The sequence below is a fragment of the Bradyrhizobium sp. 482_C4_N1_8 genome (assembly GCF_052075965.1).
GTDB lineage: Bacteria > Pseudomonadota > Alphaproteobacteria > Rhizobiales > Xanthobacteraceae > Bradyrhizobium > Bradyrhizobium barranii.
Genome location: NZ_CP197231.1, coordinates 1,687,257 through 1,742,139 on the forward strand (window position 1 = coordinate 1,687,257; position 54,883 = coordinate 1,742,139).

53 protein-coding genes and 1 pseudogene (2 of these 54 only partly in view) are annotated in these 54,883 nt (G+C 64.7%); 31 read left to right on the forward strand and 23 right to left on the reverse strand.

All coding sequences use genetic code 11. The features are described from left to right. On the forward strand, positions 1–255 hold the final stretch of the coding sequence (locus tag AB7Z56_RS07955) for a TetR/AcrR family transcriptional regulator (protein WP_063981338.1). 354 nt of this gene lie to the left of the window's left edge; only the last 255 of its 609 coding nucleotides appear in the window; its start codon lies off the left edge, out of view; it ends in the stop codon at positions 253–255. Here AB7Z56_RS07955 and AB7Z56_RS07960 read toward each other — a convergent pair. Together AB7Z56_RS07960 and AB7Z56_RS07965 are read right to left on the reverse strand one after the other, a co-directional pair. Then, entirely contained in the window at positions 248–709 is a 462-nt protein-coding gene (locus AB7Z56_RS07960; protein ID WP_063986122.1) for a GNAT family N-acetyltransferase, read from the reverse strand. The two genes, AB7Z56_RS07955 and AB7Z56_RS07960, sit on opposite strands and share 8 nt — an antisense overlap. A 33-nt stretch (positions 710–742) precedes the next feature. Continuing rightward, a complete protein-coding gene (locus tag AB7Z56_RS07965; protein ID WP_063981339.1) occupies positions 743–2,440 on the reverse strand; it encodes a GMC family oxidoreductase in 1,698 nt (565 codons plus the stop codon). A 262-nt stretch (positions 2,441–2,702) separates the two neighbouring features. Here AB7Z56_RS07965 and AB7Z56_RS07970 point away from each other — a divergent pair, with 262 nt between their 5' ends. Continuing rightward, entirely contained in the window at positions 2,703–3,455 is a 753-nt protein-coding gene (locus AB7Z56_RS07970) for a metallophosphoesterase family protein (RefSeq protein WP_063981340.1), read from the forward strand. A 15-nt stretch (positions 3,456–3,470) separates the two neighbouring features. Here AB7Z56_RS07970 and AB7Z56_RS07975 read toward each other — a convergent pair whose 3' ends face one another. The 3 genes from AB7Z56_RS07975 to AB7Z56_RS07985 are packed head-to-tail and all read right to left on the reverse strand — an operon-like array spanning position 3,471 to position 6,824. Further along, positions 3,471–4,103 carry a hypothetical protein gene (locus AB7Z56_RS07975; protein WP_063981341.1) on the reverse strand — a complete coding sequence of 211 codons (633 nt, stop codon included), beginning with the start codon at positions 4,101–4,103 and terminating at the stop codon, positions 3,471–3,473. An 8-nt stretch (positions 4,104–4,111) separates the two neighbouring features. After that, positions 4,112–6,361 (reverse strand): xanthine dehydrogenase family protein molybdopterin-binding subunit, encoded by a 2,250-nt coding sequence (locus tag AB7Z56_RS07980; protein WP_441256180.1) that lies wholly within the window; start codon positions 6,359–6,361, stop codon positions 4,112–4,114. Position 6,362: 1 nt separating this feature from the next. Continuing rightward, positions 6,363–6,824 (reverse strand): (2Fe-2S)-binding protein, encoded by a 462-nt coding sequence (locus AB7Z56_RS07985; RefSeq protein WP_167768222.1) that lies wholly within the window; start codon positions 6,822–6,824, stop codon positions 6,363–6,365. Between AB7Z56_RS07985 and AB7Z56_RS07990 the strand changes: the two genes are divergently transcribed. Then, positions 6,823–7,041 (forward strand): hypothetical protein, encoded by a 219-nt coding sequence (locus tag AB7Z56_RS07990; protein ID WP_135216107.1) that lies wholly within the window; start codon positions 6,823–6,825, stop codon positions 7,039–7,041. The two genes, AB7Z56_RS07985 and AB7Z56_RS07990, sit on opposite strands and share 2 nt — an antisense overlap. A 16-nt stretch (positions 7,042–7,057) precedes the next feature. Here the strand turns inward: AB7Z56_RS07990 and AB7Z56_RS07995 are convergent, their stop codons facing one another. From AB7Z56_RS07995 to AB7Z56_RS08010, 4 genes are read right to left on the reverse strand one after another with little or no spacing between them, the layout of a single operon-like run. Further along, positions 7,058–7,786 carry an aspartate/glutamate racemase family protein gene (locus tag AB7Z56_RS07995; protein WP_063981343.1) on the reverse strand — a complete coding sequence of 243 codons (729 nt, stop codon included), beginning with the start codon at positions 7,784–7,786 and terminating at the stop codon, positions 7,058–7,060. A gap of 39 nt (positions 7,787–7,825) precedes the next feature. After that, positions 7,826–8,584 carry an amino acid ABC transporter ATP-binding protein gene (locus AB7Z56_RS08000; protein ID WP_063981344.1) on the reverse strand — a complete coding sequence of 253 codons (759 nt, stop codon included), beginning with the start codon at positions 8,582–8,584 and terminating at the stop codon, positions 7,826–7,828. Further along, a complete protein-coding gene (locus tag AB7Z56_RS08005) occupies positions 8,581–9,243 on the reverse strand; it encodes an amino acid ABC transporter permease (protein ID WP_063981345.1) in 663 nt (220 codons plus the stop codon). Before AB7Z56_RS08005 ends, AB7Z56_RS08000 begins: the two co-directional genes overlap by 4 nt. A 10-nt stretch (positions 9,244–9,253) precedes the next feature. Next, positions 9,254–10,090, reverse strand: a complete 837-nt coding sequence (locus AB7Z56_RS08010; protein WP_063981346.1) for a transporter substrate-binding domain-containing protein — start codon at positions 10,088–10,090, stop codon at positions 9,254–9,256. Between the two features lie 237 nt (positions 10,091–10,327). On the opposite strand from AB7Z56_RS08010, the gene AB7Z56_RS08015 reads away from it, so the two are divergent. From AB7Z56_RS08015 to AB7Z56_RS08060, 10 genes are all read left to right on the forward strand, one after another. Then, positions 10,328–11,245: an NAD(P)-dependent oxidoreductase gene (locus AB7Z56_RS08015; RefSeq protein ID WP_063981347.1), complete on the forward strand. Its 918-nt coding sequence runs from the start codon at positions 10,328–10,330 to the stop codon at positions 11,243–11,245. Positions 11,246–11,260: 15 nt separating this feature from the next. Further along, positions 11,261–11,614, forward strand: a complete 354-nt coding sequence (locus AB7Z56_RS08020; RefSeq protein WP_063981348.1) for a RidA family protein — start codon at positions 11,261–11,263, stop codon at positions 11,612–11,614. Between the two features lie 9 nt (positions 11,615–11,623). Continuing rightward, on the forward strand, positions 11,624–12,850 hold the full coding sequence (locus tag AB7Z56_RS08025) for a pyridoxal phosphate-dependent aminotransferase (protein WP_063981349.1): 1,227 nt from the start codon (positions 11,624–11,626) through the stop codon (positions 12,848–12,850). Then, the gene (locus tag AB7Z56_RS08030; protein WP_063981350.1) at positions 12,847–14,508 is read left to right on the forward strand and encodes a thiamine pyrophosphate-binding protein; all 1,662 of its coding nucleotides are present in this window, start codon (positions 12,847–12,849) and stop codon (positions 14,506–14,508) included. The genes AB7Z56_RS08025 and AB7Z56_RS08030 overlap by 4 nt, the downstream gene beginning before the upstream one ends. Positions 14,509–14,511: 3 nt before the next feature. Next, the gene (locus AB7Z56_RS08035) at positions 14,512–15,777 is read left to right on the forward strand and encodes an NAD(P)/FAD-dependent oxidoreductase (protein ID WP_063981351.1); all 1,266 of its coding nucleotides are present in this window, start codon (positions 14,512–14,514) and stop codon (positions 15,775–15,777) included. 9 nt (positions 15,778–15,786) lie between these two features. Further along, positions 15,787–16,530, forward strand: coding sequence for an aspartate/glutamate racemase family protein (locus AB7Z56_RS08040; protein ID WP_014492734.1), 744 nt, complete (start codon positions 15,787–15,789; stop codon positions 16,528–16,530). Between the two features lie 108 nt (positions 16,531–16,638). After that, positions 16,639–17,343 (forward strand): GntR family transcriptional regulator, encoded by a 705-nt coding sequence (locus AB7Z56_RS08045; RefSeq protein ID WP_245328552.1) that lies wholly within the window; start codon positions 16,639–16,641, stop codon positions 17,341–17,343. Positions 17,344–17,669: 326 nt separating this feature from the next. Next, positions 17,670–18,212: a thiamine pyrophosphate-binding protein gene (locus tag AB7Z56_RS08050; RefSeq protein WP_063981353.1), complete on the forward strand. Its 543-nt coding sequence runs from the start codon at positions 17,670–17,672 to the stop codon at positions 18,210–18,212. After that, positions 18,212–18,802, forward strand: coding sequence for a thiamine pyrophosphate-dependent enzyme (locus AB7Z56_RS08055; protein WP_063981354.1), 591 nt, complete (start codon positions 18,212–18,214; stop codon positions 18,800–18,802). The genes AB7Z56_RS08050 and AB7Z56_RS08055 overlap by 1 nt, the downstream gene beginning before the upstream one ends. A gap of 57 nt (positions 18,803–18,859) precedes the next feature. After that, positions 18,860–19,639 carry an SDR family NAD(P)-dependent oxidoreductase gene (locus tag AB7Z56_RS08060; protein ID WP_063981355.1) on the forward strand — a complete coding sequence of 260 codons (780 nt, stop codon included), beginning with the start codon at positions 18,860–18,862 and terminating at the stop codon, positions 19,637–19,639. Between the two features lie 4 nt (positions 19,640–19,643). On the opposite strand, the gene AB7Z56_RS08065 is transcribed toward AB7Z56_RS08060, so the two are convergent. The 3 genes from AB7Z56_RS08065 to AB7Z56_RS08075 are packed head-to-tail and all read right to left on the reverse strand — an operon-like array spanning position 19,644 to position 22,663. Then, positions 19,644–20,471, reverse strand: coding sequence for a carbohydrate ABC transporter permease (locus AB7Z56_RS08065; RefSeq protein WP_081369148.1), 828 nt, complete (start codon positions 20,469–20,471; stop codon positions 19,644–19,646). Continuing rightward, entirely contained in the window at positions 20,468–21,316 is an 849-nt protein-coding gene (locus tag AB7Z56_RS08070; protein WP_063981356.1) for a carbohydrate ABC transporter permease, read from the reverse strand. The genes AB7Z56_RS08065 and AB7Z56_RS08070 overlap by 4 nt, the downstream gene beginning before the upstream one ends. Positions 21,317–21,322: 6 nt before the next feature. Further along, the gene (locus tag AB7Z56_RS08075) at positions 21,323–22,663 is read right to left on the reverse strand and encodes an ABC transporter substrate-binding protein (protein ID WP_063981357.1); all 1,341 of its coding nucleotides are present in this window, start codon (positions 22,661–22,663) and stop codon (positions 21,323–21,325) included. 77 nt (positions 22,664–22,740) lie between these two features. On the opposite strand from AB7Z56_RS08075, the gene AB7Z56_RS08080 reads away from it, so the two are divergent. Together AB7Z56_RS08080 and AB7Z56_RS08085 are read left to right on the forward strand one after the other, a co-directional pair. Next, positions 22,741–23,796 (forward strand): LacI family DNA-binding transcriptional regulator, encoded by a 1,056-nt coding sequence (locus tag AB7Z56_RS08080; RefSeq protein ID WP_063981358.1) that lies wholly within the window; start codon positions 22,741–22,743, stop codon positions 23,794–23,796. 36 nt (positions 23,797–23,832) lie between these two features. After that, positions 23,833–25,983 carry an ADP-ribosylglycohydrolase family protein gene (locus AB7Z56_RS08085; RefSeq protein ID WP_354233150.1) on the forward strand — a complete coding sequence of 717 codons (2,151 nt, stop codon included), beginning with the start codon at positions 23,833–23,835 and terminating at the stop codon, positions 25,981–25,983. Positions 25,984–25,989: 6 nt separating this feature from the next. On the opposite strand, the gene AB7Z56_RS08090 is transcribed toward AB7Z56_RS08085, so the two are convergent. The 3 genes from AB7Z56_RS08090 to AB7Z56_RS08100 are packed head-to-tail and all read right to left on the reverse strand — an operon-like array spanning position 25,990 to position 29,759. Further along, the gene (locus tag AB7Z56_RS08090) at positions 25,990–26,784 is read right to left on the reverse strand and encodes an IclR family transcriptional regulator (RefSeq protein WP_063981360.1); all 795 of its coding nucleotides are present in this window, start codon (positions 26,782–26,784) and stop codon (positions 25,990–25,992) included. A 19-nt stretch (positions 26,785–26,803) separates the two neighbouring features. Further along, on the reverse strand, positions 26,804–28,537 hold the full coding sequence (locus tag AB7Z56_RS08095) for an FAD-dependent oxidoreductase (RefSeq protein ID WP_063981361.1): 1,734 nt from the start codon (positions 28,535–28,537) through the stop codon (positions 26,804–26,806). Between the two features lie 7 nt (positions 28,538–28,544). Next, complete coding sequence (locus AB7Z56_RS08100; RefSeq protein ID WP_441256181.1) at positions 28,545–29,759, reverse strand: ABC transporter substrate-binding protein; 1,215 nt, start codon at positions 29,757–29,759, stop codon at positions 28,545–28,547. A gap of 371 nt (positions 29,760–30,130) precedes the next feature. On the opposite strand from AB7Z56_RS08100, the gene AB7Z56_RS08105 reads away from it, so the two are divergent. Beyond that, a complete protein-coding gene (locus AB7Z56_RS08105) occupies positions 30,131–31,432 on the forward strand; it encodes an MFS transporter (RefSeq protein WP_063981363.1) in 1,302 nt (433 codons plus the stop codon). 6 nt (positions 31,433–31,438) lie between these two features. Here AB7Z56_RS08105 and AB7Z56_RS08110 read toward each other — a convergent pair whose 3' ends face one another. Together AB7Z56_RS08110 and AB7Z56_RS08115 are read right to left on the reverse strand one after the other, a co-directional pair. Beyond that, positions 31,439–32,977: a hypothetical protein gene (locus tag AB7Z56_RS08110; protein ID WP_063981364.1), complete on the reverse strand. Its 1,539-nt coding sequence runs from the start codon at positions 32,975–32,977 to the stop codon at positions 31,439–31,441. Further along, positions 32,974–33,942 carry a LysR family transcriptional regulator gene (locus tag AB7Z56_RS08115; protein WP_063981365.1) on the reverse strand — a complete coding sequence of 323 codons (969 nt, stop codon included), beginning with the start codon at positions 33,940–33,942 and terminating at the stop codon, positions 32,974–32,976. The genes AB7Z56_RS08110 and AB7Z56_RS08115 overlap by 4 nt, the downstream gene beginning before the upstream one ends. 136 nt (positions 33,943–34,078) lie before the next feature. On the opposite strand from AB7Z56_RS08115, the gene AB7Z56_RS08120 reads away from it, so the two are divergent. The 10 genes from AB7Z56_RS08120 (at position 34,079) to AB7Z56_RS08165 (ending at position 44,264) form a co-directional block, all read left to right on the forward strand. Next, the gene (locus tag AB7Z56_RS08120; RefSeq protein ID WP_063981366.1) at positions 34,079–35,407 is read left to right on the forward strand and encodes a cation:dicarboxylate symporter family transporter; all 1,329 of its coding nucleotides are present in this window, start codon (positions 34,079–34,081) and stop codon (positions 35,405–35,407) included. An 18-nt stretch (positions 35,408–35,425) separates the two neighbouring features. Beyond that, the gene (locus AB7Z56_RS08125; protein WP_063981367.1) at positions 35,426–36,460 is read left to right on the forward strand and encodes a PdxA family dehydrogenase; all 1,035 of its coding nucleotides are present in this window, start codon (positions 35,426–35,428) and stop codon (positions 36,458–36,460) included. Next, positions 36,450–37,904, forward strand: a complete 1,455-nt coding sequence (locus AB7Z56_RS08130; RefSeq protein WP_063981368.1) for an MmgE/PrpD family protein — start codon at positions 36,450–36,452, stop codon at positions 37,902–37,904. Before AB7Z56_RS08125 ends, AB7Z56_RS08130 begins: the two co-directional genes overlap by 11 nt. Before the next feature lie 17 nt (positions 37,905–37,921). Next, on the forward strand, positions 37,922–39,358 hold the full coding sequence (locus AB7Z56_RS08135) for an MmgE/PrpD family protein (protein WP_063981369.1): 1,437 nt from the start codon (positions 37,922–37,924) through the stop codon (positions 39,356–39,358). A gap of 40 nt (positions 39,359–39,398) precedes the next feature. Further along, positions 39,399–40,370 carry a Bug family tripartite tricarboxylate transporter substrate binding protein gene (locus AB7Z56_RS08140; protein ID WP_063981370.1) on the forward strand — a complete coding sequence of 324 codons (972 nt, stop codon included), beginning with the start codon at positions 39,399–39,401 and terminating at the stop codon, positions 40,368–40,370. Between the two features lie 17 nt (positions 40,371–40,387). Continuing rightward, positions 40,388–41,176 carry an SDR family NAD(P)-dependent oxidoreductase gene (locus tag AB7Z56_RS08145; protein WP_063981371.1) on the forward strand — a complete coding sequence of 263 codons (789 nt, stop codon included), beginning with the start codon at positions 40,388–40,390 and terminating at the stop codon, positions 41,174–41,176. Then, complete coding sequence (locus AB7Z56_RS08150; protein ID WP_354233152.1) at positions 41,176–41,994, forward strand: alpha/beta fold hydrolase; 819 nt, start codon at positions 41,176–41,178, stop codon at positions 41,992–41,994. The genes AB7Z56_RS08145 and AB7Z56_RS08150 overlap by 1 nt, the downstream gene beginning before the upstream one ends. A gap of 88 nt (positions 41,995–42,082) precedes the next feature. Further along, positions 42,083–42,874, forward strand: coding sequence for a fumarylacetoacetate hydrolase family protein (locus AB7Z56_RS08155; RefSeq protein ID WP_063981373.1), 792 nt, complete (start codon positions 42,083–42,085; stop codon positions 42,872–42,874). 38 nt (positions 42,875–42,912) lie between these two features. Then, on the forward strand, positions 42,913–43,695 hold the full coding sequence (locus tag AB7Z56_RS08160; RefSeq protein ID WP_063981374.1) for a transporter substrate-binding domain-containing protein: 783 nt from the start codon (positions 42,913–42,915) through the stop codon (positions 43,693–43,695). A gap of 152 nt (positions 43,696–43,847) precedes the next feature. Then, the gene (locus tag AB7Z56_RS08165) at positions 43,848–44,264 is read left to right on the forward strand and encodes a hypothetical protein (protein ID WP_084794986.1); all 417 of its coding nucleotides are present in this window, start codon (positions 43,848–43,850) and stop codon (positions 44,262–44,264) included. Between the two features lie 10 nt (positions 44,265–44,274). On the opposite strand, the gene AB7Z56_RS08170 is transcribed toward AB7Z56_RS08165, so the two are convergent. The 4 genes and pseudogenes from AB7Z56_RS08170 to AB7Z56_RS08185 all read right to left on the reverse strand — a co-directional run bounded on the left by AB7Z56_RS08170 (position 44,275) and on the right by AB7Z56_RS08185 (position 47,587). Next, positions 44,275–45,018, reverse strand: coding sequence for an IclR family transcriptional regulator (locus tag AB7Z56_RS08170; RefSeq protein WP_063981375.1), 744 nt, complete (start codon positions 45,016–45,018; stop codon positions 44,275–44,277). A 17-nt stretch (positions 45,019–45,035) separates the two neighbouring features. Next, positions 45,036–45,887: an HpcH/HpaI aldolase/citrate lyase family protein gene (locus tag AB7Z56_RS08175; protein ID WP_063986125.1), complete on the reverse strand. Its 852-nt coding sequence runs from the start codon at positions 45,885–45,887 to the stop codon at positions 45,036–45,038. Next, positions 45,887–46,354, reverse strand: a pseudogene (locus tag AB7Z56_RS08180) (MaoC family dehydratase); the annotation flags it as partial. The gene AB7Z56_RS08175 and the pseudogene AB7Z56_RS08180, both read right to left, overlap by 1 nt. A gap of 30 nt (positions 46,355–46,384) precedes the next feature. Then, entirely contained in the window at positions 46,385–47,587 is a 1,203-nt protein-coding gene (locus AB7Z56_RS08185; RefSeq protein WP_063981376.1) for a CaiB/BaiF CoA transferase family protein, read from the reverse strand. Positions 47,588–47,812: 225 nt separating this feature from the next. Between AB7Z56_RS08185 and AB7Z56_RS08190 the strand changes: the two genes are divergently transcribed. Genes AB7Z56_RS08190 through AB7Z56_RS08210 form a run of 5 tightly spaced genes read left to right on the forward strand, consistent with a single transcriptional unit; the run spans position 47,813 to position 53,205 of the window. Then, a complete protein-coding gene (locus tag AB7Z56_RS08190) occupies positions 47,813–48,841 on the forward strand; it encodes a TRAP transporter substrate-binding protein (RefSeq protein WP_283017524.1) in 1,029 nt (342 codons plus the stop codon). Between the two features lie 40 nt (positions 48,842–48,881). Next, positions 48,882–49,436 carry a TRAP transporter small permease gene (locus tag AB7Z56_RS08195; protein WP_441256182.1) on the forward strand — a complete coding sequence of 185 codons (555 nt, stop codon included), beginning with the start codon at positions 48,882–48,884 and terminating at the stop codon, positions 49,434–49,436. A gap of 12 nt (positions 49,437–49,448) precedes the next feature. Beyond that, on the forward strand, positions 49,449–50,738 hold the full coding sequence (locus AB7Z56_RS08200) for a TRAP transporter large permease (RefSeq protein ID WP_063981378.1): 1,290 nt from the start codon (positions 49,449–49,451) through the stop codon (positions 50,736–50,738). 36 nt (positions 50,739–50,774) lie between these two features. Beyond that, positions 50,775–51,941, forward strand: a complete 1,167-nt coding sequence (locus AB7Z56_RS08205) for an acyl-CoA dehydrogenase family protein (protein ID WP_063981379.1) — start codon at positions 50,775–50,777, stop codon at positions 51,939–51,941. Positions 51,942–51,972: 31 nt separating this feature from the next. Beyond that, positions 51,973–53,205, forward strand: a complete 1,233-nt coding sequence (locus tag AB7Z56_RS08210; protein ID WP_063981380.1) for an acetyl-CoA hydrolase/transferase family protein — start codon at positions 51,973–51,975, stop codon at positions 53,203–53,205. Between the two features lie 23 nt (positions 53,206–53,228). Here the strand turns inward: AB7Z56_RS08210 and AB7Z56_RS08215 are convergent, their stop codons facing one another. Then, a complete protein-coding gene (locus tag AB7Z56_RS08215; RefSeq protein WP_063981381.1) occupies positions 53,229–54,800 on the reverse strand; it encodes an AMP-binding protein in 1,572 nt (523 codons plus the stop codon). A gap of 33 nt (positions 54,801–54,833) precedes the next feature. Continuing rightward, on the reverse strand, positions 54,834–54,883 hold the 3' portion of the coding sequence (gene upp / locus AB7Z56_RS08220) for a uracil phosphoribosyltransferase (RefSeq protein ID WP_063981382.1). The gene runs 586 nt beyond the window's last position; only the last 50 of its 636 coding nucleotides appear in the window; its start codon lies beyond the right edge, outside the window — the gene reads right to left on this strand; its stop codon occupies positions 54,834–54,836.

A 54,883-nucleotide genomic window follows, 5' to 3' on the forward strand; every position in this document is an offset into this window, starting at 1 on the left:
CAGTCGGTCGCGCGGCAGGGACTTACGCGGCAGCGCGCGATCCTCGGCGGCATTTTACGCGAGGCGGTCGCAAGTGGAGAATTGGCGGTGACAGCTGACATCGACGGATTGGCGTGGCACTACCTCGGTGTGTTGCAGGCGATAATGAATTTGCCGCAAGCCGGCGCGACTGTTGGCGAGCTTCGCCGTGTCGTAGAACTTGCAATGTTGGCATGGCCGTTCCTCCCGCCTGCGAGCCAATCCAGGCCTACATAGGGGCATCGAGCGATCGCTCCATGATGATCGTGCGCTCATCGCCAAAGTAGCTGTCGCGCACGGCCTTGAACCCGAGCCGCGCGTAGAACGATTCCGCGGTGACCGAAGACGGGACGGTCAACAAAGCGATCTCTCGCTCGCGCGCGATGCGCTCGATCTCGGCCATCAGGAACTTGCCGATCCCCTGCGCCTGAACGTCGGGAGCCACGAAGACCGTGCGGACGACGCTTCCGTCAAGGCTCGCCGTTCCAACGACGCGGCCGCCAAGGGCGGCAACAAGGACCGTGCGTTTGCGGATCAGCTCCAGAACGGCGGTCGGGCTGAAGCTATGCTCGACCCGTTCGATGATCTCGTCTGTGTAATCCCTCGCATTTGTCACGCGCAGTGCGCGCAGAATGACGGCGCTGATTTCGCCGCTATCCTCTTCGCGCGCCGGGCGGATGCTGCAATCCATGAATCCCTCCACCTGCCCGGCAGTCGCTAGCGTTCACTGCACCATCGCCGCAGCGATCTTCTCCGCCGACATCAGCACCGGGAAATTGGTATTGGCGCATGGCACCACGGGGAAGATCGAGGCGTCGACGACGCGCAGGCCCTGAACGCCTTTGACGCGGCCTTGATTATCGACCACCGCCATCGGATCGTCGGCCCGGCCCATGCGGCATGAGCACGAGGCGTGCCACACCCCGATGGTCGCCTTGCGGACGAAGGCTTCCAGCGCATCGTCGTCGTTCATCACCTGGTCGAAGGTGAAACCTTCGACGACGAAATTGTCGATCAGGTAGTGGCGCAGCGCCGCCGGCCCGTCCATCAAGGTCGCGGCGATCTTGGTCAGGATCCTGTTCTTGGTATTGACCACGCCGATCTTGCGCACCTTGTCCGTATAGGCGGCCGGAAACGGCTTGTCCGTCACCGCTTTCACCACGTCGCTCATCTGCACGGCCGCCATCTTGCGGAAGCCGCTCATCAGGCGATCGAGGTCGCGGCGGTCGGACAGCAGATTGAACTCGACGATCGGCTCGGCGGCGGGATCGCGCGAGGCGAGCTTGACCTGTCCGGTCTCGGAATAGGTCTTGTTGACGAAGGTCAGCAGCGAGCCGATCTGCTCGCCGACCGCGTGCCAGGCCGATTTGCTGAGCAGGACGACGAACATGTCGCCCTTCGGTACGCCCGACAGCCCGGATGAATAACGCAGGCCAAGCTGCATGTGGCGCCTGGTGTGCTCGTTCATGCGCGCGCCGCGGCGGACAAAGGACGACAGCGAAATCGAGGGATGATCCATCAGGCGCTGACCGACGCCTGTCAGCCCCATCAGGACCGGAATGCCCATATCCTTGAGGTGACCGACCGGGCCGATGCCGGCGCGCAGGAGATGCGCCGGCGAATGGATGGCGCCGCTGGACAGGATGATCTCGCGGCCTCGGAATTCCTGTTCCCGTCCGTCGACCATCGCCTTCACGCCGACGCATTGCGTGCCTTCGAACAGCAGCTCCCTGACCTGCGTGTTGGTGGAGATGGTGAGATTGGCGCGCTTGCGCGTGTCACGATCGAGATAACCCATCGCGGCCGAGACGCGTTGCTCGGCCTGATTGGAATGCGTCACCGGAAAATAGCCGTCGACGAACTCGCCGTTCTGGTCCGGCACGAACTGATGGCCGGCCTGCTGGAAGGCGTCGGCGAACGCCTGCGAATGCCGCGTCCAGTGCTCACGCGGAATTCTGCGTACCGGAATTCGGCCGTTCTTGCCGTGGTACGGGCCGTCGAAATCGAGGTCGCGCTCGACCTTCTTGAAGAAGGGCAGCACGTCGTTCCAGCTCCAGCCGTCGGCGCCCCGCGCGTCCCATTCATCGTAGTCGGTCGGTGCGCCGCGGTTGGCCATCTGGCCGTTGATCGACGAGCCGCCGCCGAGCACGCGCGCCTGCTCGTATTTGCGTAAAGGAGGACGCGCTTCGTTCGGATTGTTGTGGCTGACGATCTGGGTCGTGACCTTGAGTTCGGTCCAGTGGAAGCGGGGATCGAAATAGGCCGTGCCCGGATAGCTGTCCCTGATCTCGGCGGGCTCGTTGCCGGGCGGTGTGTCCTGTCCGGCCTCGCACAGCAGGACCTTGTTCGCGCTCTTTGCGGAGAGCCGGTGGGCCAGCACGGACCCCGCCGAGCCGCCGCCGACGATAATGAAGTCGTACACGATTGGCGTTTCCTCTTGGTCTTGTCCGGGAAACGTAGCGTGTTATTTTCCCGAGGTCACGTCGGCATTGCCGCGACAGTTCGTAACTCGCATTGCTTGCCTGGCAACCACGATCGTGTAATTCTTCTGGCAGCGCCGATTTGATCCTCAGCTTGCGGGCGCTTCTACAAATGCAGCTAAAGAGACGTAGCTAAATTGACTAGCCAGTCCTGCATCCCCCGCATAGCGAGAACGATCGGCCATTCCGAATGGGAGGGGCCAAATGAGATTTGCTGCCATCGCGGATGTGCATGGGAATCGTCCGGCACTTGAAGCCGTCCTTGCGGACATTGCCATGCTCGGCATCGCTGAGGTCGTGAACCTCGGCGACCACGTCAGTGGCCCGCTCGAGGCAGCCAGGACCGCGGACCTGTTGATGGCGAGGGGCTTTCCGTCGATACGGGGCGACCAAGATCGAATCCTCGTCGAGCTCTGGCAGGCCGGCGGCTCCGCTCGCAGCGATTTCCGTCAGCTCGCGCGCAAGCACTTCGACTGGATGGCAAGCATGCCGTCCACGCTCATGTACAAGGGACGGGTGTTCCTGTGCCATGGATCGCCAAGGGATGACGCAGCTTTCTGGCTCGACCACATCGCCGACGACGGCTGCCCGCGTCCGAGCGGCATCGACGCGATCGAGGCTGAAGCTGAGGGGATCGACGCCGAGATCATCCTGTGCGCCCACACCCACATTCCGCGCGTGGTGCGTTTGAGGGATGGACGTCTGGTCGTGAATCCCGGCAGCGTCGGGTTGCCCGGTTATGACGGGAAGGCGCCCGTTCCTTACGTGGTCGAGGTCGGTACGCCGCATGCGTGCTACGCGATTCTGGAGCATGCCGGCGCAGACTGGTCCGCGACGATCCGCTACGTGCCCTACGACACCTCGGCTATGGCCGCACTGGCGCGCAGCAAAGGCATGCTCAGCTGGGCAAGCGCGATTGCGACGGGTTGGGTTCAGCGCGAGCAGGCCTGCCGCTAGGCAACAGCAAGACCGTCAGTTCGGACACGGTTGTCCCGCAGCGCCCCACAGGGCCATGTCCTTGACGTGGTCCTCGAAGGTGCCCGGTGGGGTCGTGCGGCCAGCTCCGGGCGCCCATCCGCGCGGGATGAAGCCGTTCAGCGATGCGTCGTGCCGTAGATGCGCCAGCAGGCCCACAGCGTCGCGGCCGCCATTGCGCTTGGGGTCCTTCAGCTGCGTACAGATCTCGGCGCCGCTCTTGCCGAACCAGATGAACTCGACTGGCGCCAGCTGCCAGTCGATACCGGCACGCGGCGGTGACGGCGCCGGGTCGTTCGCCTGGGTAGAGGTCATGTGACAGGTCGAGCAGGCAACCTTCTCGGCCCCGATGCGGCTGTCGCCGCCGTGGATGTTCATGCCGTGGACGCGCGGCCTGGTTTCGCCTGCCGGCGTCCAGATCGGTATGGCCTTGGCGTCGACGTGGCAGTTGGCACAGCGCGGATGGGTCACCACGGCTTCAATCCGCTTCCAGGCCTCCAGACCTTCGGCGCGGCTGACGCTGCCCGGCGGCAAAGCGTCCTTGTTCGCTTCGTCCTTGGCCGCGACAATCCCGGTGAGAGCCGCAATTGTCGAAGCGGCGAAAGCGAGCACAATGAGAGAACTCTTCATGGCTCGCCTCACACGAAATCGATGAACTTGTTGAAAGGCATTTCGCGGATGCGCTGCCCGGTCGCGGCGAAGATCGCGTTGGCGAGTGCGGGGGCGGCTGGCGGAACAGGCGGCTCTCCGACGCCTCTCACCTTGGGATCGTTCTCGAGCCCGCGAACTTCGATGACGGGGCATTGGTAGATCCGCATCGCTTCGTGGTGATTGTAATTGGTCTGCTGCACCGCGCCCTTGGCGTAGGTGAGCTCGCAATTGATGGCGTGGCCGAGGCCCCAAATGACGCCGCCCTGCACCTGGTTCTCGAAGTTGACGGGATCGACCACCTTGCCGACGTCGACAGCGACCCAGACCTTGTCGATCCTTATGCCTCGCTCCGTCTTCGTGACTTCGACGACTTCGGCTGTCGGCGTGCCGAAGGATTCAACGAACGCGACGCCGCGGCCCCTACCGGCTCCGAGTGGTCCCTTCCAGTCCGACATTTCCGCGACCGTTTCCAGCACCTTGCGATAATGCGGCACGGTGCACATCACGATGCGCGCCTTCATGGGATCGAGACCCGCCGCGTGGATCAGCTCGTCGATGAAGCTCTCGGTAAAGAAGCCCGATGTCGAGGCGCCGACCGACCGCCACGTGGTGCTCGGCGAAAGCCCCTGCGCCTCGTAGCTTGTGGCCCGGAAATTGGGGATGTCGTAATAGACATTCCACAGGCCGGCAGCCAATTGCCCGTCGGGATCCTTCGAGGGTGTGCCCGAACGCTCGAGCAGCCCCTTGAGCGGAGCAGTCGAGGCCAGTTGCAGATCGGCTGCGACGATCTTGCTCTTGTCGATGCTGCCTCGGTGCCGGGCGATCGCGATCTGCCGCGGAATGTCCTGGAGGAAATCCTCCTCGCGCGAGAACACCAGCTTGATCGGCGTTCCCTTCATCTGATTGGCGATCTCGGCGACAACGCGGACGTTCTCGTATTCGAGACGGTGGCCGAAGCTTCCACCCGTCCACTGATTGTGGAAGGTGACCTGTTCCGGCTTGAGGCCGATCGCCGTCGCCGCGACATATTGCACGAAACGGGGGCTCTGATGGCCGACCCAGATCTCCATCCCCTTGTCGGTGACGAGGCCGATCCCGTTCAACGGCTCGAGCGGCTGATGCCCCACATAGGGCGCGCGATATTCGGCCTCGACAAGCTTGCCCGTCTTCAGCCCGGCTTCGATATCGCCGGTCTTCCGCCACTCCTTGCCCAGGAATTCAGGCTTGAACGAGGATTCAAGAACCTTCCAATGATCCGCCTGCTCGGCGGGATAGGCCGAGGGCGCCCACTCGCAAGTGACGGCGTCAACCGCCTTCATCGCGTACCAGCTGTTCGTGGCGATCACCGCGACGCCATTCTTGATTTCCAGGATCTTCTTGACCCCCGGCATCGATCGCGCCTTGCTGGCGTCGTATGACTTCAGGGGTTGGCCCTTGCCAGGGTTCAGCTTGACGGCGGCATAGAGCATGCCGTCCATCTTCTGGTCGATGCCGAACTTCAGCTCGCCCATGACCTTCGCGCGAACGTCGAGGCGCATCATCGGCTTGCCCAGCATGCGCCATTTCGACGGATCGCGCGGCTTGGCATCGAGCACCGGCGGAATCTTTGCGGCGTCCACGGAGAGATCGACGTAGGCGATCTTGGTGCCGTTGGGCAGGATCACATGGCCTGATTGGGTGCGCAGGTCGGCCACGGCGACACCCGAACGCTTGGCAGCGGCGGCCTTCAGCGTCTCGCGCGCGACCGCGCCGGCAACGCGCAGCTTTTCATAGGTGTCCGGCAGCGTGCTCGACCCGCCGGTCATCTGCAGGCCGGACTCTCTCAGCCATTCGAGCGTCTTGGCGCGCGCTTCCTCGGCGGCGGGACTTTGGTCCGCAGCCACGAACGGTGCGAACTCGTCGGCAAAACCGGTGTTGAAATAGGCGGGGCTGGGGCCGGCGAAGCGAACTTCGAACTGGCCGGGATCGAGGTCCATCTCTTCGGCGATCATGATCGGCTGCACCGAGCCGACGCCCTGGCCGATATCGGCGTGCTGGGCGATCAGCGTGATTTTTTCGGGGCTGATCTCGACCCAGGGATTGAAGGTCACGGAGTTCGGCCCGAGACTGGTGCTCAGGGGATTGTCACTGGCAGTCGCGGCTTGTGCTGCGTCGCTATAGGAACCGAACGCGATGCCGCCAGCCACGGCGGCGGAACCGAAAACGAAAGTGCGGCGGGAAAGCGTCTGAAGTCCCATTTCACTTCCCCACCATCTTTGCGGCAGCCGCGTGGATCGCGGTGCGAATGCGCGGGTAGGTGCCGCAACGGCAGAGGTTGCCGGACATCACTTCGTTGATGTCCTCGTCCGTCGGCTTGTCGATCAATCCAAGCAGCGAGATGGCCTGCATGATCTGGCCGGTCTGGCAGTAGCCACACTGCGGAACCTGATGTTCGATCCAGGCCTGCAGAACGGGATGCTGCTCCCTGTTGTCCAATCCTTCGAGCGTGACGACCGACTTGCCGGCGAGATCGCCAATGCGGGCCTGGCAGGATCGCACGGCGGCTCCGTCGATCTGGACGGTGCAGGCACCGCATTGCGCGACGCCGCAGCCATATTTCGGACTGGTGATGCCGAGCTCGTCGCGGAGCACCCAGAGCAGGGGCATCTCGGGAACGACGTCGACCTGGCGCTTGGTCCCGTTGACCGTGAGCTCGATCATGTCGATGTTCCTTTCGCGCGTCCTCGCGGGACGTGAGGTCGAACAGGCACGCTCCAGCGAGCGTCGTCGAAGGTTGGACCGGCGTGGTCAGCGTGCCGCGCAAGCGCCGATGCTGTCAAACGACGACCCCGCAGCATTTGCGAATTCGCACGAAGAGTATGGTGTGAATTTTTGCCGCGCCTTTGGCGCGATTGACAATCGATTCAATTGCCGCTGATCGTCTGGAAGGGCGATCAGGGCAGGAACGGCACCGGATTGGCCGCGCGGTAGACCAGATTGATCAACGTGTTGATGTCGAACACCGGAAGGCCCGAGACTTCGGCAACGTCCTTCGAGAACGGGCACATGTTGGTGCATTCGAACAGGATCGCACCCGGGTTTTTGCAGGACGCCATGAAGGCTTCCGTCATCTCGATCATCTCGGCGCGCAGCACGTCGGTGTCCAGTTCCTCGCGGCCGAGAATGTAGGTTGCGGGAAACTGCGCATCGGGCTTCATGCCCTGGATCTGGACGGGGATCTCGTCCGGCGACCAGCCGACACCGCGGAAATGCCCCTCGTTCATGTGGTGGCCGCGTTCGGTGAAGATGCCGATGACCTTGCCCGGCGGCAGCATGGCATGGATCAACGGTGCCTGGATCAGGCTCGAGGTGAAGACCGGGATGTTCACGGCGGCCGCGAGCTGTTTCTGGAATGGCGCGAGGAAGCCGCAGCTCGTCGTGATCGCCTTGACGCCGTCGGCTTCCAGCTCGCGGGCCGCCGCGATGAACGGCTCGAGCAGGGCGGGATCGGGGTGGTCACCCATGATCCTTGTGGCGTGTGCGCCGCGCACGATCTTGTAGCGCACCGGGAAATCATAGGAGAGCGCATTGCCGATGTCGCCGCGCGGGCGCGGGAAGCGGGTATCGAGCATCAGGATGCCGATCGTCTCGCCGTAATTCGTGAAGCCGCCGCGGAGTTTCATGGGTGTCCCCACCGATTCGGAATGGTCTTGCCAGGCAGTCTAATGCGTCTCGTGAAACCGGCTGAGAAAGGACTTCAGCCGTTCGCTGCGGGGCTGGCGGATGGTCTCTTCGGGCGTGCCGATCTCGGCCATGATGCCGTCGTTCATGAAGCCGACGCGGGTGGAGACGTCGGCGGCGAAGGCCATCTCGTGCGTCACCAGCACCATGGTCATGCCTTCGCTCGCAAGGCTGCGGATGACGGACAGGACTTCGCCGACGAGTTCGGGATCGAGCGCCGAGGTCGGCTCGTCGAACAGCATCACGTCTGGCTTCATCGCGAGCGCACGCGCGATCGCGACGCGCTGCTTCTGGCCGCCGGAGAGGCGGCTCGGAAAGGCGTCGGCCTTGTCGGCGAGGCCGACCTTGGCGAGCAAATCGCGGCCAAGCGCATCGGCGTCGTTTCGCGCCATGCCCTTCACCTGCACCGGCCCCTCTGTGACGTTGGCGAGCACCGACATGTGCGGGAACAGGTTGAAATGCTGGAACACCATGCCGACGCTGCGCCGAAGCAGCGCGAGCTGCGCATCGCCGGCGGCGCGCATGCCCTTGCCGAAGGCGAATTTATGCGTGCCGATGGCAAGCTCACCCTGCTGCGGCATTTCCAGGAGGTTCAGGCAGCGCAGGAAGGTGGATTTGCCCGAGCCGGAGGCGCCGATCAAGGTGACGACCTCGCCGCGGGCGACCGAGAGCGAGACGCCCTTGAGCACCTCATGGTCGCCGAACGCCTTGTGGATGTTGTCAGCGATCAGAGCACTCATCGATGCGCTCCCATTTTCAGCTCGACCCGGTCGGCGACCAGCGTCAGCGGGAACAGCACGACGAAATAAAGTATGGCGATCGTGGTGTAGACCTCGAGCGGCTTGTAGCTCGACGCCGTGATGACTGTGCCCTGATAGAGGAGGTCGCCGACCGCGACCACCGACACCAGCGAGGTGTTCTTCAGCTGCATGATGGTCTGGTTGATGAAGGAGGGGATCATCACCTGCGTCGCCTGCGGCAGCACGATGCGGCGAAAGATCTTGCCGCGGCGCATGCCGATGGCGCGGCCGGCCTCCCACTGGCCGGTGTCGACGGCTTCGATGCCGCCGCGGAAGATTTCCGCATAGAACGAGCCGGCATAGAGCGACAGCGCGATGAAGCAGGCCATCGCCGGCGACATGTCGACGCCGATCAGCACGGGCAGGGCGTAGTAGACCCAGATCAGCTGCACCAGCAGCGGCGTGCAGCGGAACACCTCGATATAGAGACGCAACGGCACCGTGACCCAGCGCGGTGCCGTCGTGCGCAGGATGCCGACGAACAGTCCGATGGCGAGCCCCGCGACCACCGTGGTCACCGTGTAATACACGGTGACCAGGAGCCCTTGGCAGATCAGGCCCCAATACGGCTTGAGCGCCGCGAAGTCCCAGACGTACATCGATCGACCGTCAGAACTGCACTTCGGGCGGGAGATCGTCGACGGTGAGGCCGACCGCCTCAAAACCCTTGAGCATCCATTCGCGGGTCTGGCCCATCGCGCGGTTGTAGTCGGCCCAGGCGCTGAGGAAATCCTTGTAGCGGCGGTCGCTCTCGGCGCGGATACCCATGTTGGTCGGCAGCGTCAGCAGCGGCCGCGGAATGGCGAGATCGCCGAGGTTCGGATTCTTCTTCAGGGTCGAGACCGAGAGCACGGCCAGCGAGACGTTGCAGTCGGCGCGGCCGGTCGCAACCGCCAGGATCGCCTCGTCGCGGTTCTTGAAGCCGAGGATGGTCGCCTTCGGACAGTAGCGGCGCGCGATCGTCTCATGGGTCGAGCCGATGTCGACGGCGATCTTGACCTCGGGCTTGTTGAGCTCGGCCCAGGTCTGCGGCTTGGCAAAGCCCTTCTTGGTGATGACGGTGAAGGAGTGCACCAGGATCGGCGTCGAGAAGTCGATGACGAGCGCGCGCTCCGGCGTCGGGTTCACGGCGAAGGCGAGGTCGACCTTGTCGGCCTGGAGATCGAGGATCTGGTTGCCCCAGGTCGATTCCAGCGTCTCGACCTTGGCGCCCAGCTTGCCGGCGATGTCCTTGGCCATGTCGATGCAGGCGCCCGACCATTCGTTGGTGGCGAGGTCCTTATGGAAATAGGGCTCCTGGCCGACGATGACGGCGACGCGCAGCACGCCATTCTTCTTGATGCGGTCGAGCGTGGAGGCCGGCGCATCGGCCCTGGCCGAGCCGCTCGCGGCGGCGATCGCTGCGCCTGCCAGCGCGACTGTGGTGAGAGCATCCCTGCGATTCATGGTCTTTGTCTCCCTGGAATCTGGGTCGGATCGTGTCCGGCCTCTGGACTATTTCTGTATTCAGGATAAAATGCAATACGGTATTTCGAGTTGCTGGCCATTTGGGCGGCAAGGCAGAAATGAGCCCAATATCTTGGCAGGATTGCGCAAAATTCCTGATAGGGTGGGGTTGTAAATTGCATTTAAGTCTGAATACAAGACTGAACGCAATGTGGAAGTGAGCTGAAGGAGAGGCCTGTGCGCGCCCTATTCGTCGATGCGAACGAGACCCTGGCAGCGGTGACCGACAAGCTGCTGGCCTCGCAGAAGCTGCCGGTCAGCATCAACCGCAATCCCTCGATCAAGCCCGACGATCTGCCCGGCCTGCTCGGCGATGCCGAGATCATGATCGTCGACCACACGGCGGTGCCATCAGCGATTGCCGAGAAGTGCGCGAAGCTGAAGCACGTCGTCTTCCTCGGCACCGGCGCGCGCAGCTACATGAATCCGGAAGAGCTCGCCGAGCGCGGCATCTCCGTCCACACCATCAAGGGTTATGGCGATACGGCCGTTGCCGAATGCGCGATCGCGCTGATGTGGGCGTCTGCGAAGAGCTTTGGCGAGATGGATCGCGGCATGCGCGAGGGCAACTGGCTGCGCCGTGACGCGGTTCAGCTCACCGGCAAGACGCTCGGGCTGATCGGTTTCGGCGGCATCGCCGCGGAAGCCGCGCGCATGGCGGCGGGCTGCGGCATGAAGGTGATCGCCTGGAACCGGACGCCGAAGACGCATCCGGGCGTCGAGTTCGTCTCGCTGGAGAAGCTGCTCGCCGACAGCCACGTCGTCTCGCTGCACCTCCTGCTCAACGACGAGACCAAGGGTTTCCTGTCGCGCGAGCGCATCGCACAGATGCGCCCCGGCAGCATTCTGATCAACACGGCGCGCGGCGCTGTGGTCGATGAAGACGCAATGCTGGATGCGCTGCGCTCCGGCCACATCGCCCATGCCGGCCTCGACGTCTTCACCGTCGAGCCGCTGCCGGCGGGGCATCCCGTAACCAAGCTGCCGAACGTGACGCTGTCGGCGCATTCGGCGTTCCGCACGCCCGAGGCGAGCGACAACCTCATCGGCGCGGCGCTCGACCACTGCCGCCGCATCATCGCCACCGGCAAGTAAAGTTAAGGACATCCCATGTCTGATATCACCCGCATCGACCAGAACGCCCGCCGCAGCCGCGCTTCCGTGTTCGGCGATCTCGTTTTCCTCGCAGGTCAGGTGGCGGACACCAAGACCGCTGATATCACCCAGCAAACGAAAGAGGCGCTGGCGAAGGTCGACGACATGCTGGCGCGCGCCGGCACCGACAAATCGCGCCTGCTCAGCGTGCAGGTCTGGCTTAGGAACATGGACGATTTCGACGCCATGAACGCGGTCTATGATGCCTGGGTCGTGCCGGGCAACACGCCGACCCGCGCCTGCGGCAAGGTCGAGCTCGCCGATCCCGCCTTCCGTATCGAGGTGATCGCAATCGCCGCACGTAGTTGAGGCTCGGCCGTGACTGTCCAGGCGCCCGCATCGACCTTCCGCCCCGCGCAGCGCATCAGCGCGATCGGTGTCTCCGAGATCTTGAAGATCGGTGCGGTCGCGCAGCGGCTCAAGCGCGAGGGGCGGCCGGTGATCGTGCTGGGCGCCGGCGAGCCTGACTTCGATACGCCCGACCATGCCAAGGACGCGGCCGAGCGCGCCATCCGCGCCGGCCAGACCAAATACACCATCCTCGACGGCACGGTGGAATTGAAGGCGGCCATCGCCGAGAAATTCCGCCGCGAGAACGATCTCGTCTATGCCGCCGACGAGATCACCGCAGGCGCCGGCGCCAAGCAGGTGATCCACAACGCCTTCATGGCGACGCTCAGTCCCGGCGACGAGGTCATCCTGGCCGCGCCTTACTGGACCAGCTATGCCGACATGGTGCGGATCGCCGACGGCACGCCGGTGGACGTGCTTTGTCGCGAGGAGAACGGCTTTCGCCTCGATGCCGCCGATCTCGAACGCGCGATCACGCCGAAGACGCGCTGGCTGCTGCTGAACTCGCCGTCCAATCCGACCGGAGCCGCCTATTCGGCCGCGCAGCTTCGCCCGATCCTGGATGTGCTCAAGCGCCATCCGCATGTCTGGTTGATGGCGGACGATATCTACGAGCACCTGATCTATGACGGCATGCCGTTCGTGACCGCAGCGGCGCTCGAGCCGAGCCTGAAATCACGCACGCTGACCGTGAATGGTGTTTCCAAGGCCTACGCCATGACCGGCTGGCGCGTCGGCTATGGCGGCGGTCCGCGCGAATTGATCGCAGCGATGGCGGTGGTGCAGAGCCAGAGCACGACCAATCCCTCCTCGGTGAGCCAGGCCGCTGCGATCGCCGCGCTGACCGGCCCGCAGGATGTCCTGATCGAACGCCGTGCCGCGTTCCAGCGCCGCCGAGACATCGTGGTCGATGCGCTCAACGCCATCGACGGCGTCACCTGCCGCCGGCCGGAAGGTGCGTTCTATACCTATGCGAGCTGCGCCGGCCTGATCGGTCGCCGCACGCCGGATGGGACCGTTATCGATAGCGATGCCGCGTTCTGCCGCTTCCTGCTGGAGAGGCATGACGTGGCCGTGGTGCCGGGCAGCTGTTTCGGCCTTGCACCTTATTTCCGCCTGTCCTACGCCACCTCGGAACAAAACTTGCGCGAGGCCGTGATGCGCATCGCCAAAGCCTGCAGGGAGCTGTCATGACCATTCGCAACACCCGCACCGGGGGCCAGATCCTGATCGATCAGCTCGTCGCCCAAGGCGTCGAGCGCGTCACCTGCGTGCCGGGCGAGAGCTACCTCGCGGCACTCGACGCGCTGCATGACAGCCCGATCGACGTCGTGATCTGCCGCGCCGAGGGTGGTGCTGCGATGATGGCGGAAGCCTATGGCAAGCTCACCGGCCGTCCCGGAATCTGCTTCGTCACCCGCGGCCCCGGCGCCACCAATGCCAGCCACGGCGTCCACATCGCGATGCAGGATTCGACGCCAATGATCCTGTTCGTCGGACAGGTCGACACCGGCATGCGCGAGCGCGAGGCGTTCCAGGAGCTCGACTACAAGGCGGTGTTCGGCACCATGGCGAAATGGGCGGTCGAGATCGATCGCCCCGATCGCATTCCGGAGCTGGTCGCGCGTGCCTTCCGCGTCGCCATGCAGGGCCGTCCGGGTCCCGTGGTGATCGCGCTGCCGGAGAACATGCTGACCGAAACAGCCGCCGTTGCCGATGCCATGCGCGTCGAGCCGGCGGTGAGTTGGCCCGCGCCCGCTGACATCGAGCAGGTCAGTGCGATGCTGGCGAGTGCCAAGGCGCCGCTCGTCATCCTCGGCGGCTCGCGCTGGACGGATGAGGCGACCAAGAGCATCGCGCGCTTCGCCGAACGGTTCGACCTGCCGGTCGCGACCTCGTTCCGCCGGGCCTCGCTGATCGACGCCGATCATTCGCATTATGCCGGCGATCTCGGCATCGGGCCGAGCCCGGGCCTGAAGGCGCGTATCGATGGCGCCGACGTCATTCTCCTGATCGGCGGCCGCATGTCGGAGATGCCGTCTTCGTCCTACACGCTGCTCGACATTCCGACCCCGCAGCAGAAGCTGATCCACGTGCACCCGGGCTCCGAAGAGCTCGGCCGCATCTATCAGCCGGCGCTCGCGATCCAGGCGACGCCCGCCGCGTTCGCCGCCGCCGTCGAGGCGCTGAAGCCCGCTGGCGCCGTTGCCTGGAAGGGCGAGGCCGCCAAGGCGCACGCCGATTACCTCGCCTGGACCGACAAGGCGCGTGAGCTGCCGGGCACATTCCAGTACGGTCAGGTCATGACCTGGCTCCGCGACCGCCTGCCGAAGGACGCGATCGTCTGCAACGGCGCCGGCAACTATGCCGGCTGGATCCATCGCCATCACCGTTTCCACAGCTTTGCCGCCCAGCTCGCGCCGACTTCGGGCTCGATGGGATATGGCGTGCCGGCTGCGGTGCTTGCAAAGCGGCAATATCCGGATCGCGTCGTCGTCGCCTTTGCCGGTGATGGCTGCTTCCTGATGAACGGCCAGGAGTTCGCGACCGCCGTGCAGTACGATGCGCCGCTGGTGGTCATCGTCGTCGACAATTCGCAATACGGCACCATCCGTATGCACCAGGAGCGTGATTATCCCGGCCGCGTGGTCGGAACTCAGCTTAAGAACCCTGACTTTGCGATGTATGCGAAGGCATTCGGTGGCCATGGCGAGCGCGTCGAGCGCACCGAAGAGTTTGCGCCGGCGTTCGAGCGCGCGCTCGCTTCGGGCAAGCCGTCGATCCTCCACTGCATCATCGATCCGCGCGCGATCTCGGTCGGCAAGGATTTCGCGCCGGCGGTGAAGGCGTAGCCGATGTCGGAAGGCCGCCACGTCGCTATCATCGGAGCCGGCGCGGTCGGCGTGATCAGCGCCATCGAGGCGCTGCGCGAGGGGCATCGCGTCACGCTGATCGACGCAGGCGAGCCCGGTGGCGAACAGGCGGCGAGCTACGGCAATGCCGGCTGGCTCTCCTCCCATTCGGTGATTCCGCCGGCCGAGCCGGGCCTCTGGAAGAAGGTGCCGGGTTATCTGATGGACCCGCTCGGCCCGCTCGCGATCCGCTGGTCTTACTTGCCGAAGGCGCTGCCCTGGCTGATCAAGTATTTGCTCTCGGGCTGGACCGAGGCACGGGTCGAGAAGACGGCGTTTGCGCTGCGCGATCTGCTGAAGGACGCGCCGCTGCTGCACAAGAAGCTCGCGGAAGAAGCGGGCGTGCCCGAGTTGGTCGAGCGCAACGGCGTGATGCACGTATTCCCGTCGCGCGGCAATTTCGACAGCAATCTCGGCTGGCGCCTGCGCAAGAAGGTCGGCGTCGAATGGATGGAGCTGAGCGCCGACGAGATGCGTCAGCGCGAGCCGGATCTGCATCCGCGCTACACCTTTGGCGTGGTGGTGGAGGAAGCCGGCCGCTGCCGCGATCCCGGCGCTTACGTTGCGGCGCTGGCCCAGCATGCGCTCGCGAGCGGTGCCAAGCTCGTTCATGCCAGGGCGACCGGTCTGAAGCTTTCAGGCAACAAGCTCGTTGCCGTTCTCACCGAGACCGGTGAGATTGCTTGCGATGCCGCGGTGGTCGCCGCCGGCGCGCGGTCAAAACAGCTCACCGCATCCGTCGGCGATCCCTTGCCGCTCGAAACCGAGCGCGGCTATCACGTCATGATCGAGAACCCGGAATCGGGTCCGCGCAGCTCGATGATGGCGTCCGACGTCAGCATGGTGGTGAACTGGACCGACAAGGGCCTGCGCGCCGCCGGCACGGTCGAGATCGCGGGCCTCGAGGCCGCGCCGAACTGGAAGCGCGCCGAAATCCTGCGCAACAACCTCTTCAGCATGTTCCCGAAACTGCCGAAGGACATTCCCCCCTCGCGCATCAAAACCTGGTTCGGCCATCGGCCGAGCATGCCGGACGGCCTTCCCTGTATCGGCCATGCGCGTGCCTCGCGCGATATCGTCTACGCCTTCGGCCATGGCCATGTCGGCCTGGTCGGATCGGCCCGCACCGGCCGTCTGGTCGCGCAGCTTCTGAGCGGCAAGCAGCCGGAGATTCCGCTCGCGCCGTTCGCGCCCACTCGCTTCCTCTGAGAACGCAACATGACCTATCCAGCCAACTCGTCCTCTCGCATCGCCCGCGGCGGCAAGGCCATCTATGGCGCGCCGCTCGGCATCTTGATGCTGGAAGCGCGCTTTCCCCGCATTCCCGGCGACATGGGCAACGGCACGACCTGGCCGTTCCCCGTGCTCTATCGGGTGGTGAGCGGCGCGTCGCCGGAGAAGGTGGTGCTGAAGGGCGCCGCCGGCCTGCTGCCTGACTTCATCGATGCGGCGAAGGACCTCGTCCGGCTGGGCGCGGAAGCCATCACCACCAATTGCGGCTTCCTCTCGCTGTTTCAGAAGGAGATCGCGGCCGCCGTCGGCGTTCCCGTTGCGACCTCGTCGCTGATGCAGGTGCCGTGGGTGCAGGCGACCTTGCCCCCAGGCAAGCGTGTCGGCCTCGTCACGGTCTCGGGCTCGACCTTGACGCCGGCCCATCTCGAAGGCGCCGGCGTGCCGCTCGATACGCCACTGGTCGGCACCGAGCACGGCAAGGAATTTTTTCGCGTCCTGATCAAGGCCGAGAAGGACGACATGGATGTGGCCCAGGCCGAGCGTGACGTGGTCGAGGCGGGCAAGGAGCTGGTCGCGAAAAATCCGGATGTCGGCGCCATCGTGCTCGAATGCACCAACATGCCGCCTTATGCGGCAGCTCTGCAGGCCGAAGTTGGACTGCCGGTCTACGACATCTATTCCATGATCACCTGGTTTCATGCTGGACTGCGCCCGCGCGCGTTTGCCTGAGTCCGGCTGTCGCAAAGCTCTGCACAAGATGTGCTAGGCAGCTGTTTGGATTGCAATCGTCCATACAGCCCCGGTATATTGGGCTGTGTTCGGGCATGAATGCAGCTTATGAAGAGCAACGTGGAACTGGCTTCCGATAGTATCGTCGATCGCGTCTATGAACAGCTCAAGGCGATGGCCGTGAGCTATGAGTTCAAGCCGGGCGAACGGCTCAACGAGGGCGAGCTGGCAAAACGCCTCGGCGTCAGCCGCACGCCGCTGCGCGAAGCGCTCAACCGTCTCAACACCGAAGGCTTCCTGCGCTTCACGCCGGGCAAGGGTTTTTTCTGCCGCGAGCTCGACGCGCACGAGATCTTCGATCTCTACGAGCTGCGCAAGTCGATCGAGGTCGCCTCGGTCCGCCTCGCCATCAAGCGCGCCAAGGACGAGGACATCGACGCGCTGCTGAAATTCCTCGAAGCCACCGGTCCCGATCCCGGCGAGCGCTCCTCGGTGGAGCTGGTCGAGCTCGACGAGACCTTTCACGAGCGGCTGATGGCGATGTCGAACAATGCCGAGATGCTGCGCGTGCTCCGCAACGTCAACGCCCGCATCCGCTTCGTCCGCTGGATCGACATGGACAGCATCAACCGTTCCAACACCCAGGCCGAGCACCGCGCGGTCGTCGAAGGACTGAAGGCGCGCGACGAAGAGGCCTGCGTCTCGGTGCTGGAGAAGCACATCGACCGCCGATTAGATCGCATCACCTCGGCGATCAAGGAAGGCTACGCGCAGATCTACATGCCGGCTGCGGCAAGGTCCGCGGCGAATTGAGTCGCTAGTCCAAGCGACAGTGTCTCTTCCCTTCTCCCCTTGTGGGAGAAGGTGGCGCGAAGCGCCGGATGAGGGGTATCTCTCCGCGCATATCGATGCATATGAATGCGCCGAGAGATACCCCTCACCCCAATGAGTTTGTATCTTCCTGCGGTGATGCCCTCTCCCGCAAGGGGAGAGGGCGCAGTCATGCGCATCGTGCTCTGGTCCAGGCGACAACGGAAAAGGCAGCTATACAATCCTTCAATACCTGATCGTGCCAGACGGTCAGAGCTTTCGCGCGGACTATTCGCTAGGGTCCGCTCGAATTTCACGGAGACCTCGCGGTGCACAGCCCTCAACCGAATCCTGAAACGCGCAGCAGCGACGACTGGCCGTCCGAGCTCTATCGTATCCTCAAAGCCGCCGACGTCAGGCAAATGTCCTACGTTCCCGATGCCGGCCATAGCCAGCTCATCCGCATGTTCTCGGCCGACCGCGACGTCACCACCAACGTGCTGACGACCGAGGAGGAGGGTATTGCGATCGCCGCCGGCGCCTGGCTCGGCGGGCAGCGCAGCGTGCTGCTGATGCAGTCGAGCGGCGTCGGCAATTGCATCAACATGCTGTCGCTGTCGGCGATCGGCCGCTTTCCCCTGCTGATGCTGGTGACGATGCGCGGTGAATGGGCCGAGTTCAATCCCTGGCAGGTGCCGATGAGCCGAGCGACGCAGCCCTCGCTGGAGGCGATCGGCCTGAAGGTGATGCGCGCGGAGACGGCGGAAGATCTGGTCGAGACCGTCGAATCGGCGGCATCGCTCGCCTACGAGTCCGATCAGCAGATCGCGGTTCTGATCGGGCAGCGCCTGATCGGCAAGAAGAAGTGGTGATGCCGATGCAAGCTCAACTCGATCGTCGCGCCGCTGTCGCCGCGCTCCTGAAAGACCGCAAGGACGCGCTGGTCGTCTCCGGTCTCGGCTCGCCCACCTACGACCTGCATTCCGTGGGGGATCACGACGGCAATTTTTATCTCTGGGGCGCAATGGGTGGTGCCGCGTTGATCGGGCTTGGGCTCGCGCAGGCGCAGCCGGGCAAGCGCGTCCTTGCGTTGACGGGCGATGGCGAGCAGTTGATGGGTCTCGGCGGCATCGCCACCATCGGCGTCGCGCGTCCGCGCAATCTCGACATCGTCGTGATCGACAATCAGCATTTTGGCGAGACCGGCATGCAGGCGAGCCACACCGGCCGCGGCGTCGATCTCACGGCAATTGCCGCCGCCTGCGGCTTTGCCGCAACCGGAACCGTGCGGACGCTCGAGGAGGTACAACGCCTCACCGCGCAGATCGCCGAGCCGGCCGATGGCCCGCGGCTTTTTGTCGTCAAGGTTCTGGCGGAAAATCCGCCGCGCTCGCTGCCCTCGCGCGATGCCGTCTTTATCAAGAACCGGTTCCGTGCTCATCTCGGCTTCGCGGCGGCTTGAACCGGGGCCTTCTCCGGGATAGCTCGCTGCCCAAGCAGCTATCCTGGAGTGAGACCCATGAAACTATCCGGCAAGGTCGCCGTCATCACCGGCGCGGCGCGCGGCATCGGCAAGGCGTGCGCAAAGCGGTTCCTCGACGACGGCGTCAAGGTCGTCATCTCGGACGTCGATACGGATGAGCTCGAGAAGACGGTCAACGAGCTGGGCAAGCCCAAGGAATTGTATGCCGTGCCATGTCACGTCGCGCGGCGTGCGGACGTCGATCGCGCGGTCGCGACCGCGGTCAGGGAATTCGGCCGGCTCGACATCATGGTCAACAATGCCGGCGTCGCCCGCAACCGCGACATCCTGGAGATTTCGGAAGAGGAATTCGACGAAATCATCGGCATCAACCTGAAGGGCGCGTTCTTCGGCGTGCAGGCCGCGGCCAAGCAGATGATCGCGCAGGGCGGCGGCGGGGTCATCATCAACATGTCCTCGGTGAACGCACTGCTTGCGATCCCGACGCTTGCGACCTACGCCATCTCCAAGGGCGGTATGAAGCAGCTGACCTCGGTCGCCGCCGTCGCGCTCGCCCCGCACAACATCCGCGTCGTCGCGGTCGGGCCGGGCACGATTTTGACCGACATGGTGGCGTCTTCCATCTACACCTCGGAGGATGCCCGCAAGACGGTGATGTCACGCACGCCGGCCGGACGTGGCGGCGAGCCGAGCGAGGTGGCTTCCGTCGTGGCGTTCCTTGCGAGTGATGACGCGTCTTACATCACCGGGCAGACGATCTATCCGGATGGCGGGCGGTTGATCCTGAACTACACGGTGCCGGTGAAGGATAAGTAGGGCTTCAAGACTTCACCGCGCCCGACGTCATGCCGTCGATGAACTGACGCTGCAGCAGCACGAAGATCGCAACGATCGGCAGCACGATGGTGACGGCTGCGGCCAGCATCTCGCCCCAGTCGGTCGAATACTGGCCGGTCAGATTGTAGAAGCGCACGATCGCGGTGACGTTGCTGTCGTTCTGCAGGAACGTCACGGCGATGACGAACTCGTTCCAGGCGTTCAGCCCGACGATGATGGCGACCGTGAGCAGCCCGGGCCGCATCATCGGCAGGATCACGTACCAGAAGGTCTGCCACGGCTTTGCGCCGTCAACTTGAGCTGCTTCCTCGAGCGCGACGGGAATCGCGAGCGCGTATGTCCGCAAGAGGAAAATCGCAAACGGCGAGAACATCGCCGTGTAGATCAGTGCCACCGCGGGGATCGAATTGACCAGCCCGAGCTTCGCGAAGATGAAGTAGAGCGGGTAGAGATAGAGCTGCACGGGCACGGTGATCGTGGCCATGAAGTAAAAGGTGATGAAGCGCCAGAATTTCCCCTTCTGCCGCGCCAGCACATAGGCGCAGGGCGTCGCGGTGACGCACACCATCAGAATGGTCAGGATCGCGACTTCGGCACTGTGCAGCAGGCTCGGGCCGAGTTGGGCGTTGCGCCAGGCGGAGGAAAAATTCTCCCAGTGCAACTGGGTCGGCAGCGCGAGCGGATTGCTGCCGATCTCGACCGTCGTCTTCAGTGCGTTCATCACGGCGAGCACGATCGGCAGCAGCGAGCTGAACGATGCGATACCGATCAGCCCGAGGCTGAATGTCCTGCTCCAGCGATCCCCGATCATGTCGATTGCGCGTCGTCGGTGATCTGGAGCCAGAGATAGACGGCGGTGGCACACAGGCCGAACAGGCTCATGACGCAGGCGGCGGCTGCAGCCTGGCCGACGTCGCCTTCGAAGAAGGCGTGGCGGTAGGCAAATGTTGCCAGCACCTCGCTGCCATAGGCGGGGCCGCCGCGGGTGACAATGAAGATGAATTCGAAGACCTGGAACGACCAGATCACGGTCAGAATCAGCATCAAGGTCAGGGTCGGGCGGATGCCCGGGATCAGAACGTAGCGGAACAAAGCAAAGAAGCCGGCTCCGTCGAGCCGCGCGGCTTCGATCTGGTCGATGCTGATCTGCCGCATCGCCGACAGGAACACGACCGCGAGAAATCCCCACCAGTGCCAGATGTCGACCGCGGCGACAGCATAGAGCGAGCGGTCGGGATCGGCGAGGGGATCGGAGATCGAAAAGCCGTGCTCGTTCAACCAGGCGACGACGCCGGTCGCGGGGCTGAAGATCATGCCCTGAAAGATGCGGCCCGTGACTGCGACAGCGATGATGCGCGGCAGGAAGATGATGGACTGGACCACGATGCGCGCCTTCGGCGCCATCAGCAGCGCCGCTGCCATCACGAGCGCGAGGCAGACCGGCACGGTGAGGAAGATCGCCGTCCAGATGAAGTTATTTGTCAGCGCCGACCAGAACACGGGATCGGCGAACATGTTCTGGAAGTTGGTCAGTCCCGCCCACGCCGGCTTTCCGACACCGTCCCACATGAAGAACGCCGCCGTGAATGTCAGCACGGCGGGAACCAGGATGATGCAGACGTTAATCAGGAGCGCTGGAAGCGCGAAGAGCCACATCGTGCGTCAGGCCGTCCGCGGCGGCAGCGGCGGCACCTTGCCTTCCTTTGCTTCCTGGCTGAAGAGCGTCTGCATCCGCGTGAGGTAAGCGTCCGGCGTGATCTTGTTGAGCCAGACCTGCTCGATGCCTTCGATCAGATAGGAGTTGGTGGCGCCGGGCCAGAACGTCCAGGTGGTGAAGCCGTACTGCCCCTTGCTGAACGCTTCGTGCAGATTCGCGATCGTCTTCTCGAATAGGGGATAGCCGATGCCCTGGAGCATGTCCGGCGGCAGGTCCTTGACCGGGAGTGCCCATTTGCCGGGCCAGTCGCGGTTCATGGTCTCGTAGAACTTGCGCGTCAGCATGAACTCGAACACCGCGGCTGCGCCTTCCGCATTCTGCGAGTTCTTGGCGATCGACAGCGTCGCGCCGCAGGCGAGATGGACCAGTGATCCCGTGAAGGCCGAGCCGAGGGTCGGCGTCGGCATGACGTCCATCACGGTATCGGGCTTCGACATGCCGTAGGATTTGGTGCCGAACGACCAGGTGCCGCTGAACGCCATCGCCGCCTTGGCGTTGACGACCTGGAGGAAGCTCTGCTCGATGGTCAGCGAGAAATAGTTCTTGCCGAAATAGCCCTTGTTGTACCACGCCTTTGACAGTTCGACCGCCTCGACGAACGGCGGCGCGGTCCAGGGCAGTTCGCCGGCAAGTGCCTTGCGCACGTTGTCGGGGCCAGCGACGTTGTTGAAGAACACCGTCATCAGCCACTCGTTCACGCCCTTCCAGTCGGCATTGCCGGCGCCGAAGGGGATGATGCCTTTGGCGAGCGCTGCGTCTGCGATCGCTTCCATCTCCTGCCGGTTGGTCGGCTGCTTCCAGCCGTTCTGCTTGAACAGCTCTTTGTTATAGAACAGGTGCATCGACTCGTAGTCGCGCGGCAGCGCGTAGAGCTTGCCGCCGTAGACGCTGGTGTTGAGCAGCGGCGCCAGGAAGCGATCCTTCCACTTGTACTTCTCGGCGAAATCGTCGAGCGGCAGCACCTGGCCGGCATTCGCGATCGCGGTGAGATAGGCGGGACCCGCTGTCTGCACGATGTCCGGGCCGTTACCGGCGACGAGTGCGACCTTCAGGAGGTTGTTTACGGCGGCGCCCTTCACCTCGAGCTGGAGCAGATATTTGTCCTGCGAGGCGTTGAACGCCTCGACCAAATCGTTGCGCAGCGCGGCCTGGCCGTCCGAATTCGCCTGGCCGAACCAGAACGTCACGACCTTGCGCCCGTCCTCGGCGCGAACGTCGCGCGGCAAGCTAACGGCAAGCGCGGCAGCGGGGATGGCGGCAACAAGCTGGCGTCGGGTCATGGTCATGGCGATGAACCTCGGTTTCCTCAGGTCATTGGCGGTGATTGTTGATTTTCCCTTAGTAATACGTATAACTAAGCCAAATGGCGACGTCAACAACGAGGACGAAGCGGGGGAAGGGGCGCGACAAGCAGGCGCCAGCCCGCCCCACGCAGAAGGATATCGCGCTCGCGGCCGGTGTTTCGCAGGCCGCGGTGTCGCTTGTCCTGAATAAGACGGAGACGCCGTCCGTTCCGCCTGCGACGCGCACGCGCATTCTTCAGGTCGCACAGGAGCTGGGTTACCAGCCGAACCATCCGGCGCGGATGCTGCGCAGCGCGCGGACCATGACGTTTGCCTGTGTCATTCCAGATATCACCAATCCGTTCTATCCAGGCCTCGTCCGGGGATTGCAGACGGTCGCGGCGCCGGCTGGCTATGACGTCCTGATCTTCGACACCGACGGGCGGCCGGAAGGCGAGGCCCGCGCCATCGACTGGCTCCTCCAGGGACGGGCCGATGGCGTCGTCGCAACGTTCTTTCATCTGCGGGCGCCCCAGCTCGCCGTGCTCGCGCGTAAGGGCATCCCGCTGGTGCGGCTGGAGAGCCAGCACAAGCCGGACGGACCGCTCGCGATCGACAGCGTCTATATCGACAATGCCGAAGCGGCCGCGGAAATGACGCGGCTTCTGATCGCGCGCGGGCACCGGCGCATCGCGATGATCCAGGCCGAGTTCGGCCCGAGCCAGCGGCGCGCGCAGGGTTACGGCGCGGTGATGCGGGAAGCGGGACTTGCGCCTGATTTCATTACCGACAGCGCCTATTCCGAGGAATCCGGCGCGCGTGCGATGAAGCGGCTGCTCGAAAGAAAGGGCGATCGCCCGACCGCCGTGTTCGGCGCGAGCGACGTGCTGGCGCTCGGTGCGATGGAGGCGGCGCGTGCTTCCGGGCTCTCGATCCCCAGCGACATTGCAATCGCTGGCTTCGACGATATCCCGGTCGCAAAGCTGCTCGGGCTCACCACGGTGCGGCAACCGGAGTTCGACCTCGGCGCGCTTGCGGCGGAGACGCTGGTCAAGCGGTTGCAACCGGGCGGGCTCGCGGCGCCGGGCCGGAGCCATGAATTGAAATTCGAGATCATGAAGCGCTCGTCGGTCTGACCCGCGAGCCAAGAAATTGGATATGGGAGTGAACTCGTGACAGCTATTCCTCATGACTACGTGGAGCGGGTCTATGCCGGCGTGCTTGGCAAGCTCATCGGTGTCTACCTCGGCCGGCCCTTCGAGGGCTGGACCTATGAGCGCATCATGAAGGAGCTCGGGCCGATCAACTACTATGTCAACGAGCGTCGTGACGTCGCGTTGCGATCCCATCATCTCGTCGTTACCGACGACGACGTCTCCGGCACTTTTGCGTTTCCCCGCGCGCTTGCCGACAATGGCTATCCGAAGCGTCTCACCTCGAAGCAGATCGGGCAAGCCTGGCTGAACTACATCGTCGAGGAGCGCGCCATCCTATGGTGGGGTGGCATCGGCAATTCCACCGAGCACACCGCCTATCTGCGGCTGAAGTCCGGTATCCCGGCGCCGCAGAGCGGCTCGATCGCGCTGAACGGCACGACCGTAGCCGAGCAGATCGGTGCGCAAATCTTCATCGACGGCTGGGCGATGGTGAGCCCGGGTAATCCCGAGCAGGCCGCTTATCTGGCCGAGCAGGCCGGGCGCGTGAGCCATGATGGTGAATCCGTGCATGCCGCAAAACTGCTCGCGGCGATGGAGGCGCTGGCCTTCGTCGAGCACGACGTGCAGAAGCTGATCGATGTCGGGCTCGGCTTCGTGCCGAAGGACGCGCTGATCCGGCGCGTCGTCAACGACGTCCGGGAATGGCACGCCGGCGACAACGGCGACGACTGGGAACGGACCCGTGCGCTGATCGCCGAACGTTACGGCTACGACAAATTCCTCGGCAATTGCCATGTCGTGCCCAACCACGCGCTGATCATTCTGGCGACGCTCTACGGCGGGAACAGCTTTCAGGAGGCGATGCGCATCGCCAACACGGCCGGCTGGGATACCGATTGCAATGCCGGCAATGTCGGCTGCCTGTTCGGCATCCGCACCGGACTTGCCGGCCTCGACGCCGGGCCGGACTTCCGCACCCCCATCGCCGACCGCATGTACATCTCGACGGCCGATGGTGGCGCTGCGATCTCCGACGCCGTGATCGAGACGCAGTCGCTGGTCGCGGCCGGGCTTGCGCTCGCCGGTGCGCCGGCGCTGGCGGTCGCCAAGGACGGCGCGCGCTTCAACTTCAACTTTCCGGGCAGCCTGCAGGGCTTCCACGTGAAGGGCGGCTCGCCCGCACGGCTCCACGAGGTCGAGCTCAGCAATGTCGCCGGCCACAGCCGCACTGGGGAGCGGAGTCTGGCGATCGACTTCCGCCGTCTGGCGCCCGGACGCGTGGCACGCGTTGCGAGCCCCACCTTCTTCGACAAGGAGGTGTTTACGATGCCGACCTACCAGCTTGTGGCCTGTCCGACGCTGTATTCGGGGCAACGGGTGGAGTGCCGGATTGAATCGGAAGCGGATAGCGGCACCGTGGCGGTGCGACTGTTTTCCAGCATCTATGACGAGCACGATGAGCTGATCCAGATCTACGGCGATGCGCATGAGCTGACCGGCGGCTGTCACGCCGTGCTGAGCTGGGAGGTGCCGGAGACCCATGCCTATCCGATCTTCGAGATCGGGGTGGAGATCGAAACGCGCGATCCGCTCGGCGTCGATGGCACGCTCTATCTCGACTATCTGACCTGGGGTGGCGCGCCTGACACCGTGCTGAAGCGGCCGGACAACAATCTGAGCACGATGTGGAAGCACGCCTGGGTCAACAATGTCAGCCAGTTCCAGACCCGCTGGGAGGGCCTGCGCGTTACCAATGGCGACGGGCTCGGCTTCATCGCGCAAGGTACGCGCGACTGGAAGGATTATCGCGTAACGTCCGAGATCATGCCGCTGCTGGCGAACGCCTGGGGCCTCGCGGCGCGGGTGCAGGGACGCGAGCGCTATTACGCTCTGATGTTCGACCGTGCCGAGGGCGGCCGCGTCCGTTTGGTCAAGCGCGTGCATGACGAACTTGTGCTCGCCAGCGAACGCTTCGACTGGCAGCCCGACCGGAGATATCGGATTGAGCTGCGCGTGGCCGGAACCGACATCGAAGCCCATGTCGATGGTAAAAAACTCTTCAGCGTTCAGGACACGGGCGATCTCCCATTGACCAGCGGCGCCGTCGCGCTCGTCGTCGACAGCGGATCGATCTCCGCGGAGGAGGTGCGCGTGTCGCCGGCCTAACAGGCCTCACTCCGCCGCGATGGTCATCCCGTAGCCGAGCCGCTTCGAGATCCCGCCGGCGCAGTCGCGCAGGGCATGGGCGATCGGGCTGTCCCAGCGCGCATCAAACGTGCCTTCCGGCCCCATCGCGGTGATCACCAGCGCGACATGGCCGGAATGGTCGAACACCGGCGCCGAGAATGCGTTGACGCCGGGAAGGGGATCGCCGAGCGCGCGGGCGAGTCCGTGTTTTCGGACCTCCGTGAGCATCTCGGCGACCTTCGCGCCCTTCACGGCGCGCTTCGGATTGTACCCGACGCCGTGGCGGTCGAGGCCGCTTTCGAGCGCAGCGTTGATCGTCTTCTCCGGCAGGAAGGCAGCGAACGCCCGGCCTGTAGCCGTTTCCAATAGCGCCATCACCGAGCCGGCGCGCATCACGATGTGAACGGGCTGACCGGGCTCCTCCAGCTGCACCACGGTCGGACCGTGCGTGCCCCAGACCGCCAGCGAGACCGCATGTCCGATCTGACTTGCGAGCGCTGCGATCTTCGGACGCGCGATCCGCACGCCGGAGAGCCGGCGCAGGCTGATCAGGCCGAGCTCCAGCGCCAGCGCGCCGATCTCGTAGCGGCCGGTGGTCTCGTCCTGCTCGATCAGCCCGATGCGGGAGAAGCTGGCGAGATAGGGATGCGCCTTGGCCGGCGTCATGCCGGCCTCGCGCGCGAGATCGCGCAGCATCATCGGTTCGCCGCATCTCGCGAGCGCACGAAGCAATTCTCCGCCGACCTCGATCGACTGGATGCCGCGGCTTTCTCTCTTCATGCGTCTCCTGGCGCGTGGCTTACGCCGCGTTGCGCTTGGCGGCGCTGTCGGCGAGATGACGGCCGGCAATGTAGCCGAAGGTCAGCGCCGGCCCAAGCGTGATGCCGGCGCCCGGATAGTTGCCGCCCATGATGCTCGCCATGTCGTTGCCGGCGGCATAGAGTCCGGGAATCACCCGTCCCTCGGCATCGAGCGCCCGCGCGTTCTCGTCGGTGACGATGCCGGCATAGGTGCCGAGATCGCCGACCACCATCTTGATGGCGTAGAACGGGCCATTCTCGATCGGCGCGATGCAGGGATTGGGGCCGTGCATGGCGTCGCCCTGGTAGCGGTTATAGGCTTTTGAACCTTTGCCGAAGGCGGCGTCGTGCCCTTGCGGCGCAGTCGCGTTGAACTGCCTGACCGTCTCGGTGAACGCCGTCGCATCGATGCCGGCCTTTGCCGCGAGCGCCTCCAGCGTGTCGCCGCGCATGAGATAGCCGGTATCGAGGTGATGACCGAGCGGCATCGGGAACGGCGGCACGCAGCCGAGGCCGTATTTGCGCAGCGTCGGGTGATCGCAGACGAGATATGCGGCGATCTCCTCGCCGGGCTTGGCGGCCTTGATCATGGCCTGGACGAAGTCGTGATAGGAATTGCCCTCATTGGCAAAGCGCTTGCCGTCCCGCATCACCGCGATCACGCCGGGTTTGGCGCGGTCGATGAAATGCGGCATCACGCCGCTCGAACCATCCTTGCGTTTGGTCACCGACACCGGCACCCAGGCCGCCGCGTTCGGCAGACGATCCTCGACGTGACCGCCGGCGCTTTCTGCAAGGCGCAGGCCGTCGCCGGTGTTGCCGGTGGGGCCCGGCGAATAGTGCTCGTTGCCGGTCGGCGCATGCGGAAACATTTTTTTGCGCCGGGCGACGTCATGGGGGAAGCCGCCGCAAGCGAGAACGACGCCTTGGCGCGCGCGAATGCGGATCTCGCGTCCTTCGCGAGTCACAATGGCACCCGTGACCGCGCCGTTCTCGACCGTCAGCTCGCGCACCGGCGAGGACAGCCACATCGGAATCTTCAGATCCTGTGCGGATTTCGCGAGGCGACCGGCCAGCGCGTTGCCGTTGGTCAAGGTCATGCCGCGGCCATAGCGCAGCACGTCCATCAGGTGCCGTGACAGGCGCTTGGCGACGTATACCGCCGAGGTCAGCGACTTCGTCACCCGCATGAAATGGATGATCTCCTTGCCGGAGCCGAGCATCATGCCGAACACGGTCAGCTCGGGAAGCGGCATACCCAGCGTCTTGATCTGGTTACCGAGCTCGCGGCCGTCGAACGGGCGCGTCACCATGGAGCGGCCGCCCTGCGCGCCGCCCGGCGCTTCGGCGTGATAGTCGGGAAACACCAGCGGCATGTCGAAGCGCAGCGCGGTCTTGGTGGTGAAGAAATCGACCGCCTCCGGACCCGCACTCAGGAATGCATCGACCCGCGCGGCATCGAAGTTGTTGCCGGCCTCATGGCGCAAGTACGTGCGGGCCTGCTCCGGCGCCTCCTCGATGCCGTAGGCCTTCGCCAGCGACGTACCGGGGATCCAGAGCCAGCCGCCGGAGCGGGCGGTGGTGCCGCCGAAGCGCGGCTCCTTCTCGACGATCAGCACGTCGAGGCCGCGATAACCCGCGGTGATCGCGGCCGACATGCCGGAGGCCCCCGATCCGGCCACGAGCACATCGCACTCGTAAGTCTCAATTGCGTTGCGCTCGTTGCCGGTCATGCGGGCCTCATTTCTTCAGCAGCGGACATTTGGATTCGGAGACCGGGCGGAAGGCGTCCTCGCCCTTCACGGTCTTGACGATCTCCAGATAGTCCCACGGCTCCTTGGACTGCTCGGGCGATTTCACCTTGGCGAGATACATGTCGCGGATCACGCGGCCGTCCTCGCGCAATTTGCCGCCATGGACGAAGGTATCCTCGATCGGCAGCTCGCGCATCTTGGCCATCACCTTGGCGGGATCGTCGGTGCCGGCGGCCTTGATGCCCTTCAGATAATGCAGCACCGAACCGTAGACGCCGGTCTGGATCATGGTCGGCATCACCTTGGTGCGCCCGTAGAATTTCTTCGACCAGGCGCGGGTCGCCTCGTCCATGTTCCAGTAGGACGCCGTTGTCATGTAGGTGCCCTGCGCGGCCTTCAGGCCGACCGCATGCACGTCGGTGTCGAACATCAGGAGACCGACCAGCTTCTGGCCGCCCTGCACCAGGCCGAACTCGCCGGACTGCTTGATGGCGTTGTCGGTGTCCTGGCCGGCATTGGCGAACGCCACCACGTCGGCCTTCGAACTCTGCGCCTGGAGCGCAAAGGAGGAGAAGTCGGCTGTGTTGGTCGGATGCTTCACGCCGCCCAGCACCTTGCCGCCCATCTCGTTGATGAACCGCGTGGCGTCCTTTTCGAGCTGCTGGCCGAAGGCATAGTCCGCGGTGATGAAGTACCAGGACTTGCCGCCTTCCTTGATCACGGCGGAGGCCGTCACCTTGGACAGCGCGTAGGTATCGTAGGTGAAGTGCACGGTGTTCGGGCTGCACAGCTCGTCGGTCAGTGAGCTCGCCCCGGGGCCGGAGAGCAGCGCGATCTTGTTGCGTTCGCGCACCATGTTGTGCACGGCGATCGCGATGCCGGAGTTGGGGATGTCGACGACGGCGTCGACCTTGCCGTTGTCGAACCAGCCGCGCACGATCTGCACACCGACATCGGTCTTCATCTGGTGGTCGGCGCTGATGATCTCGATCGGCTTGCCGAGCACGGTCGGCCCGAACTCCTCGACCGCCATCTTGGCCGCCTCGACCGACCCCGGCCCGCTGTTGTCACGGCCCCAGCTCGACAGATCCGTCAGCACGCCGATCCGCACCGCGTCGTCGGAGACTTGCGCGCGCGCCGCCGTGGTCATGGCAGCCGAAGTCATGGCCGCGAGCAAGGTGCAGGCCAAAAGCCCTCTCATCGTCGATCCCTCTCTTATTGGCCGCTTGGCGCGGCTGGTTATTGTGGGGGGTAAATTAGATATTGGCGAATGAGTTTGTCAATGGCGAATAATGGGGGCGATGAGTTCCATGGTCGCCCGGGAGACATTGCCGGAGGCGTGCGCGCAACTGCCGCCACACCCGTCATTGCGAGCGCAGCGAAGCAATCCAGACTTTCTCCGCGGAGGCAGCCTGGATTGCTTCGTCGCAAGAGCTCCTCGCAATGACGGAGTGCGGGAGCAGCGACGCGCAAAAATCTCGCATCGTAATCTCGCACAGAGATCACACCTCCGCAGGTTGCAACCGCCATCGCGATTGGCCATGATGCCGTCAGGAATCTTTGGGGCAGGGCATGACGGCAGCAACGGGGGTCTCCGCGGCCGCGGAGAGATCGACGACGGCGCATGTGGTGTGGGCAAGCGCGCTCGGCACCGCGATCGAGTGGTACGATTTCCTGATCTACGGCACGGCAGCTGCGCTGGTCTTCAACAAGCTGTTCTTTCCGAGCTTCGATCCCTTCGTCGGAACGCTGGTGGCGTTCTCGACCTATGCGGTCGGCTTCGTGGCGCGTCCGATCGGCGGCGCGATCATCGGGCATTACGGCGACCGGCTCGGCCGCAAGACCATGCTGGTCGCGACCATGATCGCGATGGGGCTCGGCACCTTCCTGATCGGCTGCCTGCCGACTTACAGCCAGATCGGCGTCTGGGCGCCGATCCTGCTCATCATCCTGCGCTTCGTCCAGGGCATTGGGCTCGGGGGCGAATGGAGCGGCGCGGTCGTGATGGTGATCGAGCACGCCGGTGATCGGCGCGGCTTCTACGGCAGTCTGGTGCAGATCGGCTTTCCGGTCGGCGTCGCCGCTTCGACCGGTATCTTCGCCCTGATGACGCAACTGCCCGAGGCCGACTTTTTGAGTTGGGGCTGGCGCGTGCCGTTCCTGATCAGCATCCTGCTCGTCGGCGTCGGCTTCATCGTGCGGCTCAAGCTCGCGGAAACGCCGCATTTCAAGGAAGTCGTCGAGCGCAAGGAAGTGCTGGCGCAGCCGGTGCTGGAGGTGCTGCGCCGCGACTGGCGCAGTTTTCTGCTCGCGATCGGCATCACGGTGTCGGAGGTCGGGCTCGCCTATCTCCTCACCGTCTTCACCGTGGTCTACGCGACGACGAAACTCGGCCTGCCTCGCCAGGTGATCCTGAACGCGGTGGTCTATGCCGCGCTCGTCGAGTTCGCGACGCTGCCGCTCGCCGGCTGGCTCTCCGATATCTTCGGCCGCAGGGCGCTGTATCTCGCCGGCGGGGTGTTCTCGGTGGCGCTGGCGTTTCCGCTGTTCTGGTTCCTCGACACCAGGGAGCCGGCGCTGATCACGTTCGCGCTCGTCGTCACGATGACGCTGACGCACGCGCTGCTGTTCGGGCCGAAGGCGGCGTTCATGCCGGAACTGTTCCGCACCCAGGTGCGCTACAGCGGCGCATCGCTCGGCGCCAACGTCGCGGCCGCGCTCAGCGGCGGCTTCTCGCCGCTGATTGCGACCGCGCTCCTCGCATGGGCCGGCGCCTACTGGCCGGTGTCGGTCTACATCATCGCGCTGTCGGTCATCACGATCATCGCGACGCTGATGGCGCCGGAGACGGCGCGCGACGCGCTGAAGTCGTAGGCGCGGTCACCGGCAGGCGGGGTTTGCTGCGTCCGGAAACGCCAGGAAGGTGACGGTCGCCGGCACCAGCCGGATCGCTCCCGCAGGTGTTGCGCGCGGCTCAAGTCGGGGCAGTTCGTCGTCGGCACTCAGCGCGAGCGTCTTGCCGTTCAGCTGAACTGTCGCGTCTTGCAGCCGCCTCGCATGTATCGTGTAACGCTCGGCGGGGTGTGACAGCGTCAGGGTCGATGATGCATGCCGCGATGCGTTGATTGCGAGCACGGACACGGCGCCCCGCATGCCCGGATGGCAATGCGCGTAGAGATGGAGATCTGGCGCGGCGACCGGGTTCGCGTCGAGCACGATCGTTCCCATCAGCCGATGCCAGAGCAGCGCAGCCCAGTAGTTCGGCCGCGGACGAAACGTTCCCTCGTCGAGCAGGCCGTAGTCGCTGGCAGCCAGCGTGTTGTGCATCACCACCTGGACGCCGGCCCTTGCGAGGCGTCCGTGCTGGTCGAGATAGCGAAAGGTGTCGAGAAACGTCTTGTCCGATGGATTGCCGCCGCAGGCGGCGTTTGCCGTCTCCGTCAGCCAGATCGGCTTGCCCGGCTCGAATGCGTCGCGCAGGGCGCGGTAGGTCGCGAACGTCGCGTCGGTGCGTGCCAGCCAGTCCGAGGAGAGCGTCTGCGCCGGATCGTCGCGGCCGCCGCAGCGCGGCGAGAGCGTGTTGTAGTGATGATAGGAGAAGCGATCGATGCCGGGGGCGGATGCGGCGAGCAGATCGCGCGTGGTGATGCCCGACCCGGATGGCGACGGCGCGTCGCCGGTTGAACCCGGACCGACGATCAGCGTCTCGGGCGCCGCGCGTTGCATCCATTCGCGAAAGATCCTGAAGTCCCGGCCATAGGCGGCCGCATCATATCCCGGCGGCGCGCCGTTCGTCGCCGCAAGCGTCGGCTCGTTCATGAATTCCACCGCCGCGATGTGGCCACCCAGCGAACGCGTCGTGTCGATCAGGCGCTGCGCCTGATCGGTCTTCCACGCGCCATCCGCATCGCGGCTGCCCGGACTGATCGCGAAGGACGTGACGATCTCCGCGTCGACTGCGCGCGCAAAGTCGATGACGTCGCGCCATCGGTTGCGGCTGAGCACGTCATTGAATCCCGGCGGGGGCTTGGCCGGCGCATGGTTCGTGTCGGCAAAGAACGTCGCATTGGCCCAGGTGCCGCTCACGCGCAGATAGGCCGGCGCCAAAGCGGCGGCGAGCTTGCGCAGCCGCGCATTGGCAAGATTGATCGGCGGCCTCTCGCCGTAACGATCCCGCTCATCGAGCGTGCGCATTGTTTGCGGATAAGGTTTCCAGAACCGGCCGCCGGTCACCTCCACCATTTCGATATTGTAGGATTGAAAGCGCGCATCGATCGTCCCGATCGCCTTCAGCTCGGCGGGTGCGATGGAGGCGCCGCCGGCGTGCGCCGCGTCTAACGTTGTGGCAGCGAGCAGGCTCATCAGCAGCATCTGCGGCCGAAGCAGCCCGAAGGCCGACTTGATCCGCGACACGGTCATCTGGTCCGCGGCGCAGCGGCGATGGATTTCCCTCCCGGCCGGCCCTTGCGCACCGAATTCCAGAAATTCTCGGCCGCCCGGGTCATGCGGGCCCGCGTGCGGAACAGCGAGACGCTGATCGGAATGTCCCAATCCGCACCGCCGGCGCGCAACAGGCGGCCGCTGTCGAGATCGGCGCGGACGAGGCTCATCGGAGCCCACGTCACGCCGCGCCCTTCGCGCGCCATGTCGACCAGCAGCATGACCGGCGCGGCGAAGCCGGGCGCTAACCACGCCGTCGAATCCTTCGCGGCCAGGAACGAGGTGACGAGCCGCCCCACGCCCGAGCCGGGGTGATAGGCGAGATAGGGCAGCGGCGCGCCCGATGCGCCGGGCAGCGCGTAACGAGGCTGTGCCTTTTTGCTGCTGCGTCCACCGCGGCCCGGTTTTGCAGCCGGCGCGCTGATCGGGATCAGCACGTCGGTCGCGAGATCGACGCGCTGGAAGCGGTCCATGTCGAGCCGGCTCACCAGCGTCGGATGGTAGTGCGCCAGCATGAAATGCGCCTGCGCGTCCAGAAGTAGCTTCTCGCAGCCGGCGAAATTCGAAGCGACGAGCTGCACGGCCGAGTCGGCCCGCGCGCTGTCGGAGTTGCGAATCCATTCCGGAAAGAAGGTCTGCGACAGTGAATGCGTGGCGGCAAAGGTGATGGTCTCGGCCTTCAGCCGCGCCACTTCGAGCGCTTCCTCGCGTCCGACCAGGACCCGGCGCAGCACGTCCTCCGCGACGGGGCGAAAACTCTCGCCGGCCGGCGTCAGCGTGATCGTGTGGGTCGAACGTTCGAACAGCGGCGTGCCCAGCCACTCCTCGAGCGACCTGATGCGGCGGCTCAGCGCCGGCTGGGTCACATGCCGTCGCTGGGCGGCGCGCGAGAACCCGCCTTCCTCAGCGATGGCAAGGAAATCCTCCAGCCAGACCAGGTCCATGATGCGGTTTTGTCCTCAAATCATACCGATACGGCATTAGCGCCTGACACGCCGCTGGTCCAATGTAAACGGCATCGCAAGACAAGAACAAAGCGCCACCTTCGCATGGCGCGACGATGCCGTTGGAGGAAGCAAATTGCAGATCGCCGCAACGCCGCTGTCTGAGCCCATATCGACTGAGCCGATGTCGCGCCCGGTTTCCGAACGCCGCCGCAAGCCGCTCTGGCGCGAGCAATATGTCCTCGTCGTCGCCGGCGCCGCGCTCGGCGCACTGTTCGGATTCCTGCTTCCGACCGTCGCCGTCGAATTCAAGCCGCTCGGCGATGCCTTCATCTCGCTGATCAAGATGACGATCGCGCCGCTGATCTTCCTGGTGGTGGTCACCGGCATCGCGCAGGTCGGCGACATGAAGGCGGTGGGCCGCATCGGCCTCAAGGCCTTTGCCTATTTCGAGGCGGTGACGACCGTCTGCCTGTTGATCAGTTTTGTGGTGGTGCGCTGGGTGCAGCCCGGCGCGGGCGTGGCGCATGCCACGGCGCAGCAGGCGGAGACCGTCGCGCGCTATTCGCAGGCCCATGTCGGGTCGTTGTCAGCCTACATCCAGCACATGATCCCGGAGAGTTTTGTCGGCGCGTTCGCGGCCGGCGACGTGCTCCAGGTTCTCGTGCTCGCGCTTCTGTGCGGTATCGGCTTGCTGCTGCTCGGCGAAAAGGCAGCGCCGCTGCGGACGGGCCTTGAGCGGATCACCGAACTCGTCTTCAGCGTCGTGCATGTCGTGGTGGCCTTGGCGCCGATCGGCGCCTTTGGTGCCATGGCTTTCACCGTGGCGAAGTTCGGCGCCGCCACGCTCTATGCGCTGGCGCTATTGGTCGGCACCGCCTGGGCGATGATGGCGTTCTTCATCTTCGTCATTCTCAACGTGATCTGCCGTCTCGCCGGTATCCGCCTGATGGACCTGTTGCGCCTCTTGCGCAACGAGCTGCTCGTCGTGCTCGGCACCTCCTCGTCGGAGACTGCCATCCCCGGCATGATGGAGAAGCTGCCGAGGGCGGGTGTGGGGCGGGCAGTCGCTGGCCTCGTCATTCCCTCCGGCTATTCCTTCAATCTCGATGGTGTCGCGCTGACGCTGCCGCTCTCCACGATGTTCGTCGCCCAGGTCTACGGCATCGAATTGTCGGCCGGCCAGCAATTGAGCCTGTTCGTGGTGATGCTGTTCACCAGCAAAGGCGCCGCGGGCGTTACCGGCGGCGCTTTCGCCGCACTCGCCGCGACGGTGATCGCCGCGGGGTTGCCGGCGGAGGGACTGGCGCTGCTGCTCGGCATCGACCGCTTCATGTCGCTGGCGCGCGCCATCACCAACACCATCGGCAATGCCGTCGCCGCCGTCGTGGTCGCGAAATGGGATGGGGAATTCAACCGCGAGGACTGGGCTCAGTCCGCCGCTCAAATCCAAGAAGTGAAGTAAGGACTCAAGGTTTCTATCATGGCTACCAGCACCAAAGAACTGCCCGTCATCGCGCTCACCCCCGGCGATTGCACTGGCATCGGCCCCGAACAGGTCGCGCGCATTCTGTCCGATGACCGGCTCGCGGATGCGGCCCGTCTCGTCGTCGTCGGCGATGCCCGCGTGCTCGAGATGGGCATGGCGCATGCCGGCGTGAAGCTGAAGGTCGAGCGGATTGCCTCGCCCAAGGCGGCCAACTGGGGCCGCGGCGCCGTGCAGCTCGTCGACCTCGGCAACACCGATCCCGGCAAATTCCCGATCGGCAAGGCCAGCGCGGAATCGGGCCGGCTGACCGGCGAGACGCTGTCGCGTGCGATCGATTTCGCCAAGGCGGGCGAGGTCGACGCGATCACGTTTGCGCCGCTCAACAAGCGCGCGATGTTCGACGGCGGATGGAAGTTCCCCGACGAGCACAAGATGTTCGCAAGCCTGCTCGGGCATAAGACCTATTTCTCCGAGATGAACGTGCTCGACGGGCAATGGATGTCGCGCGTGACCGGGCATCAGTCGCTGCGCGAGGCGCTCGACGGCATCAATCCGGCGAGCATCACCGACTCGATCGAACTGGTCGACCGCATGATGCGCAAGGCCGGCGTCGCCAAGCCGCGCATCGCGGTCGCCGCCCTCAATCCGCATGCCGGCGAGAATGGCCTGTTCGGCCGCGACGAGATCGAGATGATCCGCCCGACGGTCGAGGCCGCCGCGAAGACCGGCATCGCCTGCACCGGGCCTTATCCCGCCGACACCGTCTATATCCGCGCCTTCGCCGGCGAATTCGACAGCGTAGTCGCGATGTATCACGACCAGGGCCAGATCGCGACCAAGCTGCGCGGCTTCAACCGCGGCGTCACCGTCACCGCGGGTCTCGAGACCGTCTTCACCACGCCATCGCATGGCACCGCGTTCGACATCGTCGGCACGGGCGTCGCCAAGACCGGCGCGCTCGAAAGCGCGGTCCGCCTTGCAGCGCAACTGGTATCGATCAAGGTCAAGGAGGCTGCCCATGCAAACTGATCGCAGGACCCTGCTCCAGGCGGCGGCCGCGCTGCCGCTTGCAACCGTCGGCGCCAACGCGGCATTCGCGCAGGCACCCACCGCAGCTCCCGCAGCAGCGCCACCCAAGGAGGTGACGCGTGCGCTGGCGCATTATCTCGTGACCGCGAGTTATGACGACCTGCCGGCCAATGTACGCAAGGAAGGCGTGCGCACGCTGCTGAACTGGGTCGGCGTCGCCATTGGCGGATCGCATCACGAGACGGTCGATATCGCGGTCTCCGCGCTCGGTCCGTTCTCCGGGCCGCAGCAGGCCTCGCTGTTCGGGCGGCGCGAGCGGTTCGACATCATGAACGCGGCCTTCATCAACGGTGTGTCGAGCCATATCTTCGACTATGACGACACCCACCTGAAGACGATCATCCATCCTGCCGGTCCCGTGGCCTCGGCCATTCTCGCGCTGTCGGAAATGCAGCCGGTATCGGGCAAGGAATTCCTGAACGCGCTGGTGCTCGGCGTCGAGACCGAGTGCCGGATCGGCAACTCGGTCTATCCGAACCACTACGATGTCGGCTGGCACATCACCGGCACCGCCGGTGTGTTCGGCTCGGCCGCGGCCGTCGGCAAGCTGTTGAAGCTGAACGAGCAGCAGATGACATGGGCGCTCGGCCTTGCCGCCTCGCAGCCGGTGGGCCTGCGCGAGTCCTTCGGCTCGATGAACAAGAGCTTCAATCCAGGCCGTGCCGCATCAAGCGGCATTTTTGCGGCGATCCTGGCCTCGAAGAATTTTACCTCGTCCGACGCCATGATCGAGGCCAAGCGCGGGTGGGCCAACACGATCAGCACCAAGCAGGACTACAACGAGATCCTGGGCGACCTCGGCAAACGCTATGAGGCCGCGCTCAATACCTACAAGCCATTCGCCTGCGGCATCGTCATGCACCCGGCGATCGACGCCGCGATCCAGCTCCGCAACGAGAGCAAGGTGACTGCGGACCAGATCGAGCGCGTCGACCTCAAGGTCCATCCGCTGGTGCTGGAGCTCACCGGCAAGAAGACGCCGAAGGCGGGCCTCGAAGGCAAGTTCAGCATCTATCACGCGGTCGCGGTCGCCATCGTCGAGGGCGCCGGCGGCGAGAAGCAGTTCAGCGACCGGGCCGTGACCGATCCGACCGTCGTCGCGCTGCGCGGCAAGGTGAACCCGGTCATAACATCAGGCATCAAGCCGGAGCAGGTCGATCTCACCATCATGCTGAAGGACGGCCGCAAGCTCAACCGCTACATCGAGCATGCGATCGGCAGCGTCGAGGTGCCGATGACCGACAAGCAGCTCGAAACCAAGTTCTCGGACCTTGCCGAGGGTATCATCCCTGGTGCGACGATCCGGCGCGTGATGGACGCCTGCTGGAATGTCGAGAACTTGCCGAACGCGGCGGAGATCGCAAGGATGTCGGTCGCAACCTGACCGCGGAGGAGAACAGCATGCCGTCACGCCGCCGTTTCCTGCAGTCCGCCGGTTCGGTTGCCGCCTTGGCCGCGACCGGCGGTCGTGCGGCTCTCGCGGCGAGCCCAGGTGTCACCGAGCGTCTCGCCCGCTACATGGTCGCCGCGCGCGACCAGGAGCTGCCGGAGCAGGTGCTGCTCGAATGCAAGCATCGCATTCTCGATACGCTCGGTGCGATGGTGTCGGGCTCACGCATGCGGCCGGGCGAGATGGCATTGAAATATATTCGCACGCTCGGCGGTGATGAGCAGGCATCCGTGATCGGTTCCGATTTCCGCACCACGGCGGTCAACGCGGCATTGGCCAACGCGATGTGTGCGCATGCCGACGAGACCGACGATTTCGAGCCCGTCACCAAGGCGCATCCTGGGTGTTCGGTCGTGCCGGCTGCACTCGCGATTGGCGAGCGCGAGCATCGCAGCGGACAGGATTTCATTCGCGCCGTTACGCTCGGCTACGACCTGACCTGCCGGCTGCTGATGGCGCTGGGCCCGGATCTCGTGCGCGGCTCGCATCGGAGCGCGGAGGGAACGTCGTCGACATTTGGCGCGCTCGGCGCCGCCGCATCGCTGGCTCAGCTCGACGAGAAGGGGACGCGCTACGCGATCTCCTATTCGTCGCAGCAGGTGTCCGGCCTCTGGAGCTGGGTCAAGGACAAGGACCATATCGAGAAGGCCTTCGACTTCGCCGGCATGGGCGCACGCAACGGCGTGATGGCCGTCGACATGGTGAAGAATGGCTTAACAGGCGTCGACGACGTGCTCGACGGCACGCATAATCTCTTCATTGCACTGTCGAGCGATCCGAAGCCGGAAGAGATGGTGAAAGAGCTTGGCAGTCGCTTCTACGTCACGGAGACCGCAATCAAGACATTTTCGGTCGGCTATCCCATCCAGTCGCCGCTGGATGCGATGTTGACGCTGCGCAAGCAGCACAGCCTCGCGCCAGACAACGTGCGTAGCATCCTGGTCAAGCTGCCGACCGATGCGATGGGAATTGTGGGCGAGAGCGCGATGCCAGACGTCAACTGCCAGCATCTCGTGGCTGTCGCGCTGGTCAAGGGCGCCGTGTCGTTCAACGACAGTCACGACGTCGCGCTGATGCACGACCCCAAGATCCTCGAACAGCGCGCCAAGGTGACGCTGGCCGACGACAAGGCACTGATGGACCCGGTAGCGCCGCGCGGCGCTGTCGTCGAAGTGACATTGACCGATGGCAAGAAGGTCGAGCACTTCACGAAATATCCGCCGGGCACCAAGGAGAATCCGCTGAGTACGGAAGCCGTGGCGGCCAAGACGCGGGATCTGATTGCACCGGTATTGGGCAGTGACAGGGCCGAGAAGCTGATCGACCAGATTGGTCATCTCGAACGGCTTGACGACGTCGGCAAGTTGAGGCCATTGCTGACGGCGTGATGAATCAATCAACAACAAGACAAACATCAAGGAAGTGCCCATGCGCGGGGTTATGCGACGCACCTTTGTGGCCGCCTGTGCGGCCGTTCTGTTCTCCGGCTTCGCGGTAGCGCAGGATTATCCCTCCCGACCCGTCAAGATCATCGTGCCGTTCCCGGCCGGCGGGTCCAACGACATCATCGCCCGCATCGTCGCGCAGAAGCTGACTGAGCGGAACGGCCAGACCTTCCTCGTTGAGAACCGCGGCGGCGCCGGTGGCAATATCGGTGCCGAGACGGTCGCGAGCGCAGAGCCCGACGGCTACACCTTGCTGCTGACCGCGCCGCCTCCGCTGACGATCAACGGCTCGCTCTACAAGAAGCTGCCGTTCGATCCTGCAAAAGCCTTTGCGCCGGTGGCGCTGATCGCCTCGGTGCCGATCGTGCTGGTTGTCAATCCGTCGGTGCAGGCGAAGAACGTCGGCGAACTGATCGCGCTGGCCAAGGCCAAGCCGGGCTCGCTGAATTTCGGCTCGTCCGGCATCGGCTCGACGAATCATTTGGCGGGCGAATTGCTCAAGAGCATGGCCGGCGTCGACATCGTCCACGTGCCCTATCGTGGCGCGGCGCCGGCGATGAACGACCTGCTCGCGGGCCAGATCCCCTTCATGTTCGACAACATGCCCGCGGTGCTGCCGCAGGTGCAGGGCAAGGCCATCAATGCGATCGCGGTTGCCGGTACCAAGCGTGCGGAAGCACTGCCCGACGTGCCGACCGTGGCCGACACCATTCCCGGCTTCGAGGCTTCGTCCTGGTTCGGACTGGTGGCGCCGGCCAAGACGCCTGCGCCCGCGCTCGCCAAGCTGAGCGGCGAGCTCGAGACCATTCTGAAGATGCCGGATGTCAAGAAGCGGCTCGCTGAACTCGGGGCCGAGCCCGGCACCGTTTTCGGCGACACATTCGGTCAGTTCATGACGGAAGAAACCGCAAAATGGGGCAAGCTCGTCAAGGCCTCCGGCGCCACGGTCGATTAGCGAGTTAGGGTAGCGTCATGGATCTGAACCTGGGCGGCAAGGTTGCCGTCGTGACCGGCGGCAGCGTCGGCATCGGTCGTGCCATTGCCGCCGAACTCGCGCGCGAGCAGGCGCATGTCGTCATCGTCGCGCGCGACGCCGAGCGGCTTGCGGCGGCGGCGCAAGAGATGTCGCGGGACACCGGCCGGCGCGTGATTGCCTGTGCCGGCGACATGACCAAGCCTGACGACATCGCCCGTGCAATGACCACCGCGCGCGAGGCCTTCGGCCGCATCGATATCCTCGTCAACAACGCCGGCGCCTCGCCGATGGGCCGGATCGCGGAGACGCCGGATGCGACCTGGGCCAAGTCGATCGAGCTGAAGCTGCTTGGCTACATGCGCTGTGCGCGCAATGTCCTGCCGGAAATGCGCGACCGCCGCTGGGGCCGCGTCATCAACATCATCGGCCGCAGCGGCCACCAGCCGCGCGCGGCCTATATGGCGGGCGGCGCGGTCAATGCCGCGCTGCTGAACTTCACGCTGGCGCTCGCCGAGGAATGCGCGCCGGACAATGTGCTGGTCACCGGCGTCAATCCCGGACCGGTGCAGACCGACCGCTGGGACAGCCTCATCTCTCAAGGTGCGGCGATCTCGGGCCAGGATCAGGGCGCGACCAATGCTGCGGCGATCGCCTCGGTTCCGCTCGGCCGCGTCGGGCAGCCGCACGAGGTGTCCGGCATCGTCGCGTTCCTCTGTTCAGACCGCGCGTCCTTCATTACTGGTACCTGCATCAATGTCGATGGCGGTGGAACGAGGTGTATCTAATGGCTAGCGAACTGCGGAAGATCGGTGTCAGCGAGGATTGCGAGCTTGCGGTTCGCATCGACGATTATCTGCTGCCATGGGACGTCAAACCGCCGGTCGTGATGCTGCACGGGCTCGCCGAGAGCGGCGAGGCGTTCCGGCGCTGGGTGCCGTATTTCGCCACGCATCATCTGGTGGTGCGGCCTGACCTGCGCGGCTATGGCGATTCGACACCGATGCAGGGCGACTACGTTTACCGCTTCGCAGGCCTTGGCGACGACATCATCCGGATGCTGGACGTGCTGAAGCTCGATCGCGTTTTCCTGGTTGGCGGCAAGATCGGCGGCACGCTGGCGATGCACCTGACCGCAAAACACCCGGATCGCGTGATCGCAGTCGCCGCGGTCGGTGCGCCGGCCTCGCTCACCTCGTTCAACGAGCGGGCGCCGACCTGGCGCAAGCAGATCCGCGAGCAGGGCGTCGAGCCCTGGGTGCGCGAGACCACGGCCGGCCGCCTCGGCTCCTCGCTGCCGCCGCCGGCGCCGGACTGGTGGATCAAGCTGATGTCGAAGACCAAGGCTTCGACGCTGGAGGCATTCCTACAGATGGTGCCGACGGTCGACGTCACCGGCGAACTTCCGTCCATCAAGCGTCCGACGCTGGTGATCACCACGACCGGCTCCGGTCTTGGCGACGTCGCCTCCGTGAAGGCATGGCAGGAAACGATTCTGGGCTCGAAGCTGGAAGTGCTGCCGGGCGATTCCTATCACGTCGCCGCGACTGACCCGGACGTCTGCGCGCAAAAAGTTCGCGCGTTCTTCGATCGCGTCGCGACTTAAGATGCACAGGGCGGGCCATTGGCCCGCCCTGCATTTGGCTCTAAGACTACCGTTCGACAAGAAACGGCAAATATCAGGGAGTGAAGCCATGACAAAAACCACGCGACGCAGCGTGCTCACTGCCGCGGCCGCGATGACAGCGGCAGGCCTTACTGAGGCGGCGCCGGCTGCGGCGCAGGCCGCACCCAAGCCGATCTTCCCGGTGCCGATGGTCGCGATCCCGATCGTCGGCGAGACCCAGGTGTTCCAGGTCCGCCGCATCTACTGCATCGGCCGCAACTATGCCGCGCACGCGATCGAGCGGGGCTCGGATCCGAACCGCGAGCCGCCGTTCTTCTTCCAGAAGCCGACGGATGCTATCCAGAACGTTGCGGTGGGCGAGGTCGCCGACCATCCCTATCCGTCGCTGACCAAGAACTATCATCACGAGGTCGAACTGGTCGCCGCGCTGAAATCGGGAGGCACCAACATCCCGGCCGACAAGGCGCTCGATCACGTCTATGGCTACGCGCTCGGCCTCGACATGACCCGGCGCGATCTCCAGAACGGCATGGCCGCGGAAAAGAAGCCCTGGGAGATCGGCAAGAGCTTTGACCACGCCGCGGTGATCGGGCCGATCCATCCGGCCAGCAAGACCGGCCATTTCGAGAAGGGCGCCATTTCGCTGGCGATCAATGGCACGGTGAAACAGAACTCGGATCTCAGCAAGATGATCTGGAGCGTTGCCGAGCAGATCGCAAAGCTCTCCGAAGCGTTCGAGCTGAAAGCTGGCGACATCATCTATTCCGGCACGCCAGAGAATGTCGGCCCGGTGGTGAAGGGCGACGTGCTGCTGTGCAAGCTCGAGGGCCTGCCTGATATGTCGATCAAGATCGTTTAACCGATCCCTGCAGCCAAGTATCGCGTCGGGAGGTGCTCATGTTGCGGCATGCTGTGATCGCCACGTTGAGTCTGGCCTTTGCGATCACCGTTGCAAAGGCCGAAGGCCCCGTGGACATCGCGCCGACGGGAGCGCTCCGCGTAGCGGTGGCCGTCGGCCCGGCCGCGTCGGCCTTCTGGACCACGCGCGATCCTTCGACCGGAAAGCCGCGCGGCGTCACGGTCGAGCTCGCCAGGGCCGCCGCTGACAAGCTGCACGTTCCGCTCCAGCTCGTCGAATATCAGAGCTCCGACGAGATCGCCGCGGCCGGCAGCAAGGACGTCTGGGATCTCTCCTTCATGCCGGCGGACGTCAAGCGCGAGGCGTTCGTGGACCAGGGGCCTGCTTACGTCGCCTATATGAGCGGCTATCTCGTGCGGGCCGGTTCGGACATCCTGATCGTTGCGGATGTCGATCGCGCCGGCATGCGGGTCGGCTGCATCGAAGGGACATCGACGTCACGTACGGTCGAGAAATCGCTGATGCAGGCGAAGCTGACAAAGTTCGTGAAGCCGGAAGAGGCGGCCGAATTGATCGGCAAGGGGCAGCTCGATGCTCTGGCGATGGGCATGGGAGCTCTGGAAGACCTTTCGCGAAAGCTGCCCGGAACCAAGGTGCTGGACGAAGTTATTCAATCGACCGGCGTGGTCGTGGTCGTTCCCAAGGGCAAGGCCGTGGCGAAGGCCTGGGCGGCGCGCTTCCTGGATGAAGCCAAGGTAGACGGGACCGTGCGTCGTGCGCTCGATGGTAATGGATTTACCAGCGACAAGATCGCGCCGTAGTTGCGCCGAACTGCGTCCGCTGGAACCGCGACTGGCGGCGGGGGTCTTTGAATTGCCGGAGTTCCATCGGCCATTGCCCCGTGTTGGGCAACGAACAAACCTCGTGCGGCCATATTTGAGTAAGAGTGATCTCCCGAGAGGGAGGCGCTCCGATGAAGAAAGTTTTGATCACTGCGGTCGTGCTGCTGGCTGGCGTGCCTGCGAGCGCCGTTGCGCAGGAGCGCGCTGGTGCTGCGGCGATAGGCGCCGTGTCCGGGGCCGTCGTGCTCGGTCCGGTCGGTGCGGTCGCGGGTGCAGTGATTGGCTATACCGCCGGTCCTTCAATCGCGAGGTCATGGGGCGTGAGAGGTTCGCGGTCGGCAAGACACCAGCAGCCGCCACGCCGCGAGGCGTACCGCGCAGCCGCGACCGGCGCTCCGCCGCGCGCGCGTGAGGCGATGAATGCCAACGGCCAGATCAGAGCTGCCAGCAATCCGCCGGCTCAAGCCACGCCCCCGGTGCAGCCAGTTCAAGCTGCCCCGGCTCCGCCGGCGGAGACTTCGACCCCGCCCGTTCAGGGACTCGAATGAGGCTCCGGCTTTAGGCCGCGGTCGTCTTCGGCCGCAGCCGGTCGACGGTCCGTGCGATCAGCGCGGCCACCTCCGGCACTTTTGGACCAATGCGAAATTCCGGCCCTGCGACGACGACCGAGAGCCGGCGGTCACCGATCGGCAGCGGGATCGCCGCGCCGGCGAGGTCGCGGCTGTAATCGGCGAAGCTCTGGCAATAGCCGCGCGCGATCGAATTGCGCAGCTCGATCTCGACCGCCTCGATGCTGATCGGCGTCGAGGGCCCGTATTGCTTGAACTCGATCTTGCGATAGACGGAGTCGCGCTCTTCCTGCGAATATTGCAGCAGCAGGGCGCGGCCGCTGGCGGTGGCGTGGATCGGCACGCGGTGGCCGATGGTCGCGAAATAGCGGATCGCGGCCTGGGATTCGACGACGTCGATGAACACCGCCATCACGCCGGCCGGCGCCACGATCGATGCGGTCTCGCCCGTCTCGGCGGAGAGATCTGCGATCAGCTGATGCGTCCACGGCGGCAGCGGCTCGACCTCGGAGATCATCCGTGCCATCGCCAGCCAGCGCGGCGTCGGATAGAATCCGGCGCGCGGCCGCGGTTCATAGAGGTAGCCCTTCTCGGACAGCGTCGCGAGCAGGTTGAAGGTCGACGAGCGCGGCCAGCCGAAATGATCGGCGATCTCGGCAAGCGTCGCCGGCTTCCTCGTTTGCGCGAAGAATTCCATGATCTCCAGGACGTTTGCGGCTTGGCGAACGATCATGGTGGCGGCGTTCCGATCTAGGTCTGGCCGAGGATCTTCTTCGCGGCGCGAAGATGCGGCTTGTCGATCATCTGGCCGTCGAGCCGCAGCGTGCCGGAGTTCGGATTGCTCGCGAATGCCGCGATCACTTTTTCCGCCCAGGTGCGCTCAGCCTCGGTCGGCTCGAATGCCGCGTTGACGACGTCGACATGTTTCGGATGGATCAGCGCCTTCGCCGAAAAGCCGTCGCGCCGCGCCGCCCGCGTTTCCTGCTCGAGGCCGGCGAGGTTGTCGATGTCGGTATAGACGGTGTCGATCGGCGCGACTTCGGCCGCGGCCGCCGCCATCAGGCAGAGATCGCGCGCGAGCCGATAGGGGCTGTGGAACACGCCGCCCGAGGCTTTCTCGGTGGCGCCGAGCGAGGCCGAGAGATCCTCCGCACCCCACATCAATCCGGCGAGGCGAGGGGAGCAGCCCTTGTAGCTGCCAAGCCCGAAGATCGAGCTGGCCGTCTCCGTCGCGACACAGACGATGCGGGTCGCGCCGACCGTGATGCCGGCCGCGGCTTCCAAGGCTTCGAGCCAGGTTGCAACCTGGCGCACGTCGTCGCCGCCTTGCGATTTCGGCAGCACGATGCCGTCGGGCTTGCCGGGCATGACCGCGGCGAGATCGGCGAGCGTCAGGTCGGTGTCGAGCGCGTTGACGCGGACATAGAGCTGATGCGGGCCGGGGCGGCCCTTCAGCATCGCAAGCGTCAGCCCGCGCGCTTCCGGCTTCTTCTCCGTGACGACGGAATCCTCGAGATCGATGATCAGCGCGTCGGCCTTGCCTTCGCTCGCCTTCTCGAATTTGCGCGGGGAATCCCCCGGCACGAATAGCATCGAACGCATCAGACCGGCCTCTTGTGCATCATCGCCATGCGGCGGCATTTGCCGACGATCTCGTCGTTCTGGTTCAAGGCGTGGTGCTCGAACTCGACGATACCCGCTCTCGGGCGCGATTTGGATTCCCTCAACGAAAGCACCTTCGTCGTCGCCCGCAAGGTGTCGCCATGGAAGACCGGTTTTGGGAACGTGACGTCGGTCATGCCGAGATTGGCAACGGTGGTCCCCATGGTCGTATCATAGACCGTCATGCCGATCATGATGCCGAGGGTGTAAAGGCTGTTGAAAATGCGCTGGCCGAACTCGGTCTTTTCAGCGAAATGCGCGTCGATATGCAGCGGCTGCGGGTTGAGCGTCAGCAGGCTGAACATGGTGTTGTCCATCTCCGTGACGGTCCGGGTCAGCGGATGCCTGAACTCCTGGCCCACGGAAAAGTCCTCGAAATAAAGTCCGGCCATCGCGGTTTCCTCCCTGTATCGCTGCGATTCTGGCCAGCGCTGCCGTTAGGGCGGCGCGGCCAGGTGAACTGCTTTTTGCTCTGCGAGCTGCTCGATCTCCTCGGTCGAGAAGCCGGCCTCGCGCAAAATGTCGCGGCCATGCTGGCCGAGCGTCGGTGCGGGGCCGGCGGCTTCCGGCTGGGTCACGCTCCAGGTGGAGGGCACGCGCATCTGGCGAATCCGGCCTTCGACGGGATGATCGACGGTCCTGAAGAAGTCGACGGCTTGGAGATGCGGATCGTCGAGGATCGTTTCCAGGGTGTGCATCGGCATCACCGGAATGTCGGCGCGCTCGAGCAGATCGCGCCATTCTGCGGTGGTGCGTGTGAGGAAGATGTGGCCGATCTCCTCGTAGATCTCGTCGATGTGCTTCGTCCGCGACGCATGGTTGGCGAAGCGCGGCTGATCGAGGAAATGCGGCTGTCCGATCGCCTCGAAGAAGCTGCGCCAGTGCTTGTCGTTGTAGATGAGGACACAGAGATAACCGTCGCTGGTCTTGTAGGGGCGGCGATAGCGCGAGAGCAGGCGGGCATAGCCGCCATGATCGAGCGGCGGATCGTAGGTGAGGCCGCCCAGATGATCGACCAGCACGAACTCCGTCATCGATTCGAACATCGGAACGTCGATGCGCTGGCCTTCGCCGGTGCGGCTCTGATGCATCAGCCCGCCCATGATCGCATTGACCAGCATCAGGCCGACGATGCGGTCGGCGATGGTGACGGGAACGTAGCGCGGCGTGCCGTCGCCGGCCGCCGCAAGCAGCGTCGGAATCGTGGCGGCGCCCTGGATGAGATCGTCATAGGCGGGCTTTGCGGCATAGGGGCCGGACTGGCCGTAGCCGAACGCGCCGACATAGACGAGAGCGGGATTGATCGCGGCTAGCGTCTCGTAGTCGAGGCCGAGCCGGGCCATCGCCTGCGGGCGCACATTGTAGACGAGCGCGTTGGCCTGCTTCGCCAGCCGCAGCAAGGTGTCGCGGCCTTCCGTCTTCTTCAGGTCGAGCACGATGCTGCGCTTGCCGCGATTGGCATTGAGGAACATCCCGCCCATGCCGGGCGTGCGGCCGGGACCGATCTGGCGAACGATGTCGCCCTCGGGGCTTTCGACCTTGATCACGTCGGCGCCCATGTCCGCCAGCACCTGGGTGCCGTAGGGGCCCATCAGCACCGAGGTCAGGTCGAGAATGGTGAAGCCGGCGAGCGGTCCCATGAGGCCTCGTTGGATAAATTCATATAGGTGGAGTTAAAGTTCATAAAGTAGCCGTGTCAATTCGACGGCTCCGGTCTACGACGCATAGCTCCATGCATAGTTCATATACTTGACAGATAAATTCACCTATATGTACATTTTCAAGCAAGAAATAGAGCGAGGGCCGGACGGCGCCGCAGCAATTCGCTGCCGCGTTCGGCGTGGGGACGCGTCAAGGAGAACGACATGAAGAAGAATCTGGTCAGGGCCGCAGCAGTGCTCGCTCTCTCGCTGCCGGTCTCGACGCTGCAGGCGCAGGCCCTGGAGCTGAAGGTCGCCGATAGCTTCCCCGCCGGTCACTATCTCGTCCGCCTGATGCTGAAGCCCTGGATGGACGACGTCACCAGGCGCACCAATGGCACGGTGACCTTCACCTATTATCCGAACCAGCAGATCGGCAAAGCCGCCGACATGTTGCGTCTGACGCAGTCCGGCGTGGTCGACATCGGCTACATCGGACCGTCCTATGTCTCCGACAAGATGCCGCTCTCGGAAGTCGCGCAATTGCCGGGTGCGTTCGCAACCAGCTGCCAGGGCACACTCGCCTATTGGAAGATCGCGCGTGAAGGCATTCTCGCCAAGCAGGAATACGCGCCGAACAAGATCAAGCTGCTGCTCGCCGTAGTGCTGCCGCCCTACCAGGTGTGGACCGTCAAGTCGAAGGTGGAAACCACCAAGGACATGCAGGGCCTGAAGTTGCGCACCACGGGCGGCGCGCAGGACCTGACGCTGCGTGCGCTCAGCGCCGTGCCGGTGCGCATGGCTGCGCCCGATGCCTATGAGTCGCTGTCGCGCGGCACCATGGACGGCCTGCTGTTCCCGCTCGACAGCGTCGTCTCCTACGGCCTCGACAAGCTGGTCAAGCACGCCACCGAAGGCGTCAGCTTCGGCAGCTTCATCGTCGCCTATTCCATCAACCAGTCGGTCTGGGACAAGCTGCCCGACGACGTGAAGAAGGCGATGAACGAGGCTTCGGAGGCGATTACGCCGCAAGCCTGCGCCGGCGTCGAAAAGGAAGGCGAAGTCACCAAGAAGCAAATGCAGGACGAAGGCATCAGCTTCGATCCGCTGCCAGAGGCGACGCGCACCGAGATCAAGGACAAGCTCAAGGGCGTCGGCAAGGAGTGGGCGAGCGGGCTCGACAGCCGCGGCAAGCAGGCGTCTGCCGCGCTGAAGGAGTTCGACGATCTGCTCACCGCGGGCGGCGCCAAGTAAAGCGCCAGGTAGTCCGATATCCAACAGGGAGACGCTAGAGGTGATCAAACGGGCAGGAGATGTGCTCGGCGCGCTGGAACGCGCGCTGACGGTGATCGCGGTGGTGTTCATGTTCGTGATCATGCTGCTGGTGGTGACCGACGTGTTCATGCGTTACGCGCTGAACAGTCCGTTCTCCTTCACCTATGATCTGATCGGACTCTACCTCCTCGCCGGTGTGTTCTTCTTGACGCTGTCGGACGCCTTGCGTGAGCATGTCCATGTCGGCGTGGACATCCTCTTGTCGCGCTTCTCGCTGACGGGGCGGCGGTTGTCCGAGATCGTCACCGCGCTCGCCGGCTTGTTCGTGTTCATCCTAATCTGCAAGGTCGGCTTCGAGCGCGCGCTGGAGAATTACGAGCAGCACGACGTGCTCTCCGGCGCGATCCCCTGGCCGACCTGGATTTCGGCGGCGCTGGTGCCGTTCGGCTGCGGCGTGCTGGTGCTGCGGCTCGCGCTGCAGCTCGTCGGCAACGTGCTGAGCCTCGTCAGCGGCCGCGATCTGTATCCGCTGCCGCCGGTGACCGGCGTCGGCGAAGCACGCAGCTTCGAGTAACGGCAGGCCTTCATGACCCCTTTCATCGTTCTCGCCCTGCTATTCGGCCTGCTCGCGCTCGGCACGCCCGTCGGTTTCGCCATGGCCTTTTCCGGCTCGGTCGGCCTCGTGATGGTCGGCGGATGGCCCACGCTGCTCGGCATCCTGCAGACCGCGCCGCTCTCGACCGTCTCGGCCTACGAGCTGATCACCATTCCGATGTTTCTCTTGATGGCAGACCTCGTGCTGCTGTCGGGCGTCGCGGACGATCTGTTCAAGACGGCATCGGCCTGGGTCGGCCGCATTCCCGGTGGCCTCGGCATGGCAACTGCGCTCGCAGGCGCCGGCTTCGGTGCGATCTGCGGCACCTCGACGGCATCGGCCGCGACGCTGTCCTCGACCAGCCTGCCGGCGATGATCCGCCAGGGCTACGAGCCGAAGATGGCGGCCGGCGTCGTTGCGATCTCAGGCACGTTGTCGATGCTGCTGCCGACCAGCGTTGCGCTCGTCATCTTCGGCCTGCTGGCGGAGGTGAACATCGGCAAGCTCCTGATCAGCGGCATCATCCCGGCGATCCTGGTGACGTTCACCATCATGGCCACGATCTATTTCCTGGTCTGGCAGGACCCTTCGCGCGCACCGGCCGCGAAGTCTGTACCGTGGCGCGAGAAATTCGCGCTGTTGTGGCAGGTCTCGCCGATGGTGGTGCTGTTCTCGATCGTGACAGGCACGATCTATCTCGGCGTCGCGACGCCGACGGAAGCCTCCGCCTTCGGTGCGTTCGGCGCCTTCCTGCTCGCCATCGTCAAGGGCAAGATCACGCCGTCATCGCTCTATGCGACGCTGCTGCGCGCCTGCCACGGCACCTGCATGATCATCATGATCCTGGTCGGTGCCTCGATCTTCGGCTATTTCTTCACGCTCACCCATGTCACGCAGGACCTCGTCGCCTGGATCGGCAGCCTGCCCGCTTCGCGCTGGGTGATCATCACGCTGATCCTGTGCGGCTACATCGTGCTCGGCTCGTTCATGGACCAGATCGCAATCCTGGTGCTGACCGTGCCGATCGTGCTGCCGCTGATCAAGACGCTCGGCTTCGATCCGATCTGGTTCGGCGTCATCAAGATCGTCACCGCCGAGGTCGGCATGATCACGCCGCCGGTCGGGCTGAACTGTTTTATCGTCGCCCGCTATGCCAAGCGACCGGTGGCGGAAGTCTTCCACGGTACCTTCCCGCATTTCATCGCGCACCTGATCGCAATCGCGATCCTGGTGGCGTTTCCCTCGATCATTCTCTGGCTGCCCTCGCAGATGGGGCGCTAGGATCGGAGCTCGGCTCCCAATAAGGAGATCAAGAACATGGATTTCGCGCTCACCGATCAGCAGGAAGCCATTCGTGCCGCCGTTGCAAAAGTTTGCGAGGACTTTCCCGACGCCTATTGGCTGAAGAAGGACCACGACGGCGGCTTCCCGCATGACTTTCACAAGGCAATGGCCGATGCCGGCTGGCTCGGCATCTGCGTGCCGGAGGAATATGGCGGCTCCGGGCTCGGCATCACCGAAGCCGCGATCATGATGCGCGCCATCGCGGAATCCGGCGCCGGCATGTCCGGCGCCTCCGCGGTGCACATCAACGTCTTCGGGCTCAACCCCGTCGTGGTGTTCGGCACCGAAGAGCAGCGCAAGCGCATGCTGCCGCCGATGGTCGAGGGCCGCGAGAAGGCGTGCTTCGCCGTCACCGAGCCCAACACAGGCCTCAACACCACGCAGCTCAAGACGCGTGCTGTGGCCAAGAACGACCGCTACATCGTCAACGGCCAGAAAGTGTGGATCTCCACCGCGCAGGTCGCGCACAAGATCTTGCTGCTGGCGCGCACCACGCCGCTGGAGGACGTGCGCTCGCCAACCCATGGGCTGAGCCTGTTCTACACCGATTTCGATCGCAAGAAGATCAAGGTCCACGAGATCGAGAAGATGGGTCGCAAGATCGTCGATTCCAACGAGCTGTTCTTCGAGGATTTCGAGATCCCGATGGAGGACCGCATCGGCGAAGAGGGCAAGGGCTTTCAGTATATCCTCGAAGGCATGAACCCCGAGCGTATCCTGATCGCCGCCGAAGCCGTCGGCCTCGGCAAGCTCGCGCTGTCGCGCGCGACCGAATACGCCAAGACGCGCGTGGTGTTCAATCGGCCGATCGGCAAGAACCAGGGCATCCAGCATCCGCTCGCGGTGAACTGGGTCGAGCTCGAGGCGGCCTGGCTGATGGTGATGCAGGCAGCCTGGCAGTACGACAAGGGCTTGCCCAGCGGCGCTGGTGCGAACGCCGCGAAATATTTCGCAGGCGAAGCCGGATACCATGCCTGCGAGCAGGCCGTGATGACCCATGGCGGCTTCGGCTATGCCAAGGAATTCCACGTCGAGCGCTATTTGCGTGAAGTCCTGATCCCGCGCATCGCACCGGTCAGCCCGCAGCTCGCGCTCAGCTTCATTGCGGAAAAGGTGCTCGGTCTGGCGAAGTCTTACTAGTCTTCGCGCGGATCGCTTAGCGGGGACGCCAATGGAAGTCGACTTCTCCGGCCTGATCCGGGAGGGCGACCGTGTCGTGTGCGGGCAGGCAACGGCTGAGCCGGTCACCCTGACCGAAGCGCTGGTCGCGCAAGCCGGGCATCTGCCGGCGTTCCGCATGATGGTCGGTCCAATATTCTCCGACACCTTTTCCGCGGCGTGCGCGCCCAACATCTCGTTCCAGAGCTATGGTGTGATCGGGAATGCGCGGCGGCTCGCGAAAGCGGGACGGCTCGACGTGATCCCGAGCAACTACAGCGCCTTCTGCGCCGATTTCGCCTCACGGCGCCACCGTGCGGATGTGGTGCTGGTGCAACTCGCCGAGTCCGGCGATGGTCGATTGAGCGCAAGCCTCTCCAACGATTATGTCATCGATGCCGCACGGGGCGCGCGCATCGTCATCGCCGAGATCAATCCGGATGCGCCCTGGACGTTTGGCGCGGAATGGCCTGCGGACGCGCCGATCCATCTGCGGGTCGCCGCTCGCCGTCCGCCCGTCGAACTGCCGCCGGCGCCACTTGATGACGTCTCACGGAAAATCGCGTCACATGCGGCGAGCCTGATCGCCGACGGCAGCACGCTTCAGTTCGGCGTCGGCCGGATTCCGGATGCGATCCTGTCTTCGCTGTCGCATGCGCGCAATCTCGGCATCCATTCCGGCCTGATCAACGACGCCGTCGTCGACCTGATCGAGCGCGGCGCGGTGACGAATGCGGAGAAGGGAATCGATGCCGGGATCACGGTGACGAACCAGGTGATCGGCACGAAGCGGCTCTATCGCTTCGTGCACGAGAACAAGGCTGTTTCGGTGCGACCGACGTTGTACACGCACGGCCAGAACGTGCTGGCGCGGATCAGCCGGCTGGTCGCGATCAACTCGGCGCTCCAGGTCGGGCTCGACGGCAGCGTCAATTCCGAGACGCTGAACGGCGTCGCGATCGGCGCCATCGGCGGGCAGCTCGATTTCGTGCGCGGTGCCAATGCATCGCCCGGGGGCAGGGCGATCATCGCGCTGCCGGCGACGGCGTCCGACGGGACCAGCCGCATTGTCGTCAATGTGGAGACCGTGACGACGCCGCGCGCCGACGTCGATGCCATCGTGACCGAATGGGGCGTTGCGGAGCTGCGCGGTTGCGGACTTGCCGAGCGCGCGCGCCGCATGATCGCGATCGCGGCGCCCGGGCACCGCGATGCGCTGTCGGCACAACTTCGCGCCGCGCACTAGCGAGCTATCTGAAACAGGCCGGCCTATTCGGCGGCGATCCGTTCCATTGCCATGGCGCGAAGCCGGGCGCGCTGGATTTTCACACCGTTGGCGCTGTCGGTGACGGGGAAAGCGTCGACGATATAGATTCGGGCCGGCACCTTGTAGCCGGCGAGCCGCTCGCGCAGGCGCGCCACCAGCATCTCCTGCTGCGGCGGCTCCTTGGCCGGGATCACAAAGGCGACGCAGCGCGCCTGACCCCTAAGATCGATCGCGACAGCCTGGGCGTCGGCAACCCCCGTGCAGGCTTTGAGCTCGTCCTCGATCTCGCCCGGCGCAACCAGGAAGCCGCCGAGCCGCATCGCATCGCCCGCGCGGGTCTCGTAGACGAAGGCGCCGTCGCCGCGCAGGCGGCCGATGTCGCCGGTGCGGAAGAAGCCGTCGGCAGTGATCGCATCGCGCGTCGCATCCGGGTTGTTGAAATAGCCGAGGAAGCACGAGGGCGCGCTGATCTCGATCTCGCCGGAGATGCCTTGCGCCGCCAGCTCCCCGGTCTCGGTATCGCGCACGCGCACCTTCGCGCCGGGAGACATCGGCCAGCCGCCGCCTTCGATGCGATCGGCGAAGGCATCACCGGGGCGGGCGATCGAGAACAGCGCCTGCACCTCGCTCGAGCCGTAGAGGCCGAACAGCGGCATGCCGCGCGCCTCGGCCTCCGCGGCGAGCTCACGCCAGCCGGGCTGGAACGCGGCGAAGCCGCAGACTTCGAGATGCGGGAATGGCCGTGGCGCATCGGCGAGCGCGAGGATGCGGCGGAACATCTCGTCGGAGCCGAAGGCGTGCGTGATCTTGTGTTCGCCAAGGACCTTCGACGCTGATGCCGCCTCGAAAGCATCGAGCACATGGATGGTCGCGCCGGCTGCGATGAAGCCGAGCAGGCTGGTCATGCCGAAGGTGCCGCAGAACGGCAGCATGGCCAGCAGCGAATGGCGCTGTGGCGCGAGTTTTAGCGCCTTGGCGACGGAGGCGGCGTGCGTGGCGAGCGTCCGCTGCGAATGCGCGACGAGCTTCGGCCCCTTGGTCGTGCCCGATGTCGTGTAGAGCAGCACCGGCAGATCGACATCGTCCTGCGCCGGCGGCGCTGGCGGATAGGACTTCTCGAACGCATCGAAGTGCGCACAGGGCCAGTGTGCGGGGATCGCATCCCCGCCGACCACCACGAGCCTTTGCAGCGCAGGCACTTCGTCCCTGCTGACCTCGGCGAGGATGGCGGAAAAATCGATCGAGCGGAAGGCGGCCTCGACCACCATCAGCCTGGCGCCGGACACCTTGAGCAGATGGCCGACTTCCGCGCTGCGGTAGCGGGTATTGACCGCGGCCACGATCGCACCGCAGCGGGCGGCGGCGAACAGCAGTGCGATCCATTCGACCCGGTTGACCAGCCAGACCGCGACCACGTCGCCCTGGCCGATGCCTTGCGCGGCAAGCCATGCGGCGGTCTGCTCGACCTTCCCGGAGAATTCCGCGCGCGAGACCGGCCTGCGGTCAAACACGAAGGCGGGCTCGGCGCCTTCGGTGCCGATCAGCGATTGAAGCGAGAATTGGTTGACGCTCATGGCAACCGGACTAACCCGATCGCGCAGACCTGTCTACTTGGTGCCGAACATCCGGTCGCCGGCATCGCCCAGGCCCGGCACGA

What these genes read in the sequence shown, in the direction of transcription:
- AB7Z56_RS08005 (WP_063981345.1), bottom strand. Translation starts at nt 9,243, where the DNA reads ATGTACGTCTGGGACTTCGCGGCGCTCAAGCCGTATTGGGGCCTGATC.
- AB7Z56_RS08150 (WP_354233152.1), top strand. Translation starts at nt 41,176, where the DNA reads ATGGCTAGCGAACTGCGGAAGATCGGTGTCAGCGAGGATTGCGAGCTT.
- AB7Z56_RS08100 (WP_441256181.1), bottom strand. Translation starts at nt 29,759, where the DNA reads ATGAGAGGGCTTTTGGCCTGCACCTTGCTCGCGGCCATGACTTCGGCT.
- AB7Z56_RS08165 (WP_084794986.1), top strand. Translation starts at nt 43,848, where the DNA reads ATGAAGAAAGTTTTGATCACTGCGGTCGTGCTGCTGGCTGGCGTGCCT.
- AB7Z56_RS08140 (WP_063981370.1), top strand. Translation starts at nt 39,399, where the DNA reads ATGCGCGGGGTTATGCGACGCACCTTTGTGGCCGCCTGTGCGGCCGTT.
- AB7Z56_RS08155 (WP_063981373.1), top strand. Translation starts at nt 42,083, where the DNA reads ATGACAAAAACCACGCGACGCAGCGTGCTCACTGCCGCGGCCGCGATG.
- AB7Z56_RS08075 (WP_063981357.1), bottom strand. Translation starts at nt 22,663, where the DNA reads ATGACCATGACCCGACGCCAGCTTGTTGCCGCCATCCCCGCTGCCGCG.
- AB7Z56_RS07970 (WP_063981340.1), top strand. Translation starts at nt 2,703, where the DNA reads ATGAGATTTGCTGCCATCGCGGATGTGCATGGGAATCGTCCGGCACTT.
- AB7Z56_RS08045 (WP_245328552.1), top strand. Translation starts at nt 16,639, where the DNA reads ATGAAGAGCAACGTGGAACTGGCTTCCGATAGTATCGTCGATCGCGTC.
- AB7Z56_RS08210 (WP_063981380.1), top strand. Translation starts at nt 51,973, where the DNA reads ATGGAAGTCGACTTCTCCGGCCTGATCCGGGAGGGCGACCGTGTCGTG.
- AB7Z56_RS08215 (WP_063981381.1), bottom strand. Translation starts at nt 54,800, where the DNA reads ATGAGCGTCAACCAATTCTCGCTTCAATCGCTGATCGGCACCGAAGGC.
- AB7Z56_RS07980 (WP_441256180.1), bottom strand. Translation starts at nt 6,361, where the DNA reads ATGGGACTTCAGACGCTTTCCCGCCGCACTTTCGTTTTCGGTTCCGCC.
- AB7Z56_RS08160 (WP_063981374.1), top strand. Translation starts at nt 42,913, where the DNA reads ATGTTGCGGCATGCTGTGATCGCCACGTTGAGTCTGGCCTTTGCGATC.
- AB7Z56_RS08205 (WP_063981379.1), top strand. Translation starts at nt 50,775, where the DNA reads ATGGATTTCGCGCTCACCGATCAGCAGGAAGCCATTCGTGCCGCCGTT.
- AB7Z56_RS08090 (WP_063981360.1), bottom strand. Translation starts at nt 26,784, where the DNA reads ATGAAGAGAGAAAGCCGCGGCATCCAGTCGATCGAGGTCGGCGGAGAA.
- AB7Z56_RS08125 (WP_063981367.1), top strand. Translation starts at nt 35,426, where the DNA reads ATGGCTACCAGCACCAAAGAACTGCCCGTCATCGCGCTCACCCCCGGC.
- AB7Z56_RS08135 (WP_063981369.1), top strand. Translation starts at nt 37,922, where the DNA reads ATGCCGTCACGCCGCCGTTTCCTGCAGTCCGCCGGTTCGGTTGCCGCC.
- AB7Z56_RS08170 (WP_063981375.1), bottom strand. Translation starts at nt 45,018, where the DNA reads ATGATCGTTCGCCAAGCCGCAAACGTCCTGGAGATCATGGAATTCTTC.
- AB7Z56_RS08200 (WP_063981378.1), top strand. Translation starts at nt 49,449, where the DNA reads ATGACCCCTTTCATCGTTCTCGCCCTGCTATTCGGCCTGCTCGCGCTC.
- AB7Z56_RS08130 (WP_063981368.1), top strand. Translation starts at nt 36,450, where the DNA reads ATGCAAACTGATCGCAGGACCCTGCTCCAGGCGGCGGCCGCGCTGCCG.
- AB7Z56_RS07995 (WP_063981343.1), bottom strand. Translation starts at nt 7,786, where the DNA reads ATGAAACTCCGCGGCGGCTTCACGAATTACGGCGAGACGATCGGCATC.
- AB7Z56_RS08035 (WP_063981351.1), top strand. Translation starts at nt 14,512, where the DNA reads ATGTCGGAAGGCCGCCACGTCGCTATCATCGGAGCCGGCGCGGTCGGC.
- AB7Z56_RS08185 (WP_063981376.1), bottom strand. Translation starts at nt 47,587, where the DNA reads ATGGGACCGCTCGCCGGCTTCACCATTCTCGACCTGACCTCGGTGCTG.
- AB7Z56_RS07975 (WP_063981341.1), bottom strand. Translation starts at nt 4,103, where the DNA reads ATGAAGAGTTCTCTCATTGTGCTCGCTTTCGCCGCTTCGACAATTGCG.
- AB7Z56_RS08055 (WP_063981354.1), top strand. Translation starts at nt 18,212, where the DNA reads ATGCCGATGCAAGCTCAACTCGATCGTCGCGCCGCTGTCGCCGCGCTC.
- AB7Z56_RS07990 (WP_135216107.1), top strand. Translation starts at nt 6,823, where the DNA reads ATGTCGATGTTCCTTTCGCGCGTCCTCGCGGGACGTGAGGTCGAACAG.
- AB7Z56_RS07985 (WP_167768222.1), bottom strand. Translation starts at nt 6,824, where the DNA reads ATGATCGAGCTCACGGTCAACGGGACCAAGCGCCAGGTCGACGTCGTT.
- AB7Z56_RS08080 (WP_063981358.1), top strand. Translation starts at nt 22,741, where the DNA reads ATGGCGACGTCAACAACGAGGACGAAGCGGGGGAAGGGGCGCGACAAG.
- AB7Z56_RS08095 (WP_063981361.1), bottom strand. Translation starts at nt 28,537, where the DNA reads ATGACCGGCAACGAGCGCAACGCAATTGAGACTTACGAGTGCGATGTG.
- AB7Z56_RS08010 (WP_063981346.1), bottom strand. Translation starts at nt 10,090, where the DNA reads ATGAATCGCAGGGATGCTCTCACCACAGTCGCGCTGGCAGGCGCAGCG.
- AB7Z56_RS08060 (WP_063981355.1), top strand. Translation starts at nt 18,860, where the DNA reads ATGAAACTATCCGGCAAGGTCGCCGTCATCACCGGCGCGGCGCGCGGC.
- AB7Z56_RS08000 (WP_063981344.1), bottom strand. Translation starts at nt 8,584, where the DNA reads ATGAGTGCTCTGATCGCTGACAACATCCACAAGGCGTTCGGCGACCAT.
- AB7Z56_RS08020 (WP_063981348.1), top strand. Translation starts at nt 11,261, where the DNA reads ATGTCTGATATCACCCGCATCGACCAGAACGCCCGCCGCAGCCGCGCT.
- AB7Z56_RS08030 (WP_063981350.1), top strand. Translation starts at nt 12,847, where the DNA reads ATGACCATTCGCAACACCCGCACCGGGGGCCAGATCCTGATCGATCAG.
- AB7Z56_RS08040 (WP_014492734.1), top strand. Translation starts at nt 15,787, where the DNA reads ATGACCTATCCAGCCAACTCGTCCTCTCGCATCGCCCGCGGCGGCAAG.
- AB7Z56_RS08115 (WP_063981365.1), bottom strand. Translation starts at nt 33,942, where the DNA reads ATGGACCTGGTCTGGCTGGAGGATTTCCTTGCCATCGCTGAGGAAGGC.
- AB7Z56_RS08065 (WP_081369148.1), bottom strand. Translation starts at nt 20,471, where the DNA reads ATGATCGGGGATCGCTGGAGCAGGACATTCAGCCTCGGGCTGATCGGT.
- AB7Z56_RS08105 (WP_063981363.1), top strand. Translation starts at nt 30,131, where the DNA reads ATGACGGCAGCAACGGGGGTCTCCGCGGCCGCGGAGAGATCGACGACG.
- AB7Z56_RS08070 (WP_063981356.1), bottom strand. Translation starts at nt 21,316, where the DNA reads ATGTGGCTCTTCGCGCTTCCAGCGCTCCTGATTAACGTCTGCATCATC.
- AB7Z56_RS08145 (WP_063981371.1), top strand. Translation starts at nt 40,388, where the DNA reads ATGGATCTGAACCTGGGCGGCAAGGTTGCCGTCGTGACCGGCGGCAGC.
- AB7Z56_RS08175 (WP_063986125.1), bottom strand. Translation starts at nt 45,887, where the DNA reads ATGCGTTCGATGCTATTCGTGCCGGGGGATTCCCCGCGCAAATTCGAG.
- AB7Z56_RS08190 (WP_283017524.1), top strand. Translation starts at nt 47,813, where the DNA reads ATGAAGAAGAATCTGGTCAGGGCCGCAGCAGTGCTCGCTCTCTCGCTG.
- AB7Z56_RS07960 (WP_063986122.1), bottom strand. Translation starts at nt 709, where the DNA reads ATGGATTGCAGCATCCGCCCGGCGCGCGAAGAGGATAGCGGCGAAATC.
- AB7Z56_RS08110 (WP_063981364.1), bottom strand. Translation starts at nt 32,977, where the DNA reads ATGACCGTGTCGCGGATCAAGTCGGCCTTCGGGCTGCTTCGGCCGCAG.